Below are 52554 nucleotides of genomic sequence, written 5' to 3'. Positions count from 1 at the left end.
TCGTTAGATTTTTTGGTCTAACTTTTAGGGGTCGGTACACTGCTGCCGATATACCTTTTTTGCGAGAAATTCGCAAAGCGTATTTCTTACATTTCCCGGTATTTGGTAAGGAAACCACAGGGAAACTGTTTCGTTAATAATTCACAAAAATTTCCTCTTTGTGCACATTGATAAGAAATCACTGTGAAACATCTACAAAAAATCCAAAACAAATTAGTAAAAATCACCATAAAATAAGGGAAAACGATTACCTAAATAAGAATTGACCGACAATTTCGGGTGAAATATAATCAGCTTATCAAACAAAAAGCGCGCAGATTGTTTTGGAAGATACTGATGAAGGATGTATAGGAGGAATGTTTATGAGTAAAGTGATGAAAAAAATAATTGCATTTTGCTTTATGGCAGTATTGACGATAGCCATGATACCGCAGACAATAAAAGCAGACGAAGCAACGGATGCAAAGAAGGCAGTATATGTACAGGTGCCGCAGGACTGGGAAAATCCATGTGTCTGGGCATGGGATGATGATGGAAATAATGCATTTGAGGCGTGGCCGGGCGAAGAGATGGACGCAGACAGCGCAAATGAAGGCTGGTATTACATCTGGGTTCCAACCTGGGTAAATCATGTGATTGTAAATGCCAATGATGGAAATGTCCAGACTGCAGAGCAGGTGCTGGATGGAGAAAAGGACTGCTGGATTACCGTAACAGACGCAGATAATGCAGAAGTAACCTATGACAAGCAGACCACCGGTGAGACACCGGAATATGTGGAGAAATTTGCAATCCATGCAAAAGTAGATGCAGGCTGGGAAAATCCTTGCCTTTGGGCATGGTCAGCACCGGATGGAACTAACGCATTTGAAGCATGGCCGGGCATGGAAATGAAGCAGGATGACAACGGCTGGTATACCGCCAAAGCTCCAATCTGGGTAAATTCTATCATTGTCAATGCCAACGAAGGAAGTGTTCAGACCGATGACATTTCTATTGATGCCGCAGAAGTCTGGGTAACAGTAGATGCAGACGGAAAAGCAGATTTTAGTTATACAGACCCGGATAAAGCAGAGGTGGCAAATATAACCGTACATGTAATCACACCGTCTGACTGGGATGCACCTTGCCTTTGGGCATGGTCGGCACCGGACGGAACCAATGCATTTGCATCCTGGCCGGGCGAAGCCTTAGAAGAAGGCGAAAATGGATGGCTCATAAAAGAAGTACCGGGCTGGGTAAATTCCATTATTGTCAATGGAAATGAAGGAAGTGTTCAGACCAGTGATATTTCTGTGGATACAGGAAAGGATATCTGGCTTGTGGTAAAAGATGCCGATAACTTTGAAGTAAGCTATGAAGAGCCACAGGTAGATGAGGCAGCAGAACCGGCAACCGAAGCTCCGGCAGAAACAGCAGAGGCAGGAAACAATAATAGTGCTCCGATTGTAATCGGCATTGTGGTTATTGCGGTAGCAGTTGTAATTATAGTGGTTGTAGCAAAGAAAAATGCAAAAAATAAATAAAGATTAAACAAATAAGAACCAAGAAAAAGTCACAAGTAAAAGACAGGAGGACAGAAGTGAGAAGAAGAGTTAGAAGTAAATTGATGTCAATGGCGCTTACACTTACCATGGCAGCAGGATTGTTAAGCGGCTGTGGAGGAAACAGCGTGTCAGAGACGGATAAGACTACCATAACAATCTGGCATGATAAAGAAGATGCAGTGGCGGAAGTCCTTCAGAAGAAACTGGAGGAACTGGAACCGGATGTGCATGTTGTGCTGGAGAAGAAAAGTGATTTGACAGAAAGCCTTAAGATGGTGGGAAGTGACCCGAAAGCAGCACCGGATATGTATTTCTTTGCCCATGATAAAATTGGAGTATATGCAGAGATGGACATTCTTGCACCGATTACAGACATTATCCCGGAAGAGGAGCTGGATGTATATATGGATAATACCTTAGAGGCAGCAACCTACAAGGGAAAAATCTATCAGCTTCCTGTCTATTACGAGACTTTGTTATTCATGTATAACCGGCTTTATATGAAGGATGATGAAGTGCCGCAGACTACGGAAGAACTGTATCAATATATGCAGGATAACACTGCCGGCGGACATTATGGCTTTGTGGAACAGCACAGTACGCCATACTATGCAGCAGGCTGGATCAATGGCTTTAACGGTACGATTCTCTCAGCTGATGGCACACCGGGGCTGGATTCCAAAGAAACCATTGCAGCCCTGGAATATCACAAGAAATTTGTGGATTTGATGCCGGGCGAGACGGAGTATGCAACGGTAAATACCCTGTTTAAAGAAGGTATGGCACATTCTACCATTGCAGGGCCTTGGCTGGTGCCAACCGTAAGAGAAAGCGGAATGGACGTTGGTGTGGCAGCAATGCCGGTAATTGACGAGACCGGAAATCCGATTTCTCCATATATGGGAGTGCAGGGAATTCATGTGCTGAAAAATGCTGCAGAAAATAAGAAGGATGCGGTAGAAAAAGTACTTCGTGCCCTGATGGATCCGGAAGTAGAGGTGGATCTTGCAAAAGCAAGCGGCTGTGCACCGGCGATGGAAAGCTGCTATGAAATGGATGAAATCACATCAGATGAAGTGGTTATGGCAATGCACGATACCGCAGAACATGCAGTACCGATGCCGAATATTCCGGAAATGGATGTAATGTGGACGGTGGTTGGTAATCTTTTAACCGATGTCAACATGAGTGGAAAAGATGTGACGGAAAGTGCAGAGGCGGCGCAGCAGGAGGCGTTGCAGTTGATTGAAAGTATGAGGTAACAAATTGAAGAAAAATAAGAAAAAAGAAATCCTGTTTGCCTATTCCTGGTCGGCACCATCCCTGATACTGATTTTGCTCATCGTAATCTTTCCAATCCTGTATACCGGGTACATTTCACTGACCAATATGAATGTGTATCACTGGAATAATTATGAACTGATTGGACTGAAAAATTATAAGGATGCCCTGCTGGTGCTGGATAATGGCTTTATACAGGCATTTCTGGTAACGATTTTATGGACAATTATAAACATGGTGTTGCAGCTTATCATAGCATTCTTGCTGGCAAATCTGCTGAACCTAAAGCGGCTCCGCCTGAGAAATCTATATAAGACGCTGCTGATTTTCCCCTGGGCAATGCCGGGTTATGTATCCATTCTTCTGTGGAAAACAGGAATGTTTAACTCCCAGTTCGGTTTGCTCAATCAGTGGCTGGCAAAGTACAACATCGGGCCGGTAAAATGGCTGGGCAGCGATGGTATGGCATTTTTATGCTGTACCACCGTAAACCTCTGGCTGGCACTTCCATTTATGATAACGATTATGGACGGTGCATTGCAGAGTATTGAAAAGAGCTTTTACGAAAGTGCTGTTTTGGACGGAGCAACCTGGTTACAAAAAATGTGGTATATTACGATTCCGATGATTAAGCCAATCATTGCACCATCGGTTGTAATTACAACATTTACCACCTTTAAGCAGTTTGATATCCTGTTCCTGCTGACACAGCAGGTGGGTGCCAAGACCGGTTCGAATCTGCAGACAATCCTGACCTATGCCTATGAAAAGGCATTTATAACGAACAATTACGGCTACAGTTCTGCAATTTCCATGATAATATTTGTCATTCTGATTGTATTTTCTGTGCTGACCAATATGAAGCCAAAGGAGGAGACGGACTAACATGAAGAAACGAACCAGAGAAAATATTGGACTCGTCTTTGCAAATATCTTTCTTATCCTGCTTTGCTTTGTGGTATTGGTGCCGGTATTGTATGCATTTTCCGTGTCCCTAAATGCGGATAACAGCTTATTGAGTACAAATTTTTCTTTCCTTCCGAAACATTTCACCCTGGCAAATTATAAAGCAGTATTTACGGAAAAACCCATTATGCTGTGGCTGAAAAACAGTCTGATATTAGCAGTAGTAACCCTTGGAATTTCCCTTGGAACAGGAATTCCGGCGGCATATGTTTTCTCCAGAAAGGAATTTCCGGGCAGAAAAGCAATCCTTCGGACACTGATACTGCTCTATGCATTTCCATCCCTGCTTTCCATGACGGCGCTGTATAAGCTGCTGTCACCCATGGGACTGATTAATACCAGAACAGGTCTGATTATTGTATACACGGGAACCATGGCAGTATTTGCCCTGTGGAATATGAAAGGATATTTTGACACGATTCCGGTAGAAATTGAAGAGGCGGCAATGATTGACGGTACAACACCGGTGCAGCTTGTGACGAGAATCGTACTGCCGCTTGCAAAGCCGACCATCGCAGTAACAGCCATGATGGTGCTTATCTATGTATGGAATGAATACATTTTTGCAATTAATTTTATGACAGGTTCCGATACCTATACGTTAGCAGCAGGCTTATATTCCCTGCAGGCAACGGAAATGAGCGGAAGCTGGCCGATATTTGCGGCAGCGTCCATTGTGGTATCGATACCAATTCTGATTGTGTTCTTTGCACTTCAGAAAAATATGACAACCGGACTGACCTCCGGAGGTGTAAAAGGTTAAGAAAGGCTGGACAGAGAATGAACAAAAGTGCAATTTTACATATACCCATGTCACAGTATGCATATGGAACAGACGAAGAGCATGTGACAATCCGGCTCCGTACAGCCAAAGATGATATCAAACGCTGCAGGTTGTATTTCGGAGACCGGGCATGCCGCCTGACACCGGTAATTTTCACGGAAGCAGAAATGCATGTGGTGGCAGGCAGTGAATTATTTGACTATTATGAGGTGAAGCTGGTGCGCCCCTATAAGCGGCTGTGCTATTATTTCAGGCTGGAAAGTGGGACGGAAGAAATCTATTATTACGGAGACTGCTTCAGTGCAAAACTGGTGGATGACCGCTCCGAATATTACCAGCTTCCTTTTAATCACAGAGCAGACATTGTAAGACCGCCGGAGTGGGCGAAGGATGCCGTTATTTACAACATTTTTCCGGACAGCTTTGCTACAGGAAAAACGTATATCAGCGGCAAGCCAACAGAAGCCGCCTTTGAAGGAAATGTGGTAAGAGGAAAGCTGGGAGGCTGTCTTAAGGGCATTACCGAAAATGTGGATTACCTGAAAAACCTTGGCGTCAATGCCATCTACATTAATCCGATATTTGCAGCAGGCGAATATCATAAATATGATTTGCTGGATTATTTTCACATTGACCCATGCTTTGGAACAAATGATGATTTTAAAGAGCTGGTGGACACCTTCCATGCCAACGGAATCCGGGTGATTATTGATGGCGTATTTAACCATTGCGGCTGGCATTTCCCGGCATTTGAGGATGTGGTGCAGAAAGGCGAAGCATCCGATAAAAAGGACTGGTTCTATGGATTGCAATTCCCGGTTATCCGCCCCGAAGACCCGGAGGAGTATCCGAATTACGAGTGCTTCGGTTACGAGCGGATGATGCCAAAGCTTGATACGGCAAACCCGGAAGTAGCAGATTTTATCTGCAAAGTAGGGAGATACTGGGTGGAAGAATTTCACACAGATGGCTGGCGGTTAGATGTGGCAAGTGAGATTAATGATGCATTGTGGCGCAGATTCTACCGGGAGGTAAAAGAAGCCAATCCGGAGGCAATCTTAATTGGTGAAGTCTGGGAGACTGCCAATCACTGGCTGGATGGAACCATATTTGATTCAACGATGAATTATGATTTCCGGAAACACTGTAAACGCTTCTTTGGAGAAGAGAGTATCAGCAGTGCAGCATTTGACAGCCGGGTTACGAATATGCGGATGCGTTACCGGGAACAGACGGTATTTGCACAGTTAAACCTTTTAGACAGCCATGATGTGAGCCGGTTCTATTCCCTTTGCAATGAAAATGAATGGCAGTACCGGCTGGCACTGATTTTCCAGATGACATTTCCGGGTATGCCATCCATTTTCTATGGTGATGAGCTTGGCGTAACTGGAATTGAAGAGGCGGACTATCGGCAGGCAATGCCATGGAAAAAGGCATGCAAAGCAAAAACAATGGAAGAAAAGGGACTCCGGGAAAAATCTGGTGAACAGAATTCGGGCGATACTCTTTTTGACTTTATGCAAAGCCTGATTCGGTTGCGCCTGCATGAAGAACTGCTGCGAAGAGGTGATTTCCGCACGGTTTATACCCAGAAAAAAGGCGGGTTCTATATTTATGAAAGATATAGTGACACAGAACGGATTCGTGTTATGATAAACAGGAATGAAGAACCGATGGACGTTGCAGCATTTCTGGCAGAGTCGGGCAGTGGACAGAGTGAGATTCTGTTGGTGCATGGACTGCTGGGAAGCAAATTAGACGGCTACGGTTATGTAATAATGAAAGGCAGAGTGGAAGAGTGATAGCACGCATTGCATGGTAACAGGATATCGGGCAATAGCATGCAGATATGATGGCGGAAAATTATTTTGGCGCAGAAAGGACAGAAAATGGCGGTTACGATTAAGGATGTGGCAAAGCAGGCGGGAGTGTCTACGGCAACGGTCTCAAAGGTTATGAACGGCTCTTATTCCATTTCTCAGGAGACCATAGACCGGGTGAAAAAGGTCATGCAGGAACTGGATTACCATCCGAACCTCCGCGCGAGAAATTTTGTCACACAGTCTACAAAGACCATTGTCTTTGTGACCTCGCTGGGGAAGAATGCAGGATTTGCCAACCCGCATATGTTTGAAATGGTGTGTGGGATGGAGCATGTCTTAACGGAAAAAGGCTATAGCCTTGTAATAAAGAATATGTCATCTGTAGAAGCGAGGGATTATATCCACAAAGCAGCAGAAGAGAAGGCGGCAGACGGCTATATCATTCATGCGGCTGTTATTTCTAAAGAACTGGATGAAATGATTTTTCAGGAATCCATTCCCCATCTGGTGATTGGCAATCCTAACTTTACCAGCCATTTCTGCTGGATTGATATTGATAACCGCCTGGCGGGTGAACTGGCAGCGAAACATCTGCTGGAGCAGGGCTGCCAGTCCCTTGCATTTATTGGCGGAACGGAAGAGGATAAGATTTCCATGCACCGTCTGGACGGCGTGTTGTCGGTTCTGAATGAGCATGATGTGCTGGTGCCGAAAGATTATGTGCAGCGAGGGGAATCCCAATGTGACAGTGGATATGAGATGACCAAAGAGATTCTTTCCAATAAAGTAAGACCGGATGGCATTATCTGTGCCAACAATTACATTGCCTATGGCTGCGTCAATGCATTACATCATGCCGGAATAGAGATACCTTCGGATATCAGGGTCATTACTTTTGATGATTATCCATTTTCACAGATATTGAAGCCGCAGCTGACCGTAGTAAATATTGATATGTATGACATGGGAATACAGGCGGGAAAATACATCCTCCAGAAAATCAGAAAACCGAATCTGTATGCCCAGTCTTATATTACAATCCCGACATTGATTGTAAGGCAGTCGACCTGATATCGTAGCTGACTGATATCGCTGCAATCAGATACGGCAGTTAATCAGACCCGATGGCCGGTTGGAAATAACAGTTTGCCGGGAAGATAGAAACTACGAAAAAACGCTTAGTCCGAGTACTTTTTTAGTACAAGGTCTAAGCGTGTTTCTTTGATTAAATTCTTAAATCAGGATTTATTTACTACAGGAATTGCGGTACTGTACCGGTGTCATCTCGTATTTCTTTTTAAAGAGGCGGTTGAAATGCTCTACATTCTGATAACCCACGGAGTATGCAATGTTTTCAACAGTCATATTTCCGTTCTTTAAAAGAGTTCTTGCTTTTTTCATGCGGACACCCTGAACCAGTTCAACGAATGTTTGACCGGATTTTTCCTTAATATATTTGGAAATGTACGGCTCAGAGAGGTGGAACTGTTTTGCCATATCCTCTAAGGTGACGGTCTGGTAGTTTGTCTGAATGTAATTCTTCATTTCCATTAAGCGCTTATCCTGAATCTCAACACTGGATTTTATGGAAGGAACCTGATTTACTGCAACAACCAGTGCGCTGATAGAGGATTTGATGATATCGTCGTCGATACCAACACCCCAGTACATCTGACCATAGCAGGTGATTCCTACATAGGACATAGCCTTGGAAGAGGAACCATGGCTCAAAGCGTGTTCTTCGTATATGGACAGCTCATAGCTGATGCCGAAGTACTGTTTGATAATGTTGCTGACAGCATCCAGACGGCCATTTCCGTTGGCGCTGACCAGGCGGTTCTGCCCACCATGAACAATCGTAGCTTCTGCCATAATACCATCCACCTGTTTGAAGTGGCATTCTTCGATCTGGAAGTAAGGCTGGCGTTTTACATACTTATCTTCAAAGATTTCATATACCCACTGTGGAGACAGCTCTTTGTGCTCTTCATCGGAAACATGTTTTACCAGATAGCCGACTTCCTCACGCATTTTCTCTGGCAGAGAAATGCCAAAGTTCTGTTTCAAAATGTAGTTTACGCCACCTTTACCGGACTGGCTGTTGATACGGATAACGTCAGAATCGTAAGTTCTGCCCACATCCATTGGGTCAACCGGAAGATAAGGGACAGACCACTCGTTGAGCTTTTTCTCTTCACGCCATGCCATACCTTTGGCAATGGCATCCTGATGGGAACCGGAGAAAGCGGTAAATACCAGATCACCGGCATATGGCTGACGTTCGTAAACGTGCATTCTGGTAAAATTTTCATATTTCTCACGGATTGCAGGCAGGTTGGAGAAGTTAAGCTTCGGATCAACGCCGTGTGAGAACATATTCATGGCAAGAGTGATGATATCTACATTACCGGTACGCTCACCATTACCGAAAAGAGTTCCTTCGATACGGTCGGCTCCGGCAAGAATACCAAGCTCTGCGTCACAGACACCGCAGCCACGGTCATTGTGTGGATGCAGGGAAAGTGTTACGGCATCACGATATTTCAAATGCTTGTGAATGTATTCTACCTGAGTGGCAAATACATGCGGCATTGCATTTTCAACAGTGGTTGGAATATTAATGATTGCCTTATTAGAAGCCTTTGGCTGCCATACATCAAGTACTGCGTTGCAGACTTCCACGGCATAGTCCACTTCAGTTCCCGGGAAACTTTCCGGGCTGTATTCAAAGGAGAAGTTTCCTTCGGTCTCAGAAGCCAGTTTATTCAAAAGCTTTGCCCCGTCAATGGCAATCTGTTTTACTTCCTCTTTGCTCTTTTTAAATACCTGCTCACGCTGTGCAACAGAGGTAGAATTGTAAAGATGAATGACTGCGTGCGGAGCACCTTTTACCGCTTCAAAGGTTTTCTTGATGATATGCTCTCTTGCCTGGGTCAGAACCTGGACGGTAACATCGTCCGGAATCATATTGCGGTCGATTAAGGCGCGCATAAAGTTGTATTCTGTCTCGGAAGCAGCAGGGAAACCAACTTCAATTTCTTTGAAACCAATTTTAACCAGCATTTCAAAGAACTGCAGCTTTTCCTCTAAGCTCATCGGCTCAATCAGAGCCTGGTTGCCATCACGTAAATCAACGGAGCACCAGATAGGCGGCTTGTCGATATAATCCTTCTTTACCCAGTCATAAGTACATTCAGGCGGCATAAAATATGCACGCTGATATTTTTCGTATCCTTTCATATTGAACCTCCAAAAAAATATTCTGATTATGTTGCAGCGTAACCTGCGTAAAAAAAATCTTCCGTCTCTATCATTCGAAGATGAATCATAGAGACGAAAGAAAACTTTCGCGGTACCACTCTATTTCATGTTGTTACATGCACTCATTAGCACTATCATGCCATTCCCGGGTAACGGTGGGAGTCCGTCGCGACCTACTATAGGGTTCAGCCGGCAGCTTCAAGGCGAGTTCACTGTATTCCTTCTGCCGTCTTGCATCAACCGGCGGCTTTCTGAGAGAATTCCTGACAGTTACTATTCCTTTTCATAGCCTTTTTCAAATGTCTTTGGTAATACTAACACAAAAAAGTACATTTGTGTATGATTAAATTTAATCACTTATATTGATATATTTTAATAAGGAATCTGACCACTCTTGCTATATTTATTCCAAGCACCCTGATACTGGAAAGTTGCCACAATAGCATAAATTGCTGCCACAAGAATCAGCCATCCGCCAAACTCTCCCGACGAAAGGAATACGAAAATGGTATTAATGACGCCATAGACACAAAGTAAAATGGAGCATACACGGCTCTGCGCAAGATGAATAGCAAGTCCGAGTCCGAGCATAATTGCAGCATCAATCAGTGAGGTATAATTATGTAAAAAAGCAATAAGAAGCAGATTAATTCCTACACATATATAAATGATAACAGAAGAAGCAATAATATTTCCTCTGTATTTCTTGCAGAGTGGAGAATGATAGAAATCGTGTTTACTCATTCCCTGTGGAACCTGATTCGGTGCAGCGTATGGATTGCCATAAGGATATTGCTGAGCATTGTTAAACTGAGGCTGTCCATTATAAGGGTTCTGCTGAGCATTGTTAAACTGAGGCTGTCCATTATAAGGGTTCTGCTGAGCGTTATTAAATTGGGGCTGTCCATTATAAGGGTTCTGCTGAGCGTTATTAAATTGGGGCTGTCCATTATAAGGATTTGGCTGTCCGTTGTATGGACGCTGGTTTGGCATTGGAGCCGGTGCACCGCAGTTCGGGCAGGTTCTAAAGTTATCTGGATATTGTGTTCCGCATGATTGACATTGCATAAAATGTCTCCCCCTTTTGTATTCATTATATTATATAAGGTAATGCAGATGTATTGTATTCAGGTCGTTGACAGAATGAAATCATCTTTCTCTCAAAAACCTTAAAAATATCATCGAATCACCTATATCATATCATTCTATCTGTTTTCCTGATATCTGTAAACAATAAAATAAGAAGAAATCCCCATCTGCCTTACACGCTGGCATCAATATGAGCTGCTTTTTTGCGGAGCCCGGAAAGATGGATATTAATTTCGCGTCGTACAGACTGAGCAGTGACAGGTTCTTCACCAGACTTATCGTCATGCTCTGCTTTGACCAAATCGGCAGTGTGCTTATCTGAGCCATCATCTGCTGCACCCACAGACTCTTCGGCAGAATCCGAACCGGAAGAGATTTCTACATTATCGGCAGAATCGGATGTCGTTGCATCGGTTGAATCGGCAGAACTTTTATCCTTATCGGCTGGACTTACATCTTCATAAGGCTCTTTGTCCGGTTTTGTCTGATATTCCGGCGTCTTGGTATAATCATTGTGTTCTTTTTCAATGGCATAGGTGCGCTTTAAAATCTGCTCTAACATAGCCTTTTTCTTGGCTTTTGGAATGTGGGGGTCATTGGAAACTGTCTTAACTTCAGACATAAACTGCCCCATTTTATAGAGTTTTAGCTTTTCAACGTCCTTTTTGGTACGGCAGTTTTGAAGCTGTTTACGGTAAGCTGCCACTTCTTCCTTTAGCTTTTCATGTTCTTTTAGGGCATCCGGATTGACTTTTTCTAAATACTGTTCTTCCTCCGGAGTTAATTCCTGACCGGAGTCTAATTTTGCCTGAAGCTCCTGCTGGAAATTACTTTCATGCATCTGGGAAATCTGTTCCTGATAATGCTGTAACAGGCGTTCCTCCCGGGTCAGCTCCTGGTTCCGTTCTTTTTTTGTAGGACGCTGCGGGAGCCCCTGTTCCTTCTTGCGTTGGGAAAGAACCACAAGTGAGTTTTCGAGTTTGAGATTCATATCTTTTCCTCCTTGAAAAGTTCTGTGAAAATCCATTTTCACATATGCCGTTTATGAGAATCTACTATATAAATAATATCGGCAAAATAAAATAAGACTTTACAACAAAACAAACAATTGCTATTCTAAATATTAAGTAATTTAAGAGGAGGACATTTTATGTTTAACAGTAACGTGCTGTGGATTCTTGCGGCATTTGTGGTATATATGGGTGTGATGATTGCCATAGGTGCGAAATATATGAAAAGTACAAAGAATTCAGAAGATTATTTTCTTGGAGGAAGAGGCTTAAGCGGCTGGGTGGCAGCATTAAGCGCACAGGCATCTGATATGAGCGGATGGCTTCTGATGGGACTTCCGGGTGCGGTATATGCATTTGGAACCGGTCAGGCATGGATTGCTATTGGACTGTTTATTGGAACGGTCTGCAACTGGATATTTATTTCCGGAAGACTGCGCAGATATACCATCCGTGCCAATAACTCCCTGACTTTACCGGAGTATTTCCAGAATCGTTTCCATGATAAGAAGAATGTGTTGTTGTGTATTTCTTCTATAGTAATAGTCGTATTCTTCCTGGTATATACTGCATCTGCATTTGCAGCAGGCGGAAAATTGTTCCATGCAGTAACCGGTGTTGATTATACCGTAGCTTTAACTATCGGTGCAGTTGTTATTTTACTGTATACCTTCATGGGAGGTTTTATGGCAGTATGTGTAACAGACTTTATCCAGGGAATGCTGATGCTGGTTGCACTTCTTGCAGTGCCTCTGATGGCATATGCGGTGGTAAGTGGCAATGGCGGATTAAGAGAACTTTTAGATGCTAGCGGAGTAGCAGGAGGAAGCGATTCCTATATGAGCCTCTGGCAGAATGGTGGAGAGCCATATCGTGCCATCGATATTATTTCACAGCTCGCATGGGGATTGGGATATTGCGGAATGCCTCATATCCTGACCAGATTTATGGCGGTAAAGAGCCAGAAAGAATTAAATAAATCCAAAGGTATTGCAATTGTCTGGGTAGCATTATCCTTAACCTTTGCCTGCATCATCGGTGTGGTTGGAAGAGCGTACCTGTATCCGGAAGTGCTTGGAAGCGCCGGGGCAGATTCTGCGGAAAATGTATTCATTAATATGATTACACATTTGTTTACGAAGCAGTATGCATTGCCGTTTGTTGCAGGAATCTTCCTGTGCGGAATCCTTGCAGCAATTATGTCTACTGCAGATTCACAGCTTTTAGTAACCGCATCTTCCGTATCAGAAGATATATACAAAGGTGTAGTAAATAAAGAAGCAAGTGATAAAAAGGTTCTTATGGTCAGTCGTATTACCGTAGTGGTAGTTGCGATTATTGCTTATATCATTGCACTGAATCCGAACAACTCCATTATGGGACTGGTATCCAATGCATGGGCAGGCTTTGGCGCTGCATTTGGACCACTGGTAGTATTGTCACTATTCTGGAAGCGGACGAACAAACCGGGAGCAATTGCAGGAATTGTATCCGGTGGTGTGGCAGTTATCATCTGGGATTATATTCCTTTGATGAAAAACGCAGACGGCACCATGGTAACACTTGGAACCGGAACCGGAATCTATTCCCTTCTGGTAGGATTCTTCTTAAGTTTAATCTGTATCGTAATTGTGAGTCTTTGCACCAAAGCACCAAGCGAGGAAATGCAGAAAGAATTTGCAGATGTTGCTGACAAGAGCATAGAATTATAATAGAAAAGAAAAGCTGTTTATTTGCAATGGTAAAAGGATGCCGGCAAGTAAACAGCTTTTTATAATGAAAAAACAAGGCAGAAGTGAAAAATACCGTAAAAAAGATAGGAAATGGATTGTACACAAAAAAATACAATTTTTCTAAAAAAAGTATTGCAAAAGCGTAACCTGTCGTGTATACTAATCCTTGCTGTGACATTGATAGCGTAGAAGCGTGAGGTTGCTGCCCACTGTGGCAGGTTTTCCGTGGAGCGAATGTCAAGTTAGGAAACTGGCGACAAGTCACTGTATCACGAATATGGTCTACAGAGGTAGAAACAACGTGTGTAAAGCTTATGACACACACGGAGAAGTGTACAGTCACCGCTTGTCGTACTGAATTAAAGTGCGAAAAGGAGGCGACTTTTTTTATGGCAAGTCAAGTAATGAGAATCACATTGAAAGCTTATGATCACGAATTAGTAGATTCATCAGCAAAAAAAATCATCGAGACTGTAAAGAAAAACGGATCACAGGTGAGCGGACCGGTGCCGCTGCCAACTAAGAAAGAGGTAGTTACCATTCTTAGAGCAGTACACAAGTACAAAGATTCCAGAGAACAGTTCGAGCAGAGAACTCATAAGAGACTGATTGATATCATTGCTCCGACACAGAAAACAGTTGATGCATTATCAAGATTAGAAATGCCGGCTGGTGTCTACATCGATATCAAAATGAAATAAAGTCAAAACAAGTAGTAAATCCTGAGGGGCCGCAAGGCTTTCTAGGATGAACGGGAAACCGTTCCGCTGTAGAAAAAACAGGAGGAAAGATAATGAAGAAAGCAATTTTAGCGACAAAAGTCGGAATGACTCAAATCTTCAACGCAGACGGCGTATTAGTGCCGGTAACTGTATTACAGGCTGGTCCTTGTGTAGTAACACAGATTAAAACTGTTGAAAACGACGGATACAGTGCAGTACAGGTTGGTTTTGTTGACAAGAAAGAAAAAGTTGTAAACAAAGATGCCAACGGTAAGAAAGAAATCAGAAACAGACATGGCGTAAACAAAGCTGAAATGGGACATTTCAAAAAAGCTGGTGTGTCTGGAAAGAGATTTGTAAGAGAGTTCAAGCTTGAAAATGCAGCTGATTATAATCTTGCAGATGAAATCAAAGCAGATATCTTTGCAGAAGGCGATCATGTAGACGCAACTGCAATTTCTAAAGGTAAAGGATTCCAGGGCGCTATTAAGAGACTTGGTCAGCATAGAGGACCTATGGCTCACGGTTCTAAATTCCATCGTCATCAGGGTTCCAATGGTTCCTGTTCTACACCTAGCCGTGTATTCAAGGGCAAAGGAATGCCGGGACATATGGGAAGTGTTAAGATTACAACTCAGAACCTTGAAGTTGTAAGAGTAGACGCAGAGAACAACCTGCTTTTAATCAAAGGTGCTGTTCCAGGACCTAAGAAAGCTTTAGTAACAATCAAAGAATCAGTAAAAGCAGCAAAATAGTGCATTTAAGAAAGGAGGAACACACAGATGGCTAAAGTATCTGTTTATAATATGGAAGGCAAAGAAGTTGGCAATATGGACTTAAACGATGCTGTATTCGGTGTAGAAATTAACGAACATCTGGTACACATGGCAGTAGTTCAGCAGTTAGCTAACAATCGTCAGGGAACTCAGAAAGCTAAGACACGTTCTGAAGTATCCGGTGGCGGAAGAAAACCTTGGAGACAGAAAGGAACTGGTCATGCAAGACAGGGTTCAACAAGATCTCCGCAGTGGACTGGCGGTGGTACAGTATTCGCTCCAGTACCAAGAGACTATTCTTTCAAATTAAACAAGAAAGAAAAGAGAGCAGCTTTAAAATCTGTTTTAACATCTAAAGTTCAGGAAAATAAATTCATCGTTGTTGATGAACTGAAATTAGACGAAATCAAAACAAAGAAATTCGCAGAGGTTATGAACAATCTGAAAGCAGACAAAGCATTAGTTATTTTAGGCGATATGGATACAAACGTAATCAAATCCGCTGCAAACATTGCAACTGTTAAGACAACACAGACCAGCGAAATGAACGTATTTGATGTATTGAAATATGACACAGTAGTAGCAACAAAGGCTGCTGTTGAAAAAATCGAGGAGGTGTATGCATAATGGCAAACGTACAGTATTATGATGTAATCCTCAAACCAGTAGTAACTGAGAAGAGTATGGCAGCTATGGGAGAAAAGAAATATACTTTCTTAGTACATCCGGAAGCTAACAAAACCATGATCAAAGAAGCAGTTGAGAAAATGTTCGAAGGCGCTAAGGTTGCCAAGGTTAACACAATGAACCAGGAGGGCAAGAACAAAAGACGTGGTGCTGTAGTTGGAAAAACTGCGAAAACAAAGAAAGCTATCGTTCAGTTAACAGAAGATAGTGCAGATATCGAGATTTTCTCCGGACTGTAAAATCCGGGAAACTCAGCTAGGCACAGAAAAGTGCGATAATAAACTTATTTATTGAAAGGAGAAAAACAATGGGAATTAAGACATACAACCCATATACACCTTCCAGAAGAAATATGACTGGATCTGATTTCTCTGAAATCACAAAGAAGACTCCTGAGAAATCCCTTACAACTTCTTTAAAGAAGAACTCCGGTCGTAACAATCAGGGTAAAATCACAGTAAGACACCAGGGTGGTGGAAACAGAAGAAAATACAGAATCATCGACTTCAAGAGAAGAAAAGATGGTATCCCGGCAACTGTAATCGGAATCGAGTACGATCCAAACAGAACAGCTAACATCGCTTTAATCAGTTATGCAGATGGCGAGAAAGCATATATCCTTGCTCCAGAAGGATTAACAGACGGAATGACTGTTATGAACGGAGCAGAAGCAGAAGTAAGAGTTGGAAACTGCTTGCCACTGGAGAACATCCCAGTAGGTACTCAGGTGCACAACATCGAGTTATACGCTGGCAAGGGCGGACAGCTAGTACGTTCTGCAGGAAACAGCGCACAGTTAATGGCTAAAGAAGGAAAATACGCAACACTTCGTCTTCCTTCAGGAGAAATGAGAATGGTTCCTCTGAACTGCCGTGCATCCATTGGTGTAATCGGTAACGGTGACCACAACCTTGTAAATATCGGTAAAGCAGGACGTAAACGTCACATGGGTATCCGCCCGACAGTCCGCGGTTCTGTTATGAACCCGAATGACCATCCACACGGTGGTGGAGAAGGTAAGGCACCAGTTGGACGTCCAGGTCCATGTACACCTTGGGGCAAACCTGCTCTTGGACTTAAGACACGTAAGAAGAAAAAAGCTTCTAACAAGTTAATCGTAAGAAGAAGAGACGGCAGAGCTATTAAATAGTAGATAGGAGGAAATAAAATGGCAAGATCACTTAAAAAAGGACCATTTGCAGACGAAAGCTTACTGAAAAAAGTAGATGCTATGAACGCAGCAAATGATAAATCAGTTATCAAGACATGGTCACGTCGTTCCACAATTTTCCCATCCTTCGTTGGACATACAATTGCTGTTCATGACGGAAGAAAACATGTTCCTGTATATGTCACAGAGGATATGGTTGGACACAAACTCGGTGAGTTCGTAGCAACAAGAACTTACAGAGGCCATGGAAAAGACGAGAAGAAATCAGGCGTTAGATAAATAGAATTTTGAAAGGAGGTTTCACTCATGGCAAAAGGACATAGAAGTCAGATTAAGAGAGAAAGAAATGCAGTAAAAGATACTAGACCTTCCGCAAAGTTGTCTTATGCAAGAATGTCAGTTCAGAAAGCTTGTTTCGTATTAGATGCTATCCGCGGTAAAGACGTTGAGACAGCACTTGCGATTGTAACTTACAATCCAAGATACGCATCAAGCGTAATAGAGAAGTTATTAAAATCTGCTATTGCAAATGCAGAGAACAATAACGGAATGAGCACAGAAAACCTTTATGTTGAGGAGTGCTACGCAAACAAAGGACCAACAATGAAGAGAATCAGACCAAGAGCACAGGGTAGAGCTTACAGAATCGAGAAGAGAACAAGCCACTTAACAATTGTGCTGAATGAAAGATAGGAGGGCAAACATGGGACAGAAGGTTAATCCTCATGGCTTAAGAGTCGGCGTTATCAAAGACTGGGATTCCAAGTGGTACGCAGAATCTGATTTTGCTGATTTCTTAGTAGAAGACTATAACATCAGAACATTTCTGAAAAAGAAATTATATGCTGCAGGTGTTTCTAAGATTGAAATCGAAAGAGCATCCGACAGAGTAAAGGTTATCCTTTACACAGCTAAGCCGGGCGTTGTAATCGGTAAAGGCGGAGCTGAAATCGAGAAAGTAAAAGCTGAATTACAGAAATTTACAGACAAGAAACTTGTTGTAGATATCAAAGAAGTAAAGAGACCAGACAAAGATGCTCAGTTAGTAGCTGAGAACATTGCACTTCAGTTAGAGAACCGTGTTTCCTTCCGTAGAGCAATGAAATCCTGTATGGGAAGATGTATGAAAGCTGGAGCAAAGGGTATTAAGGCATCCGTATCCGGACGTCTTGGCGGAGCTGATATGGCTCGTACCGAGTTCTATTCAGAAGGAACTATTCCACTTCAGACATTAAGAGCAGATATCGAGTATGGATTTGCTGAAGCAGACACCACATACGGTAAAGTCGGTGTTAAAGTTTGGATTTATAAAGGAGAAGTACTTCCTACAAAAGGAAATAAGGAAGGAGGAGTTCAGTAATGTTAATGCCTAAGAGAGTAAAACATCGTAAACAGTTCCGTGGTTCTATGGCCGGAAAAGCGATGAGAGGAAATAAAATTACAAATGGTTCCTACGGTATCGTAGCACTTGAACCATGCTGGATTCGTTCCAATCAGATTGAGGCAGCCCGTATTGCTATGACAAGATATATCAAGCGTGGTGGCCGTGTCTGGATTAAAATTTTCCCAGACAAACCAGTAACTGCAAAACCAGCAGAAACCCGTATGGGTTCCGGAAAAGGAACTTTAGAGTACTGGGTAGCTGTAGTAAAACCAGGACGTGTATTATTTGAAATCTCTGATGTATCTGATGAGGTTGCAAAAGAGGCATTACGTCTTGCTACACACAAATTACCTTGTAAATGCAAAGTGGTTTCTCGTGCAGACTTAGAAGGCGGTGAATCAAATGAAAACTAGTAAATATTTAGAAGAATTAAACACACAGTCCGCTGCTGATTTAAAAATGCAGTTGGTTGAAGCTAAAAAAGAACTTTTCAATTTGAGATTCCAGAACGCAACAAATCAGCTGGATAACACGAGCAGAATCAAAGAAGTTAGAAAGAATATTGCCAGAATCCAGACCGTTATTACTCAGAAAGAAAAAGTTGCTGAATAATTTCAAAAGAATCATACCTGCTTAAGCAGGCAAACAGGCAATCATAAATGAAAGGAGATTCGTCGTGGAAGAAAGAAATCTTAGAAAAACACGTGTAGGCGTTGTTGTAAGTGATAAAATGGATAAGACCATTGTTGTTGCTGTTAAAGATAACGTAAGACATGCATTATATAACAAGATCGTAAAGAAGACATACAAATTAAAAGCTCATGATGAGAACAACGAGTGTAAAATCGGTGATACCGTCAGAGTAATGGAAACAAGACCACTCTCTAAAGATAAGAGATGGAGACTTGTAGAGATTATGGAAAGAGCAAAATAATAGAAGGAGGCTACCGGCATGGTACAACAGGAAACCAGACTTAAGGTTGCTGATAACACTGGAGCAAAAGAATTGCTGTGCATCCGTGTTATGGGCGGTTCAACCAGAAGATATGCAAATATTGGTGATGTAATTACAGCTACTGTTAAAGATGCAACACCAGGCGGCGTTGTTAAAAAAGGTGACGTTGTAAAGGCAGTCGTTGTTCGTACAGTAAAAGGTGCTCGTCGTAAAGATGGCTCTTATATCAAATTCGATGAAAACGCTGCAGTTATTATCAAAGATGATAAAACCCCAAGAGGAACTCGTATTTTTGGACCAGTAGCAAGAGAGCTTCGTGAAAAACAGTTTATGAAAATTGTTTCTCTGGCTCCGGAAGTATTGTAGGAGGTACCCGAAAATGGCAAGCTTGAAAATTAAAAAAGGTGATACTGTAAAGGTAATCGCTGGAAAAGACAAAGACAAAGAAGGCAAAGTAATTGCTGTAAATAAGAAAAACAATACTTTACTTGTTGAAGGTATCAATATGGTAACAAAACATGCAAAACCAAGCATGGCTAACCAGCAGGGTGGAATCATCCATCAGGAAGGACCTATTGATGCTTCTAACGTAATGTATCTTCACAAAGGAAAAGCTACCCGTGTAGGTTTCAAAATGGATGGAGATAAGAAAGTACGTTATGCAAAATCTACAGGTGATGTAATCGATTAATCGTAAGAGAGGAGGAGCAGCAAGTTGAGTAGACTTAAAGATCAGTACCAGAACGAGATCATTGATGCAATGACCAAAAAGTTCGGCTATAAAAACATTATGGAAGTACCAAAGCTTTCTAAGATTGTTATCAACATGGGTGTTGGTGAAGCAAAAGAAAACGCTAAAATCTTAGAGTCAGCTATGAAAGATATGGAAACAATTTCCGGTCAGAAACCAGTTACTACAAAGGCGAAGAATTCCATCGCTAACTTCAAGTTAAGAGAAGGAATGCCAATCGGATGTAAAGTTACTTTAAGAGGCGAGAAGATGTATGAGTTCGTAGACCGTCTGGTAAACTTAGCTTTACCACGAGTACGTGACTTCAGAGGAGTTAATCCGAACGCTTTCGACGGTAGAGGTAACTACGCTCTTGGTATCAAAGAGCAGATCATTTTCCCTGAAATTGAATTCGATAAGGTTGATAAAGTAAGAGGAATGGATATTATTTTCGTAACAACTGCAAAGACAGACGAAGAAGCACGCGAATTATTGACATTATTCAATATGCCATTCGCTAAATAAGACAGGAGGGAATTTAAATGGCAAAGACTTCTATGAAAGTAAAACAGCAGCGTAAACAGAAATTCTCTTCTAGAGAATACAATCGTTGCAGAATCTGTGGTCGTCCACATGCATATTTAAGAAAATATGGAATCTGTAGAGTTTGCTTCCGTGAACTGGCTTACAAAGGTCAGATTCCGGGCGTAAAGAAAGCAAGCTGGTAGGCTGTAAAGCCATTCTCTTAAATTGAGTGAGACCGAAGCCCTTGTGGCGTAGGTCGAACTTGACGGAGAACATCTACAACAAAGAAAGAGAAGAATAATAGGAGGCAGACACATCATGACAATGACAAGTGATCCAATTGCAGATATGCTTACAAGAATCCGTAATGCAAACACTGCAAAACATGATACAGTTGATATCCCGGCTTCTAAAATCAAAGTGGCAATCGCAGACATTTTAGTAAGAGAAGGATACATTGCAAAATATGACATCATTGAAGATGGAATCTTTAAGACCATTCGTGTAACCTTAAAATATGGTGCAGATAAGAATGAAAAGATTATTACCGGACTGAAGAGAATTTCTAAACCAGGACTTCGTGTATACGCTGGTAAAGATAATCTTCCTAAGGTACTTGGTGGACTTGGAATCGCAATTCTTTCCACAAACCAGGGAATCATCACTGACAAAGAGGCTAGAAAGCTTCAGGTTGGTGGCGAAGTATTAGCATTTGTTTGGTAGGCATTGAACACTTGATGAAATCGAGCCGCAGGCGAAGATTGAGGCTAGTGTGAAAGCCGTTCTGTGAGATTACTGAGCGCAAGCCCTTTGGGGTGCGGTGCGAAGTTAGCGAGCAGAACTACCTTAAGAGTATATTCTTAAGGCATAGCGCAGGTAACAATAAACCACAAATTATACAGGAGGTACGGGCATGTCACGAATTGGAAGAATGCCAATCGCAATTCCAGCAGGTGTTACTGTGGAATTAGCAGAAAATAATCAGGTGACTGTAAAGGGTCCAAAAGGAACATTAAGCAGAGTATTACCATCCGAGATGGAAATCAAAGTAGAAGGTTCTGAAGTAACCGTTACAAGACCAAATGATTTGAAGAAAATGAAATCCTTACACGGATTAACAAGAACACTGATTCACAACATGGTTGTTGGTGTAACAGATGGATTTACCAAAGAACTTGAAGTAAATGGTGTAGGTTACAGAGCATCTAAAGCAGGAAAGAAACTTACATTAAACCTTGGATATTCTCATCCGGTAGAGATGGAAGATCCAGAAGGATTAGAGTCTACAGTAGATGGTAACAAGATTATCATCAAAGGTATCGATAAAGAAAAAGTTGGCCAGTACGCAGCTGAAATCAGAGATAAGAGAAGACCTGAACCTTACAAAGGAAAAGGTATCAAATATGCTGATGAAGTTATTAGACGTAAAGTTGGTAAAACTGGTAAGAAATAATTAAAGGAGTGACGAGAGATGGTTAATAAAGAATCAAGAACAGCAGCTCGTGAAAATAAACATAGAAGACTGCGTAATCGCCTGGCTGGAACAGCAGAGAGACCACGTTTAGCTGTGTTTAGAAGTAATAATCATATGTACGCTCAGATTATTGACGATACAGTTGGCAATACCCTCGTAGCAGCATCTACAATGGATAAAGATGTAAAAGCAGCTTGCGAGAAGACTAATAACGTTGATGCAGCAGCACAGGTTGGTACTGCAATTGCAAAGAAAGCATTAGAAAAAGGTATTACAACAGTTGTCTTTGATAGAGGCGGTTTCATATATTCCGGAAAAGTAAAAGCATTAGCTGACGCAGCAAGAGAAGCTGGATTAGAATTCTAATAAGGAGGAAAACAGTACATGAAACGTACAATTATTGATGCTAGTCAATTAGAATTAACAGAAAAAGTGGTATCAATCAAGCGCGTTACGAAAGTTGTAAAAGGTGGACGTAACATGCGTTTCACAGCTCTTGTTGTTGTTGGTGACGGCAATGGTCATGTGGGCGCAGGACTTGGAAAAGCAACTGAAATTCCTGAAGCAATCCGCAAAGGAAAAGAAGATGCTATGAAAAAACTTATCACTGTAAAATTAGATGAGAACAATAGTATTACTCATGATATCAGCGGAAAACATACTGGTGCATCTGTTTTATTAAAGAGAGCTCCAGAAGGTACCGGTGTTATCGCAGGCGGTCCGGCTCGTAACGTATGTGAGCTGGCAGGAATCGAGAATATTCGTACAAAATCTCTTGGTTCCAACAATAAGCAGAACGTAGTACTTGCTACTATCGATGCTTTAAGCAAACTGAAATCCCCGGAAGAAGTTGCAAAACTTCGTGGATTATCTGTAGAAGAAGTAGTAGGTTAAGGAGGAATAAGAAATGGCAAATTTAAAAATTACACTCGTAAAATCTACTATCGGTGCAGTGCCAAAGAATAAAAAGACAGTAGAAGCATTAGGTCTTAAGAAAATTGGTGCATCAGTTGAACGTCCGGATAACAAAGCTGTTAGAGGAATGATTCAGCAGGTAAGACATTTAGTGAAAGTAGAAGAAATCTAATTATAGAGATAAGGAGGTGCCAGAAATGGATTTATCCAATTTACAGCCGGCATTAGGTTCTAAGCATAGTGATAATTTCAGAAGAGGCCGTGGTCACGGTTCAGGAAACGGTAAGACCGCTGGTAAAGGACACAAGGGACAGAAAGCTCGTTCCGGAGCTCCAAGACCAGGCTTTGAAGGTGGCCAGATGCCTTTATACAGAAGATTACCGAAGAGAGGTTTTAAATGTATTAATTCCAAGACTATCGTTGGAATCAATGTATCTGCTCTTGAAGTATTCGACAACGATGCAGTAGTATCTGTTGAAACTTTACTGGAAAAAGGTATCGTAAAGAATCCAAGAGATGGAGTTAAGATCCTTGGAAACGGCGAACTTACTAAGAAGCTCACAGTTCAGGCTAATGCATTCAGCGCAAGCGCAAAAGAAAAAATCGAGGCTCTTGGTGGAAAAGCTGAGGTGATCTAATGTTTGATACAGTTCGTAACGCATTTAAAGTAAAAGATATTAGAAATAGAATTTTATTTACCTTTTTTATGCTGATTATCATCCGAATCGGTTCACAGTTACCGATTCCGGGTGTTGACCGGAATGTGTTTGCAGACTGGTTTGCTAATCAGAGTAGTGATGCGTTTAACTTTTTCGATGCAGTAACAGGCGGTTCATTCTTACAGATGTCCGTCTTTGCATTGAATATCACACCATATATCACATCTTCCATCATCATGCAGCTGTTGACGATTGCAATTCCAAAACTGGAAGAGATGCAGCGTGACGGTGAAGAAGGAAGAAAGAAAATTGCAGAGATTACACGTTATGTGACTATTGCTCTGGCTTTAATCGAAGCAATTGCAATGGCAATCGGATTCTCCAGAAGCGGTTATCTGACCGATAAAGGATGGCTTACGATTCTTCAGGTAATTGTAACCTTGACAGCAGGTTCTGCAGTACTTATGTGGATTGGTGAGAGAATTACGGAAAAGGGTGTTGGAAACGGTATTTCTATCGTACTTGTAATCAACATTATTTCACGAATTCCTAACGATTTTGGAACACTGTATGAGCAGTTTGTAAAAGGAAAGATTCCTGCAAAAGCAGTTCTTGCAGTAGTAATTATCGCAGCAATCATTTTAGTAACCGTTGTCTTTGTCGTTGTCCTTCAGGCAGCTCAGAGAAAGATTCCGGTACAATATTCGAAGAAAATTCAGGGAAGAAAACAGGTAGGCGGTCAGTCTACGCATATTCCTCTGAAAGTAAATACCGGTGGAGTTATCCCGGTTATCTTCGCACAGTCTTTAATGCAGTTTCCGGTTGTTATTGCGTCTCTCTTAGGAAAGGGCAATGGAACAGGAATTGGCAGTAAGATTTTAAAGGGATTATCCCAGTCTAACTGGTGTAACCCACAGGAGCCAATCTACAGCATTGGTTTGGCTGTATATCTTGTATTGATTATTGCATTTGCATACTTCTATACATCCATTACATTCAATCCGCTGGAGATTGCGAACAACATGAAGAGACAGGGTGGATTTATCCCGGGTATCAGACCTGGAAAACCAACCAGCGATTATCTGAATCGGATTTTAAATTACATTGTCTTTATCGGTGCGGCAGGCTTATCCATTGTTGCAGTTATTCCAATCTTCTTCAATGGAGTATTTAAAGCAAACGTATCTTTCGGTGGAACATCTATCATCATTATCGTAGGTGTTGTTATCGAGACAATTAAACAGATCGAATCCCAGATGTTAGTTCGTTACTATAAAGGATTTTTGAATGACTAATGTGTACCAGAAGGGGGTGCTGCAAATGCAGCGTCTCCTGTGGTGCACTAAAGTTGTTTATAGAAGAAAAAGCAGATTAGCTTGCAAAGAAGAAGGTAAACAGGAGGTTTTCTTTATATGAAAATTATTATGTTAGGAGCGCCGGGTGCTGGTAAAGGTACACAGGCAAAACAGATTGCAGATAAATATTCTATTCCACACATCTCAACAGGAGATATTTTCCGTGCAAATATCAAAAACGGAACAGAATTAGGCAAGAAAGCAAAACAGTATATGGACCAGGGCGCTTTAGTTCCGGATGAATTAACCTGTGATCTGGTAATGGACAGAATACAGCAGGATGACTGCAAGAACGGCTTCGTACTGGACGGTTTTCCAAGAACCATTCCTCAGGCAGAAGCATTGGATGCAGCACTTGGTAAAATAAACGAGAAGATGGACTATGCAATTGATGTAGATGTTCCAGACGAAAATATCGTAAATCGTATGAGCGGCAGAAGAGCCTGCTTAAATTGTGGAGCAACCTATCATCTTATTTCCATTCCACCAAAGGTAGAAGGAATCTGTGACCGTTGTGGCAGCGAAATCGTATTGCGTGAAGATGATAAGCCAGAGACAGTTCAGAAGAGATTAAAAGTATATCATGAGCAGACACAGCCATTGATTGATTATTATAAGAATCAGGGCATTTTAAAATCTGTAGACGGAACACAGCCGATGGATGAAGTATTCAAAGCCATCGTTACAATCTTAGGAGTGTAAATAATGTCGGTTACGATTAAATCAGCAGAAGAAATAGAGCTGATGCGTCAGGCAGGAAAGTATCTTGCTAAAGTACATCAGGAACTGGAACGTGCAATCAAACCTGGAATCAGCACATGGGAGATTGATAAAATCGGAGAAGAGACCATCCGCAGCCTTGGCTGCGAACCGAATTTCCTGAATTATCAGGGCTATCCGGCATCCGTCTGTGTATCGGTCAACGACGAAGTTGTTCATGGAATTCCAAGAAAAGACCATATTATTAAGGAAGGCGATATCGTAAGCCTTGATACCGGTCTTATCTATAAGGGATATCATTCCGATGCGGCAAGAACCCATGGAGTTGGTGAAATCAGTAAAGAGGCTGCTCTTTTAATAGAAAGAACCCGGGAAAGCTTTTTCCAGGGAATGCAGTATGCAAGAGCCGGAAGAAGGCTTTATGAAATCTCAGGAGCAATTGGAGATTATGCAGAAAGTTACGGCTACGGAGTTGTATATGATCTGGTAGGGCATGGCATTGGAACCCATCTTCATGAGGAACCGGAGATTCCGAATTTCCGTCAGTGGAGAAGAGGACTGAAGCTGAAGGCAGGAATGACATTGGCAGTTGAGCCGATGATAAATGCCGGAAGCCCGGATGTGGAATGGATGGATGATGAATGGACAGTAGTAACCTACGATGGTTCCTTATCTGCACATTATGAAAACACCATTCTGATTACAGAAGGAAGACCGGAAATCCTTACATTGACAGAGGAGGAAAGAGAATGTATCTGGCAAGAGTAAAGGCAGGTCACGACCGGAATCAGTACTATGTAGTGCAGTCACAGGATGAAAAATTCGTCTATCTTGTAAATGGAACCACAAGAACCTGTGACCGGCCGAGAAAGAAAAGCTACAAACATGTACAGCTTGTAAAAAAGCTTCCGCAGGAAGTCTTAGAAGCAGTAAATAAACCTGGGCTTACAGAAAATGCAAAAGCAGCAAAGCTGATTAAGGCTTATGAGCAATATATATTAACCAGAAAAGATTGATTTAGCAGGAGGAAAGAAAATGTCAAAGGCAGATGTAATTGAAGTAGAAGGAACAATTTTGGAAAAGCTTCCAAACGCAATGTTTCAGGTGCAGCTTGAGAATGGCCATCAGGTACTGGCACATATCAGCGGCAAATTAAGAATGAATTTCATTCGTATCTTACCAGGTGATAAGGTTACGATTGAGATGTCTCCATATGATCTGACAAAGGGCAGAATTATCTGGAGAGATAAATAAGGAGAAAATTCGAGAAAAGTAGTTGATTTTTCGGAATCTCTATGCTAAAATGCTAAATGGACGCTTTTGTGAAAACAAGGGCATATTATGCTGTTTAGCAGAAAGAAAAGAGAAATACCCATGGAAACAGGTTTTCCGGGGCGCAGGCAAGTAGAAAGGAGGATTATGCTGTGAAGGTAAGATCATCAGTTAAACCTATTTGCGAGAAGTGCAAAGTTATCAAAAGAAAGGGAAGCATCAGAATCATCTGTGAAAACCCTAAGCACAAACAGAGACAGGGTTAATTTCCACTTTGTTTGAAAAATTATGTGCGGCTGCAGCGCATGAGAATGTGCTGTTCATAATATAACGCGAACGCGCGTGGTCTGTTGCGCAGTCCTTACATACCGAGAGGATGCAGCAGATTGTGGCTGGGATTGCTAAGCAATCATTACTATAGGAAGAAAAAGGTGTATGCACACATTTCAGGGCGGGAAACCGCAGCTGCATGGGTCTTTGGAATTCCTTACTATTAACAAAGAAATCTATATGGAGGTGTAAACACACATGGCTCGTATTGCAGGTGTAGATTTACCAAGAGAAAAACGTGTTGAGATTGGTTTGACTTATATCTATGGAATCGGCAGAGTTAGTGCTGACCGTATCCTTGCTGAGGCAAACGTTAATCCTGATACCCGTTGCAGAGACTTAACTGACGACGAGGTAAAAAGAATTAGTGCAGTAATCGATGAGACTCAGGTTGTAGAAGGTGACTTAAGACGTCAGACAGCTCTTGATATCAAGAGATTACAGGAAATCGGATGCTATCGTGGAATCCGTCATAGAAAAGGACTTCCGGTTCGTGGTCAGAAAACAAAGACCAATGCAAGAACAAGAAAAGGTCCTAAGAGAACTGTTGCAAACAAGAAGAAATAATTCTTGGCAACTTTATAATTTTAAATTTAAGAAAGTAGGTTAGTTTAGATATGGCTAAAGTTACAAAAAAAGTGACAAAAAAGCGTGTAAGAAAAAACGTTGAACATGGACAGGCACATATTCAGGCATCCTTCAATAACACCATCGTTACATTAACAGATGCTGAAGGTAATGCATTATCATGGGCAAGTGCCGGTGGTCTTGGATTTAGAGGTTCAAAGAAATCTACTCCATATGCTGCACAGATGGCAGCAGAAACTGCTACAAAAGCAGCTCTTATACATGGATTAAAAACAGTTGATGTTATGGTTAAAGGACCAGGATCAGGAAGAGAAGCAGCAATCCGTGCCCTTCAGGCAGCCGGACTTGAAGTTCTTTCTATTCGTGACGTAACTCCAGTTCCTCACAATGGATGTCGTCCACCAAAACGTCGTAGAGTATAATTAGGAGGGATATCTAAAATGGCAGTAAATAAAGTTCCTGTTCTGAAAAGATGCAGATCTCTTGGTTTAGAGCCAAGTTATTTGGGATATGATAAAAAATCTAACAGAGAATTAAAGAGAGCGAACAAGAAGGTATCTGAGTATGGCCTTCAGCTTCGCGAAAAACAGAAAGCAAAATTCATTTACGGAGTATTAGAGAAACCATTCCGTAACTATTATGATAAAGCAGACCAGATGAAAGGCATGACAGGTACAAACCTGATGACTATCTTAGAGAGCCGTCTTGATAATGTTATCTTCCGTCTTGGATTTGCAAGAACCAGAAGAGAAGCAAGACAGATTGTTGACCACAAATTCGTTACAGTTAACGGAAAGTTAGTTAACATTCCTTCTTACCTGGTAAAAGCTGGCGATGTAATCGAAATCAAAGAGAGCCGTAAAAATTCCCAGAGAATGAAAGATGTCGTAGAAGTAGCTGGCGGCAGATTAGTTCCGGAATGGCTTGATGTTGATGCAGAGAAAATGCAGGGAACCGTAAAAGAGTTACCTTCCAGAGAAATGATTGATGTACCAGTAGACGAGATGCTTATCGTCGAGTTGTATTCTAAATAATCATAAACTAGCGGGCTGAAAGAAGAAACAAATTACCCGAAAGAAGGAGGGGCTTTGTAGTGTTCGATTTTCAAAAACCAACAATTGAAATTGCTGAAATTTCTGAAGACAAAAGATATGGAAGATTCGTATGCGAACCTTTGGAAAGAGGATATGGTACAACACTTGGTAATTCTTTAAGAAGAATCATGTTGTCATCCCTGCCAGGTGCAGCAGTAAGTCAGGTTAAAATCGATGGTGTACTTCATGAGTTCAGTTCTATTCCTGGCGTAAAGGAAGATGTTACTGAAATCATTATGAACATCAAAGAGCTTGCAATCCGTAATAACAGCGCTGATGATGAGCCTAAGGTAGCTTATATTGAGTTCAGTGGTGAAGGCGTTGTTACAGCAGCAGATATTCAGGTAGATCAGGATATTCAGATCATGAATCCGGATTTAGTAATTGCACACTTAAACGGCGGTGCTGATTCCAAATTATACATGGAATTAACCATTACCAAAGGTAGAGGTTATGTCAGCGCAGATAAGAACAAAGATGCAGATTTACCAATTGGTGTAATCGCAGTAGATTCTATCTATACACCGGTAGAGCGTGTGAACTTATCCATTCAGAATACCCGTGTGGGTCAGATTACCGATTACGATAAACTGACACTTGACGTATATACCAATGGAACACTTGCTCCAGATGAAGCAGTCAGCTTAGCTGCAAAGGTATTAAGCGAGCACTTAAGTCTTTTCATTGACCTTTCCGAGAATGCTAAGACAGCAGAAGTCATGATTGAGAAAGAAGACAATGCGAAGGAAAAAGTTCTTGAGATGAACATTGACGAACTGGAGTTATCCGTACGTTCTTACAACTGCTTGAAGAGAGCAGGTATCAATACTGTTGAAGAACTTACAAACCGTACACCGGAAGATATGATGAAAGTTCGTAACCTTGGACGTAAGTCTTTGGAAGAAGTATTAGCAAAATTAAAAGAATTAGGCCTTCAGCTCAATCAGGGCGACGAGGTTTAAGATAACTCAGTGCAGCAGCACCAGTAAGCCCGACGAGCGTGGTGATGTTGGTTCATGAGTGGCACAAAACAAGCATTCGGTAAGTAAGTCCGATGAGCATGGCCGGATGTACCACAAATGGAGGAATAAAAATGGCAAAGTATAGAAAATTAGGAAGAACATCTTCCCAGAGAAAAGCATTACTGAGAAATCAGGTAACAGCATTATTAAACAATGGTAAAATTGTTACCACAGAAGCAAAAGCAAAAGAAATCCGTAAAATTGCAGAAGGCCTTATTGCAATGGCAGTTCGCGAGAAAGATAACTTCGAAGAAGTTACTGTAAAAGCTAAAGTTGCAAGAAAAGACAAAGACGGCAAGAGAGTAAAAGAAGTTGTAGATGGTAAGAAAGTTACTGTATATGACGAAGTGGAGAAAACAATCAAGAAGGATAATCCTTCCCGTCTTCATGCAAGAAGAGAGATGTTAAAAGTTCTTTATCCTGTAACTGAAGTTCCTACAGAAGCAGCAGGAAAGAAGAAAAATACAAAGAAAGTTGATTTAGTTGCAAAATTATTCGACGAAATCGCACCTAAGTATGCAGACCGTAACGGTGGTTACACAAGAATCGTAAAGATTGGTCAGCGTAAAGGTGACGGAGCTTTAGAAGTTCTTATCGAGTTAGTATAATTAACATCGTTTTATATGAATCAATTAAGAGTCAGGACATTCGTGTCCTGGCTCTTTTTTTTCTTGTTTACAGGAAATGAGACATTTGTCAACTTGATGGAAAGAGACAATTGTATATAATGAAATTAAGATAAAAGAATGGAGCAGGGAACAGATGATGAGACAATTTATGAAACCAGAAAGAATTCGAATCATAGCAGTGCTGGCTATTTTCAATTATATATTTTTAGGCTCGGAGTATCTGTTTGACAATATGATACGCTATGCAACAGATTCCGCAGGAGTAGTAAGGGCACAGAACTATGTGCTGGGAATCAGCGTAATAGGATTCCTGTTATTCCCGTGCATTAACCGTTATTTTAACCAGAAGATGCGGGAGATGGGTTTATATTTATTGCCGATAGCAGGAATCATCTGCATTTTCGTAATTCAGGAGCATTTGTCCTATCGAAGTATGCTTTTATCCGGATTCCTGCTTTATATTTTATATGGCATGATTGGAAGTGCTGTACATTATTATGCTGCGGTAAGCCTTTCGACAGAAAAAGGACTTGCACAAACCGTTGGATTTGGATATGCCTTTGGATTATTGCTTCAGTTTATCAGAAATAATCTGATACATAACAGCACTGTAGAGTCTGTTGCACTTTCCGTTTTTCTGGCAGCAATGGTATTGCTGGTTCGCAGACTGAGTCTGGAATGTAGCCGGGGGGGAGTAGGAGCAGAGGCTTCAGGGACAGATTCAGATACTGATATCCGGAAGAATAACAGGCGAAGCCTCAGACATCCGATGCTTGCGGCACTGCTTTTGATTTCAATAGTGGTTCTGATGACATGCATTTTTTCCAGTCTGGACAATGCAGTAACTTTAGTACATGCAGGTGGAAGTGTAGATATTGGTCAGTGGCCGAGATTATTGCTTGCGGTAAGCGGACTGTTGGCAGGAGTGCTTTTTGATATAAAAGAGCATAGATTTATGCAGATTATGATGTACTGTGTGACACTGCTTTCAACAATGTGTGTAGTGATAATAGTCTGGGGCGGACCATTTATGGCAGGTCTTATTGTTTTCTATTTGTCCGCAGGCTTCTTTGTGGTATATTTTACCACCAGTTTTATGGACCTTTCCTATTATATGAAAGTACCGGAGTTATGGGCTGGACTTGGAAGGGCAACAAATAATATCTGTGTCGGGATTACAGGAACTATTTCCCTGATGCTGATAGAGACCGGGGATGGAATGCGCATCAGCATCATAGCATTGATTTTATTTGCAGTTATCAGTATGCTGGTATATTTGTATATGGTACAGTTTCGTATGGATATACAGGAAGAAAATATGGCGAAAATGTTGGAAAAAGAACGTGAAAAATTTTTGGAGGATAAATTTCAGGCGTTTGTGAAGAATTATGCACTTACAAACAGGGAGCAGGATGTGTTAAGGTTATTGCTTTCTTCTGATGAAAGTGCACAGGTAATAGCAGAGCAGCTATATATTTCAAGAGCAGCATTGTACCGTTATATGGCCTCTTTAAATGAAAAGACAGAGACGAAGTCGAGAATTGGGCTTCTTCAGTTTTATTATAGCTGGAAACAGCCATAAATCGTGGAAAATCCCTAAAATGAGACAAATGTAAACTTATCAAAGCAGGTGGGAAAAGCGTATATTCATATAGTAAAAGGACAGAAAAGGAAGGAGGAAAAACGTGAGAAAAAAATCCATTAGAGGATTGCTTTGTCTGCTCATACTGGTGGTACTGGGAGGCTGCGGAGCCTGTAACGTGTGCGGTGGAAGTGGCAGTTTATAGAAGAAAGTAAAGGAGAAAAAATATGAAGATGCGAAAGAAAATTTCCTGGTTGTTAAGCTTTTTTATGGTATTTTCATTATTTATGGGAAGTGCCGGCATGATTGTAAAAGCTGATGGACAGAAAGCAGTGGTCAGAATTGCAAGACAGGACAGCACAGCGACCGGAACCGTGTATTATAAATGGGATACGGCGGCTGAATGGACGGAAGTAAACCAGACTGCATATAATGATACACCAATAGAAATAAACAGACCGGATGACAGTCTTGACCATACAGTACATTTTAAAGTAGTATGTGGAACGGATACAATAATCAATCACTGTCAGGTGAATAAAAATGGTGCACAGGATGCAAGTCTTGACAAGAATATACTTACATCAGAGGGAGGACAGGCATTTTCTGTAAGTGCCTCAGAGCAGGTGGAACTGATTCTGGAATTTCGCACTGCAGCATCCGGAGGCGGTGGTTCCACAACGGGTCCGGCATCCGGAGAAACAATTGCAGTTACAGCAACTGCAGTGGGAGGAGCAATTGGAGACTTACAGATAGATGGCATGAGGATTGGTTCCGGAATGGGAACGAATATATCGGGCAGCTTTGCTGGAGATAAGACGCAGCAGCACAGAGTGGCAATTGCAGCAGATTTTGGTTATGCATTTGCATCCATTATGGTAAATGGAACAGCAATTCCATTAGGTGGAACGACAGACAATCTGGAATTTGAAGTGGCTCCGGCAGATTCATATCAGATTGAAGTAGCACTGACTACGAACAGCAGCCGTAATTATAATATTATATGGGCACCATCCCTTACAGTAGCAGAACAGCATGGATTTGGAAATGACTGCGTTATTGAACATGGAAGCGTGGAAATAATCAGTGCACAGTTAGGGGATGGAACTGTGGTAAATGCAGCAGAACTGGCAGGTGGAAATATAGCAGATGCATCCACAAGACTGGATGGAGACTTTGGCTATGCCGAATTTAAAGCAGGCACCAAAGTAACCATTAAGTTTACACCGGATTATGGTTATCAGTTATTGAGCGCATCTTTAAATGGTGGAAAGCTGACAGCAGTAGATTCACAGGTAGGTACCTTTGTATTGGATATGCCTGCAACAGATTTACATCTGAGTGCATTATTTACAAAGTCAGAGGATAAAGTAAATACGGCAAGTACAAAAGTAGACGGTGCAACCCTTGGAAATGCAGAAAACATTATTGGTTCCGGAAATCTTCAGTTAAATATTGCAGATATCAGTGGAACAGAACTGAATCAGATACAGAGTGGCATGCAGGCACAGGCAGGAAATGGAGAGATTCAAAGCTATCTTTCCATGGATTTATTCCAGGTCGTAAACAAAGGAAATTCCAACGATGCATGGGAAACCCAGTTGACCGATTTAAATGCGAAATTAAATGTAACCCTTCAGGTAAAAGATGAGATGAAGAACCAGCAGGGAACTTATTATATGATTCGAGAGCATGATGGTGCCTATGAAAAACTTCCTGCAACGTATGATGCAGCAAGTGGAACCATAACCTTTGCAACTGATAAATTTTCGGCATATGCACTGGTATTTGAAGCCGGAACTTCATCAGGTACGACAACGCCGGGAAGCGGAACAACAGGAAATACCACAGCAGGAAACACATCACAGACCGCAACCGTGAAAACAGGAGACATGACTCCGGTTGGCATCTGGTTTTTACTGGCACTGTGCAGTGGCATAGGAGCTATTTATTTTGGATGCAGAAAACGGATAAAAGATTGAAAGAATATATTGGCAGACCACTCCTATATTGTTATAATGAAGAAGGTTCATGAAAATGTTATGCAAATCAGCAGGAGGGTTTAGAAATGAGATTTAATATTGAAGGCGAACCAATGCCGGTTGTAGTCTGTGAATTAGAGTCAGGCGAAATGATGATTACCGAAAAGGGAGCAATGTCCTGGATGTCTCCGAATATGCAGATGAATACTGTTGGCGGCGGAATTGGAAAAATATTTGGAAGAATGGTTAGTGGAGAGAGTATGTTTGTAAATACATACACTGCAATGAATGGTCAGGGAACCATTGCATTTGCATCCAGTTTTCCGGGATGTATCCGGGCATTTGAGATTCAGCCAGGTTCAGATATTGTATGTCAGAAGTCAGCATTTTTAGCATCTACTTCAGGAGTTGAATTGTCCGTATTTTTCCAGAAGAGAGTAGGAGCCGGTTTCTTTGGCGGAGAAGGATTTATTATGCAGAGACTTTCTGGACAGGGAATGGCATTTGTTGAATTTGACGGCTATATCAAAGAGTATATGCTTCAGCCTGGCCAGTCAATTATCGTAGACACAGGATATCTTGCAGCAATGGATTCTTCCTGTTCTATCGACATACAGACCGTACCTGGCCTTAAGAATATCATGTTTGGTGGAGAGGGAGTATTCAATACCGTAGTAACCGGACCGGGTCGTGTATTCTTACAGTCCATGCCAATCTCACAGATGGCAGGATGTCTGCGCCCATATCTTCCGAGCGGAAAATAAATCTCCGAGGGAAGAATGAAGCACCAACTGGAAAGTAAATCATAGAAGTATGTAGAGAAAAACAGCAGCCTATGAACAGGATAAAGTTCATGAGCTGCTGTTTTCAATTTGCATGAGTAGCGTGAAACTCACAAAGGGTGTTTTTCGTAGTTGCCAAGCGATTATTATTTGTAAGAAGCTGCCGGTGGCGGGCTCTGTAGGTTATAAACTGGCGTTATAACTCTTCCCGCTGGGCTGCCGGCAGGGTGAAGATAAATTCTGTGCCGACTCCTTCGGTGCTGATGACGTTGATATTTTCATCATGTGCCTGAATAATTTCTTTTACGATAGAGAGTCCAAGACCGGAACCCTTCTTGTCCTTTCCACGGGACAGGTCGGTTTTGTAGAAACGCTCAAAAATTTTGTTCTGGCTGTCTTTTGGAATTCCGATGCCGGTATCCTTGACAGAAACAAATACTTTTTCGCTTTTCTTGGTGGTCTCAATGGTGATTTCAGAATCATGGTGGCTGAACTTGATGGCATTGTCAATCAGATTATAAACCACCTGCTGAATCTTGCTCATATCCGCTTTTACATAAAGTGTTTTACCGGCAAGAATCAGGTGGAAGGAAATCCGTTTGGCTTTGCAGGTTCCCTCAAAGGTAAGACAGGTCATTTTAATTAACTGGTTAATGTCAAATTCGCTGACATCTAACATTGTGCCGTGGCTGCCGTATTTATTTAACTCTAAGAGGCTCTGGGTGAGCTTGGACAAACGGTCTGTCTCGAAAACAATGATATTTAAATATTTTTCCTGCATCTCCGGTGGAATCGTTCCGTCTAACATGGCTTCCACATAACCTTTGATGGAAGTAAGCGGAGAACGGAAATCATGGGAGACATTGGAAATAAATTTACGCTGGTCATCCTCCAGGGTATTCAGCTCGTTTGCCATATAATTTAGAGAAGCGGCAAGATAGCCGATTTCATCATTTTTATGTACCGGAATTTTATAACTGAAATTGCCCTCGGCAAAAGCATCAGCACCCTTAATCATTTTGCGGATTGGGATGTAGACCTCGAAGCCAATGATAATCAGTAACAGGGTTGCACAGATAAAAATCAGAAGCAGAGTCAGGTACATAATATTCAGTAAATGTGCATGATGGTGCGTGATTACGGAAAGCGGCTGGTGAATCAGCACATATCCACGCACCTTGTAATTAATCGTAATCGGCGAAAATACCGTAAGATGCGTATCGTCATAATAATTATAAAAAGAACCGGTGGTGTAATATTTGCTGCCAAAATCTGCCACATTAAATCCGTCAATGTGTGTCAGGTGGTCCATGTCCACAGATGCATTGGAGTTAATCAGAATATCACCATCTGTATTCATGACCCATATTTCTGAAGAAAGATAAGTGCTAAGGGTGGCAAGACTGTCATGCAAGTCATCTACCGTAATATCTTCATTGAAATAGTTTGAAGCATAGGTAGATGCAATCATATTGGCTTCCTTGTAAAGCCGGTCAACTTCGGTATCTTCAATATATTCATAAGTATAGTGGGAGCTGAAGGTGGATACGAGAATAAAGCCGAGAATGCCAAAAATCACATATCCAATCAGCAGCTTCAGATAAAGTCGTTTCTTCATTCTTTAACCTCGAATTTGTATCCGATGCCCCAGACCGTAGAAATGCTCCAGGCGGTATGATCGTTAATTTTCTCACGAAGTCTTTTTACATGAACGTCAACGGTTCTGGTATCGCCTACGTATTCATAGCCCCAGATATGGTCTAAAAGCTGTTCTCTGGTAAATACCTGATTCGGTGAGGATGCAAGAAAATAAAGAAGCTCTAACTCCTTTGGCGGCATATCAATTGTTTTGCCGTAATATTCTACGGAATAGTTGGAAAGATTGACCACCAGATCCGGATAAGTAACACATTTTAAATCCGGCTGTACAGGCTCCTGCTTCACCGGCTGGTAGCGGCGGAGCACCGCCTTGACTCTGGCAACCAGTTCTTTGGAATCAAAAGGCTTCATGATATAGTCATCTGCCCCCAGCTCCAGTCCGAGAACCTTGTCAAAGATTTCACCTTTGGCAGATAACATAATAATCGGAACATTTGCTTTTGCCCGGATTTCACGGCATACCTGATAACCATCAATGCCCGGAAGCATCAAATCAAGAAGAATCAGATTTGGTGCATAGGTTTCAAATTCTTTCAAAGCAGATTCCCCATCATGAACCATCTTTGTATCAAAGCATTCCTTCGTGAGATACAGGGAAATCAGTTCTGCGATATTAACATCATCATCTACAATTAAAATTTTCTGTTTTGCAGCCATAGGAAACTTCCTTTCTGTTTTACGTAGTTCATATACTTGATTTATTTAAATTCTGCAATGGTAACACCGGCATCTCCTTCGCCAAATTCTCCTAAGTGGAAGGACTTGATATAAGACTGTCGTTTCAAATGACTCTGTACGGCACTGCGCAGGGCACCGGTTCCTTTTCCGTGTACGATGCGCACGGAAGGAAGATGTGCAAGATAAGCATCATCCAAGTATTTATCCAAAAGAGCAATAGCTTCATCCACTGTTTTTCCAATCAGATTGATTTCTGTGGAAACAGAAGCGGATTTACTCATCTTAAGCTTTCCGGCACCGGTCTTGGCATATTTCTTGCTGCCCGGAGCAGCATCTTCGATTAGTACTAAATCCTTGATGTTTACCTGGGAGCGGAGAATTCCCATCTGCACAAAGAGGTCACCCTTTGCATTCGGCAGGGAGTGTACCGTTCCGGTTAAATTCATACTTAATACTTTTACGCTGTCACCGATACGAAGCTTCTTTGGAACCTTTGGATTGTAGATGGCAGTATCTTTTTCCTTTGAGCTCTTTTTCTCATTGGCAGCCATTTTCTCCCGGATATTGGTACGCTGTTTTTCCATTTCCTGAATGGAAGGTCTGGTAGTGCCATATTTATTGAAATTACGGATTGCCTCATCGGCAGTATCTTTGGCTTCCTGCAGAATCTGGTTTGCTTCTTCTTTTGCTTTACGAAGAATGGCATCCCGGCTTTCATCTAATTTTTCCTGCTTGTTCTTTAACTGCTGTTTTAATGCAGCAATTTCTGATTTGTAACGGTTGATTTCGGCCTGTTCTTTCTCTATGGTGATGCGGCTTGCTTCCAGGTCGGAAAGTAAATCTTCAAAATTCTGTTCATTACTGCTGATACGGGTTCTGGCATCCTCAATTAAAGTATCGGAAAGACCGAGTTTTTTGGAAATTGCAAAGGCATTACTTTTTCCCGGAATACCGATGAGAAGGCGGTAAGTCGGACTTAAGGTCTCTACATCAAATTCGCAGCAGGCATTTTCAATTCCACTGGTAGTTAAGGCATAAATCTTAATCTCACTGTAGTGGGTGGTCGCCATGGTACGGATGCCTCGACTGTGAAAATAAGATAAGATAGAAACCGCCAGGGCAGCGCCCTCCGTAGGGTCAGTTCCGGCACATAACTCATCAAAGAGAACCAGGGAATGTTCATTGGCTTCTTTTAAAATGTGGATAATGTTGGTCATATGGGAAGAAAATGTGCTTAAGTTCTGCTCAATGCTCTGTTCATCTCCAATATCTGCAAAAATATCGTCAAAAACAGCAAGCTCACTGCGGTCTCCGGAAGGAATCGGAAGTCCCGCCTGTCCCATCAGAGTGAGAAGTCCCACAGTTTTTAAGGAAACGGTTTTACCACCGGTATTCGGGCCGGTAATGACAAGCTGGTCAAAATCGCTGCCTAAGGAAATGTCGATAGGAACTACTTTTTTTGCGTCCAGCAGAGGGTGTCTGCCCTTTAAAATACGAATTTTCCGTTCCGTATTAAAATGCGGTGTAATTCCATTGTATTCCAAGGCATAAGCTGCTTTTGCAAATATAAAATCAAGCTCTGTTAAAAGCTGATAATCGGTTTCAATGGCAGGAATATATTCCCCTGCTTTTGCCGATAAAGTGGCAAGAATAACGGCAATTTCGTCCTGCTCTTTGATGGATAATTCTTTTAATTCGTTGTTCAGATTTACCACAGCCATTGGCTCAATGAAAAGAGTAGAACCGCTGGATGACTGGTCATGCACCATACCGGTAATCTGGGATTTGGCTTCGGCTTTTACCGGAAGGCAGTAGCGGCCGTTACGCATGGTAATGACAAAATCCTGCAGGCAGTTTCTGACATTCTGGTTATTTAACATCTGGTTTAACTGCGCATGGATGCGGTCGCCGGTTGAGCGGATAGAACGGCGGATGGATTTTAAATTACTGCTGGCATCATCACTGATTTCATCCACAGAAATGATGCAGCGGCGGATCTCATCACAAAGAGGACTAAGAGGTTCTAAACCATCAAAAAGTTCGCTCAGGGAATCAGACGGAAAATCTTCCCGTTCCTTTCTGCCATAGGCTTTGACCCGGCGGGCAGTCTCTAATAATTTACAGAGGCCGAGAAGCTCTTCGATATTCATGGTTCCGCCGATTTCCACACGTCGGATGGCGGAAGAAAGCGGTTTGATACCGGAGCAGTCAAGCCGTCCTTTTTTCAGGCTGCGGTTCATGGCATCCTTAGTCTGCTGCTGTGCATTGGTAATCTCTGAGAGGCTGGTGGAAGGAAGCAGGGAAAGACAGCGTTCCTTGGTATCCGCACCGAAAGCATACTCCGCGAGCCGCTCTACAATTTTATTATATTCTAATGTTCTTAAAACCTTTTGATTCATAAATATTCTCCATAAAATGTACTAAAAATCACTGCTTCTATTATACCCCAAACCAATTGTGGTGAAAAGGGCGGTTGAAAATAAGTTTCCTGATAAATGGCAGGATAAATATTTTGATCCCACGATTTTATAATAACTCGGACAGTGCCTTTGCCAGTGCTTCACAGGCTTCTGGAATTTCTGATTCTTCCAGTGAACTAAAGCCCAATAGAAAGATATCTTCGGAAGCCGTTCCAGTATGGAAGTACTGTTGAACACCATAAATGGAAATGGACTTTTCGCGCAGGGCGTCAATCAGCTTTTGCTGGTTGGTGCAGTTGCGGATCCGGACAATAATGTGGGAACCGGCAGGCGTATCTACTACATCCATATAGGAAGAAAGAAATGTATGGATGGATTTCAGCAGAAGATTATATTTATGTTCATTTATCTTAACCAGCTTCCGCAGGTGACGCTCAAAGTCACCAGATGCAATAAAATTGGATAAGGCAATCTGGTTAAAGGAAGGAAGTGCCGCATTAAAATAGCGGTACATTTGCTCATACTTATCCAAAAGAGAATATGGGAGAACAAAAAATGCCGTCCGCATGGATGGAGTCAGTATCTTGGCGAAAGTGTTAAAATAAATGACATGGTCATAGTGGTCAAGAGACTGCAGGGATGGAATCGGTCTGGTCTGATGCGGGAATTCACTGTCGTAGTCATTTTCTATGATGTAGGCATCGTTTCTGATTGCCCACTCCAAAAGCCGCAGCCGGTTGCTGACCGGAATGGTGCGGCCGGTAGGAAACTGATGGGATGGCATAACATAAAGAAGGTTACAGCAGGAATCAAAAAGCTTGTCAATATCAATGCCATTTTCAACAACTGGAATCGGAAAAAGTTCATATCCGTTCTGGAGAAAAATATTCCGGATACCGTTGTGAGATGGCTCTTCATAGGCAATCCGGTGCTTCTCTGCCGGGAGCAGCCGGCTGATGATTTCAATGCCGTACTGGGTGCCGGGCACAAGGATTACCTGTTCCGGGTCGCAGTGAACGCCACGGTTCCGGTTCAGATAATGACAGATATTGGAACGGAGTTCATAGTTTCCTTTATTGGATTCGTATTGGATTTTCTTCTGATTCTCTTCCTGAAGTAAAGCATTGTTTACGTGCTGCCGCCATAGCTTCCACGGAAAAAGATGGGAATATACGACATCATGTTTAAAATCATAACGGACAGGAGTTGTTTTTGGTGCAGGATTTTGTCCGGAAATAGAAGAAGTTATCTTTTTGGAAACCGGAGGAACAGAAAGGGTGTCCAAGAAAGTATTGGAGATATCCTCTACATAATAACCGGAGCCTGGAACAGAGCGGACATAACCCTCTGCCGTTAATTGCAGATAAGCTTTGGATACTGTGTTCAGGCTGATATTAAGCTTTTCAGAAAGCGTCCGGATTGGCGGAAGGGCAGAGTTCTTTGGCAGGGAGCCATTAGTGATTTCTTCAATGATGGAAGTATATAACTGCTGATAGAGCGGAGCCGAATCCGCCTTGTTAACATAAATCATAAAATCCTCTCCTTTGCATCAGGTGATACAGTTAATTTATTATATAGTCGCATAAAATCCTTTTCAATAGAAAGAACAAAATTGTAACCATGAAAAAAGTAAAAATTGTCACTTTTCGAATAACAAAATTAGTGATATGCTCAGGACAACAAAAAAATAAAGAGAACAAATCAACGACGGAGTTGACCAGGGAAACCTGTGTCAACTCTATTTTTTTTACGCGAGTAGCGAGAAAAAATCTGGGAGAAAAGAAGGAGCCAAGCTTGCTTGAGCGAACTTCTTTTCAACCCAGATTTGGACGAGCACCGCGATAACCCGAGAAATTTGCAAAGCATATTTCTCGGGTGACGCGAGTAGCTCGATGCTGCAAAGCATATTTCTCGCGTGATGCAAATAGCGAGAAAGGAGTGAATCCAATGGCTGAAAGCAGAAAACGTCAGACATCCGTATTTATATTATTAATATTAGCTGCAGGAACCGTTTATAAAGTTCCATATCTGAAGTCTGTTTTCTATGACCAGCTGGTAGCAAGCCTTGATATTACCAATACACAGCTTGGAATTCTTTCTTCCTTCTATGCAGGCGTAAAGATGTTAATTTATATTCCGTGCGGAATCATAGCAGACCGGCTGGATACCAAGAAATGCCTTGTCTTTTCCTTATTGGGAGAGGGAATTTTAACCGGTGTCTATGCACTGCTTCCTTCCTTTGGAATCCTGGAACTGATACAGGCACTGTTAGCACTGGTAAATGTATTTTTCTGGACCTCATTTATTAAGAGTATCCGAATCCTGGGTAAAAATATGGCACAGGGTAAAATCTTCGGATTAAGTGAAGGCTTTCGCGGAATTACCGGTTCCATAGCAACATTCATTGCATTAAAATGCGTGTCCATGATGGCAGAGACCGCACACTCTATCAGAGGAGCACTGCTTTTCTATGGAGCGTTGTATCTGGTGACAGGAATTCTCATTTTGTTTCTATATCCAGATGATATGGAAGAAGATGCAGACCATCATCAGACCTGGGCAGATTATGTAGCAGTCTTTAAGAAACCGGCAATCTGGATGGTATCACTTTTGATATTTACCACATACAGCATGCAGGTAGCTTTTGAATATACCACAACTTATATGACACAGGTACTGGGAATCGCCGCAGTTACCGTTGGAACCATAGCAACCATCCGGGATAATATCTGTGGAGTAATCGGAGCACCGTTAGCAGGCGCTTATGCAGACCGGGTGAAATCTTCCACAAAAGTGATTTCCTGGTTAATCGTAGTAGAAATTGTTTTATCCATTGTACTTTTCTTAAGTCCTGAGACACCAAAGATTGCATATGCTGCAATGGGATTTGTACTGGTGTTCAGCGTAGTACTCCATGGAGTCCGCGGAGTATATTATTCAACAATGTCAGAAACCGGAATACCGGTTTCCATGACAGCAACTGCAACGGCAGTGGTGGCAGTGCTTGGTTATACACCGGATATGTTTATGTCACTCTGGTGCGGACATATTTTAGATGCTTACGGCTATGAAGCAGGATTCAAAAAAATATTTGCAATTATAGTTATTTTTGGAATCATTGCATGGGGCATCAGTCTTGTGATGCGCAGTTATCAGAAACGGCTTTTAGCAAAGCAGAAATAAAATAGCTTTTACGAGATTTCCTGCTTCCCGGGATTTGCAGGAGTCTCTGTAAATAGAAATAAAAAGTAAAGGAGATTTTCTTATGAGTGATGCAAAATCAAATAAGATGACAAAGTGGATTGGTTTTATTATCCTGACACTTGCAGCAGGTTTAATTTACCGTGTCCCATATTTAAAAACAGTATTTTATGACAACATGGTATCTGACTTCGGACTTACAAATACACAGATTGGTTTATTGATGACGGTGTATTCTTTGACAAAAACAATTCTTTATATTCCGGGGGGCATTCTGGCAGATAAATTTGACAACCGGAAAATGTTACTTGGTTCCACCGGCTTGCTGGCAATTTTAACATTCTGGTATGCAACTTCACCGGGGTTTGCCGTATTGAGAGTAATTTATTTCTTCCTGGCAATTTCTAACGTATTATTCTGGGTATCCTTTGTAAAGGCGGTCCGTTTGTTTGGCTCAGAGGATGAACAGGGTTCCGTATTCGGTTACAGCGAAGGAATCCGTGCAGTAGCAGGCTTAATTATTAACTTTGCGGCACTTGGTATTTTAGGTGTATACATTTCTTCCACCTGCCCGTTACGTTATGTCTTAATTTTCTATGGCATCGTATATGTGATTATGGGAGTGTTCATGTTCTTCCTGCTTCCACATGATGATAAGAAAGAAAATGTTGCAACTTCCTTTAAGGATTACATTAACGTATTGAAAGTACCAAGCGTATGGCTGGTAGCAATCCTGGTATTATGTGCATACAGCGTACAGGTTGCAGCAGAATATACCACAACATATCTTACAACCGTATTTGGCATGGGTGCGGTAGTAGCCGGAATCGTAGCAACCATTCGTTCTTATGGAATTGGAATTTTTTCCGCACCAATTATTGGAAAGATTTCTGATAAGGTAGGTTCTTATACCAAAACATTAATTGGTTTATTTGTGATTGAAATTATCTTTGGTATTGCATTAATCGCAATTCTTGGAAAACCGAACTTCTTAATCCTTGCAATCGTTGTAGTGCTGGCTTTGGCAACTGTTTACTATGCAGTTCGTGGTGTTTATTATGCAACCATGGGTGAAGCTGGCGTTCCGGTAGCAATGACAGGAACTGCAACCGGTATTATTTCCGTTATCGGATATCTGCCGGATTCTTATGAAAATACTATTTTAGGTAACTTCTTAGACAAATATGCAGCAGGCGGTTTCAACTATGTATTCGGGACCATCGTAATATTTGCATTACTTGGAATCGGCGTATGCTTCATCATCCGCTTCGTTGGAAAAAGAAATAAAGCTCAGACTGAGAAATAGAGGAAATTGATATGAAAATAGCAATTACCTGCCACTATGCATCGCTTCCGGATGATCATCCTACCTGGAAGCGGGCAATAGAAGCAGCAGAAGTAGTATTAAGTGAAAAAGTAAATTTAAGCAAAGAAGAACTTTTAGATTTTGTTTCCGATGCAGATGCATTGATTTCAGGAACAGATTTCATCAAAGAAGATGTGATTGCAGAACTTCCGGATTGTTTAAAGGTAATATCAAGACCGGCGGTAGGCTATGACAGAGTAGATATTAAGGCTGCCAGAGCCCGTGGCATTGATGTATGCAATGCACCGGGAACTAACAGCAACGCAGTAGCAGAATTGGCAATGGGGTTAATGTTGTGCTGCGCAAGGTCACTTCTGTATCATTTTGCCAATACAAAGCAGAAATTATGGAAGAATGACAGAAATGGAATGGAGCTTACCGGAAAGACATTGGGAATCTTAGGATTAGGTGCAATCGGAAAAGAACTGGCAAAGAAAGCTGCCGCATTTGGCATGAAAGTATTAGGCTATAGCCGCCATATTGATGAAGCATTCTGCAAAGAATATGGAATCATACCTGCTGACCGGGAGACGATTTTGCAGGAAAGTGATGTTATTTCCCTGCATATGCCACAGACTCCGCTGACGAAAGAAAGTATCAATAAAGAAGCATTTGCACAGATGAAAAAAGGAGTCATTTTAATTAACACATCACGAGGTTATCTTGTAAACCGTGCAGATTTAGTGGATGCCATAAAGGCAGGAATTGTTGCATCCTATGGAACAGATGTTATGCAGGAGGAGCCGCCGGAGACAGATGACCCGCTGTTTTCACTGGATGAAGTTGTGATAACACCGCATATGGGTGCATCCACAGAGGAAGCACACATTAAAATGATGGATGTGGCAATGACGAATGCACTGGATATTCTGGAAGGAAAGGCTTGTAAGAACATTGTAAACTAAGGGAGGAAGAGAAACATGGAACAGACATTAAGAGATGGTCTGAATAACCAGATTTTATCAATAGAGGTATCACTGATTCGAAAATTTGATGAGCAGACCAGTGATGTACCGGATATTTTGAAATTAACATTAGGAGAGCCGGATTTTAATACACCGGAACATATCAAACAGGCAGCAATTAAGGGCATAGAAGAAAACTTTACCCATTATACCGCAAATGCCGGAATGCCGGATTTGCTAAAAGGCGTTGCCGCATTTATGAAGACAAAATATCATTTAAATTATGATCCTGCCGGTGAAATCTTAACAACGGTCGGAGCAGAGGAAGGTGTAGCAGCATCTATTTTAACTGCACTGAATCCGGGGGACAAAGTAATTGTGCCATCCCCGATTTATACCGCCTATGTTCCACTGATTCGTCTGGCGCGGGCAGTACCGATTACAGTAGATACCAGTGACACCGGAATGGTGCTGACACCGGAACGGTTAGAAAAAGCCATCGAAGAAAATGGTGGAGATATCAAAGCAATTGTATTAAATTATCCGAGTAATCCTACCGGAGTTACTTATTTAAAGGAAGAGCTGGCAGCATTGGCTGAAGTCATCAAAAAGCATCATATACTGGCTATCTGTGATGAGATTTATAGCGAATTAACCTATGGCGATGAACCGCACCATTCCATGGCAGAATTTGCCAAGGAGAATACCATTGTAATCAATGGATTGTCCAAGTCCCATGCCATGACCGGATGGCGTGTCGGATTTATCTTAGCAAGTGCCGATATTATCAAAGAAATCCGCAAGACGCATATGTATCTGGTATCCAGCACCAGCTCCATTTCCCAGAAAGCAGCATTAGAGGCTGTAACAGCGGGTATAGATGATGCACTGGAAATGAGAAAAGAATATCAGAAACGGAGAGATTTCCTATATGAAAAATTAAGCGCATTGGGATTTGAAATTGCAAGACCAAACGGAGCTTTTTATATCTTTGCAAAGATTCCGGCAGGACAGATTCAGGATAGTATGCAGTTCTGCGTGGACCTGGCAAAAAAAGCACATCTTTCCGTGATACCGGGCATTGCCTTTGGCAAAGAGGGCGAGGGCTATATCCGTATCAGTTATGCGGCAGCCATGGAAAAATTAGAGGAAGCCATGCGCCGGATGGAAAGCTATATTCTTGGAAAATAATCTTTTATATAGAAAACATATTTATATCATTACTCTTAAAAGAGGGCAGGTACTGATTGTATCTGCTCTCTTTTTTAAAAAATGTTGCAACATAGGCAGATAGAAAGTATAATTAAAATTGGTTGTATTTACAGTAGAAAAGAGGATTCCCTATGTCAGAAAATGAAAAAGAGGAATTTGCATTTATCAAAGAGAAAATCAAGAACAAGCCGTTAAATAAGAGACGTATTATTTTAAAAACGGCATTTACGGTTGTGCTTGCGGTTGTCTTTGGACTTGTATCCTGTTTTGTATTTACATGGATGCGCCCGGTGATGGAAGAGTGGCTGAATAAGCCGGAGGATACCAGGGTGAGCATCCCGAAAGATGAAGAGGTACAGCCGGATACGGAAGAAGAGACAAATTCCACGGAGACAGGTGTAGACGAGCCGGATGTAGAAGAAGGCTTAAAAGAGCTTACACCGGAGGAATATCAGAAATTACAGAGTAAGCTTTATGCGATTGGAAGCGAAGCAAATAAGTCCATTGTTACGGTGACAGGTGTGACCAGTGATGTGGACTGGTTTAACACGCCTTATGAGAGACAGGGACAGGCAAGTGGAGTCATTATTGCGGATACCGGTCAGGAGCTTCTGATTATGACAGAGCGCAAGGTCATAAGCGGAGCAAAATCCATTCATGTGACCTTCCTTGATAACAGCACCGTAGAAGCGGAGCTTAAAAACTATGACGGAAATACCGGAATTGCGATTTTAAATGTAAAACGTTCCGACATCGAAGAAAGCACTCTGGGCAGAATTAAAGTGGCAGTGCTTGGAAATTCACTTCAGACCACACAGGGCAGCGTTGTGCTGGCACTGGGCAGTCCGCTGGGAACGAATTTCTCCATATTGACAGGAAATATTACATCGACTTCTAACAGCATTTCCACCTTTGATGCAAACTACAATGTACTGACAACAGATATTGTGGGCAGTAGTCAGGGAAGTGGTGTACTGGTCAATCTTTCTGGTGAGGTGGTTGGAATTGTTATGCAGGATTACAGCAGCGGCGATGAGAATACGCTGACCGCAATTTCCGTTTCCCAGTTGAAAGACATTATCGAGAAGCTTTCCAATGGACAGGATATTCCGTATCTTGGACTGAAACTGACTTCTGTAACATCTGACATTGAAAAGGAATATGACATACCAAAGGGCGTATATATTAAATCAGTGGGAATTGATTCCCCGGCGATGGCGGCAGGCTTGCAAAGCGGTGATGTCATCGTAAAGATTGCCGGAGAAAATGTAGAGACAGCGCAGGCATATAAGAATGTGTTATCCGGGCAGACTCCGGGAGATGTTGTAAAGATTACCATAAAACGCCAGGGTGCAGCAGGCTATGTAGAAATCGAATGTTCTGCAACCGTTGGTGTACTAAAATAGAAAGAGGAAAATTATGCATTATATTGAAACATTACGCGAAGGCGAAAGAGTAAATGAAATCTATCTTTGTAAAAATAAGCAGTCAGCGCTGACGAAGGCAGGTAAGCCTTATGAAGCATTGATTTTACAGGATAAAACAGGCACACTGGATGCAAAAATCTGGGAGCCGGGCTCTGTGGGAATTGATGATTTTGACCGCTTTGATTATATCAATGTAGTGGGAGATATCACAAGTTTTCAGGGCGCATTACAGTTAAATGTAAAGAGGGTCCGGAAAGCAACCGAGGGAGAGTATGAACCAAAGGAATATCTTCCGGTCAGCGAATATAATGTAGATGAAATGTATGAGCAGTTACTTGGATATATTAAGCAGATGGAAAATCCATATCTTAAGAAACTGGCAGGCAGTTTCTTTATCGAGGATGCAGATTTTGCAAAACGTTTTAAATTTCATTCTGCAGCAAAAAGCGTACATCACGGTTTTGTGGGCGGACTTTTAGAGCATACTTTAAGCGTAACGAAGCTTTCTGCTTATTTTGCTGACAACTATAAGATTCTCAATAGAGATTTACTGGTTTGTGCCGCCATGTTTCACGATATCGGAAAGTTAGAAGAGCTTTCTACTTTCCCGGAAAATGATTACACCGATGAGGGACAGCTTTTAGGACATATCATGATTGGAGCCATGGAAATTGCAGAGCGCATCAAGACCATCGATGGTTTCCCAGTGAAACTGGCACATGAGATGGAACACTGTATTCTGGCACATCATGGAGAGTTAGAGTATGGTTCTCCGAAGAAGCCGGCATTACCGGAAGCTGTAGCATTAAGCTATGCAGATAATATTGATGCAAAGATGGAGACCATGCGTGAGCTTTTGGCAAACGTACCGGAAGGAGATACTCAGTGGCAGGGATTCAACCGTCTGTTTGAATCGAACATCCGCAGATCGAGTATATAAGAAATATGAAAAAAGATGACATTGTTACACTGACCATTGACGATATCGGAACCAACGGCGAAGGTATCGGAAGAACGGAAGGCATTACACTTTTTATCAAGGATGCTCTGCCGGGAGACATGGTTCGTGCCAAAATCATGAAGATGAAAAAAACTTATGGCTATGCCCGCCTGATGGAAATCCTTAAGGAGTCCACCATGCGGACAACCCCGCCATGCCCGGAGCATAAGCGGTGTGGTGGCTGTCAGATCCAGGCACTTTCTTATGGGAGCCAGCTTAAGTTTAAGGAAAATAAAGTACGCAACAACTTAAAACATATCGGCGGATTTGAAAATCCAAAGGTCTTACCAACACTTGGCATGCAGGAGCCTTACCGCTACCGGAACAAAGCACAGTTTCCGGTGGGTTATGATAAAGAAGGCAACCTGGTGGCAGGCTTTTTTGCGTCCAGAACCCACAACATTATTCCGGTGCAGGACTGCCTTTTGGGAAAGGAAGGCAACGGAAGAATCCTGTCCCTTATTTTAGACACCATGAAATCCTATGGCGTCAGTGCCTATGATGAGAAAACCGGAAAAGGCTGCGTCCGCCACATCTTAATCCGTTACGGCGAGAAAACCGGAGAGTGGATGGTCTGCTTTGTCATCAACGGAAAGAAGCTGCCGCATGCAGAAAGTTTTATTGAAGTATTAAAAGATTTACCGGGAATGACAAGTATTACTGTAAATATCAATGAATCCCGGGGCAACGTGATTTTAGGAGAAGAAACTTATACCCTATATGGAAAGGGTTACATTACAGATTATATCGGAACGATTTCTTTTCAGATTTCTCCGCAGTCTTTCTATCAGGTAAATCCGGCGCAGACAGAGGTGCTTTATAACAAAGCTTTGGAATATGCCAATCTCACCGGCGAAGAGACGGTCTGGGATTTATATTGCGGTATCGGAACCATTTCCTTATTTCTCGCACAGAAAGCGAAGAAGGTTTACGGTGTGGAAATTGTACCGCAGGCAATCGCAGATGCCAAAGAGAATGCTCTTCGAAACCACATCTCCAATGCAGAATTCTTTGTTGGGAAAGCAGAGGAAGTCTATCCGGCATACTGTGCCGCCCATGGCAAGGAAGCCCGTGCAGAAGTTATCGTAGTGGACCCGCCACGCAAAGGCTGCGAGGAATCCCTCCTTGCCATGATGTGTGAGATGGCACCACAGCGTATCGTCTATGTAAGCTGTGATTCCGCAACCCTGGCCCGGGATTTGAAATATCTTTGCAGCCATGGATATGACCTCGTGGAGGTGCAGCCGGTAGACCAGTTCGGCCATACGGTACATGTGGAGACGGTTGTTTTGCTTTCCAAGGGAGAAATCGACTCAAAGAAGGTGCGGGAGGAGTTCTCGCTGGAAGATATGGATATGTCCGGCTTCCAGAAGGGCGCGACTTATGAGCAGATCAAGGCGTATGTGTTGGAGCATACCGGTTTGAAGGTATCTTCCCTGTACATCTCACAGATAAAGCGCAAGTGCGGGCTGGATGTGGGGCAAAATTATAACCTGTCAAAGAAGGAAGATGCCAAAGTGCCAAAATGTCCGCCGGAGAAGGAAGCGGCGATCAGGGATGCGTTGAAATATTTTCAGATGATTTAAGAGTCTATTGAGCAAAAAAGCAGTAAATCAATTTCAGATTTACTGCTTTTGCTGGCCGGGCCGGTGAGCTACGAGCATTCATGACTTTTTGATAACTTGTTCCATACTGATATATTAAGCGGAAAGTTGTGGCCCTGTATTTTCAGAGGGAAACGAATGCTCCTTGAATATATCCCACAAAATATGCCATCGCTATACTCAGTGCAATGCAACATATACATAGTATTTCAGCAATTACCTTTTTTTCGATTATTTCATTTATGGACTTTCCGTAATCAATAGTAGACCATACCATTGAAAGCAAAAATAGAATTGAAATCCATTGAGTATGAAATGATAGTCCCATGCTAACAAATACATAGTTTGAGATGATGTAAAAAGCGCTTCTGACTACAACTTCTGTCACTTTTACAATCCGATTTCTCATAGAATTCTCCCTCTCTGATAATACTGTGGGCGGCAGCACTCCTTGCTGTCGCCCCTTGATTGCCTATCTGCAAAGGCGGGCGGGGCTGTCAACGGCGGCGCTTGCGCCGTTCATCTTGACCGTTGACTGGCTCGGCTGGCTTTGCTATTCCGTGATCTCTTTCAGTTATTGTCAAAGGAAATGTAGATAGTTAGACTATTGGGTATGTAGCTGATACTTAACCACTTTTCGTCGTTTGATAAAAGTGTCCCGATAGAAACATAGTTTTCTCCCTCGATTTCCTCTGACACATTTTCAATTACGGAAAAGCCTTCTTGGTTCAAAAGCTCCATATACTCGTTATAGTCGTTTTCGCTAATACCGGTAAGGTTGATATTACAATTCTCATGTTCTGTATCAAGTGTAGCCCATGCAACCGTACCAGGCGCAACAGGAAGCCCCTCTGTGTACTCATTCTCAGGCCAAACACCCTCGTCCAATTTTGTAACACTATTAGATTGCGTATTGCTCTCATTGCTTGTCGGTGTAGATGAGGTATTTTGATTAGAACACGCAGCCAAAAAAATCATAATCATGATTGTGAATACAGAAATATATTTCTTCATTGGTTACCTCCTGTTTTTGTGTATGGTTCGGATAATTAACAAAAGAGCAATAGCTGTTGCTGCAAACCCAATAGCCAAAAGGATTTGCGAAATATCAAAGGCAAACGCGCCCTCAATCTTTATATTTGTTGTCGCGTCGGCTTGTCCGATTGCTCCTTCTGGTACTTTTCCTGATTGTGTAACAGCATATACCGAAAAGGCAGCAGCCGCGATAACAAGCGCAGCAAGAGTAGAAATGATACCGTTCCTTTTTTTCGATTTGGTGTTATCAATGCCAAACTGTTCTGCGGTGCTGTCTGCAAATTCTTTTGGCGTCCCCAAACGCTGGATAATCTGCTGCTCTGCTTCTCCATGCTCCATAGCAGACGCAAAAACTTCATTCAAGTCACGTACAACCTCTTTTTTCATTTTGCGTGGTAAAGATAGTTCCTTTTCAACCTGTTTGATATATTGTTCTTTCATTTGGATACCCTCGCTTGTTGATAACTTTCTATAAAGCCGTTTACGCAGTTTTCATAGCTTGACCAAAATAAGATTAGTTCATCAAGTACATTCCTGCCTTTATCCGTTAAAGAATAATACTTTTTTGAGCCGCCATTTGCCGCAGCCGGAGCCAATCGGCATTTGATTAGTTCTGCTTCCTGCAAACGATACAAAATGGGGTAAATGGTTCCCTCTTTCGCATATCCCAAAACAGACGCACTATTGTTCAATTCAGTTATAATTTCATATCCATAAGTCTCCTTGCGTCCGATTAGGCATAAAAGTATCATTTCCAGAGAGCCTTTTTTGAATTGCTGGACATATTTGTTATTCATATCGTCGCCTCTCTTTAGCTTTGCTATTTAGGCTCGCTAAGTAGCAACTATATTATATCTCTTCCGAAGTATCAGAGTCAATAGGCTTAACGAAAAAGTTACAAGATGTCTGTGTAAGGTAATGACAGAATAGCGGTGTGCTGGCGAACTATGCTTTATTTTGTTTTTTATCTAAATCATTCAATAGGGCGGTAGCATCCCTATTGGCAAGGGGATTCCAAAAGGGAACAGCGTTCTCCTTTGTCTGGGGTGTTCAGAGGGGATAGTGTTCCCCTTTGACCGGAAGAATCCAAAGAAACCGGCGGTTTCGTGGCACACGATTTTCCGTAGGAAAGTCTAGTGTGTTATACCTTTGTGGAGCAGATGGCAGCCGGAATTGTAGCACACCCTGAAAAGTGT

59 protein-coding genes and 1 other annotated feature are annotated in these 52554 nt (G+C 42.0%); of the genes, 49 read left to right on the top strand and 10 right to left on the bottom strand.

Annotated features, from left to right (window positions below):
- Positions 1–362 precede the first annotated feature (362 nt).
- The 6 genes from DWX65_RS10780 (at position 363) to DWX65_RS10755 (ending at position 7475) form a co-directional block, all read left to right on the top strand.
- Positions 363–1526 carry a starch-binding protein gene (locus DWX65_RS10780; protein WP_158564734.1) on the top strand — a complete coding sequence of 388 codons (1164 nt, stop codon included), beginning with the start codon at positions 363–365 and terminating at the stop codon, positions 1524–1526.
- Positions 1527–1582: 56 nt separating this feature from the next.
- Positions 1583–2809 carry an extracellular solute-binding protein gene (locus DWX65_RS10775; protein ID WP_147339162.1) on the top strand — a complete coding sequence of 409 codons (1227 nt, stop codon included), beginning with the start codon at positions 1583–1585 and terminating at the stop codon, positions 2807–2809.
- Between the two features lie 4 nt (positions 2810–2813).
- Positions 2814–3713 (top strand): carbohydrate ABC transporter permease, encoded by a 900-nt coding sequence (locus DWX65_RS10770; RefSeq protein ID WP_117947383.1) that lies wholly within the window; start codon positions 2814–2816, stop codon positions 3711–3713.
- 1 nt (position 3714) lies between these two features.
- The gene (locus DWX65_RS10765) at positions 3715–4557 is read left to right on the top strand and encodes a sugar ABC transporter permease (RefSeq protein WP_117698341.1); all 843 of its coding nucleotides are present in this window, start codon (positions 3715–3717) and stop codon (positions 4555–4557) included.
- 17 nt (positions 4558–4574) lie between these two features.
- Positions 4575–6383 carry a glycoside hydrolase family 13 protein gene (locus tag DWX65_RS10760; protein WP_118056975.1) on the top strand — a complete coding sequence of 603 codons (1809 nt, stop codon included), beginning with the start codon at positions 4575–4577 and terminating at the stop codon, positions 6381–6383.
- Between the two features lie 66 nt (positions 6384–6449).
- Positions 6450–7475: a LacI family DNA-binding transcriptional regulator gene (locus tag DWX65_RS10755; protein WP_117947381.1), complete on the top strand. Its 1026-nt coding sequence runs from the start codon at positions 6450–6452 to the stop codon at positions 7473–7475.
- Between the two features lie 174 nt (positions 7476–7649).
- On the opposite strand, the gene DWX65_RS10750 is transcribed toward DWX65_RS10755, so the two are convergent.
- From DWX65_RS10750 to DWX65_RS10740, 3 genes are all read right to left on the bottom strand, one after another.
- Entirely contained in the window at positions 7650–9644 is a 1995-nt protein-coding gene (locus DWX65_RS10750; RefSeq protein WP_117698344.1) for a 2-isopropylmalate synthase, read from the bottom strand.
- 86 nt (positions 9645–9730) lie between these two features.
- Positions 9731–9961: a binding site (T-box leader), on the bottom strand.
- Between the two features lie 76 nt (positions 9962–10037).
- Positions 10038–10733, bottom strand: coding sequence for a zinc ribbon domain-containing protein (locus DWX65_RS10745; RefSeq protein ID WP_118056977.1), 696 nt, complete (start codon positions 10731–10733; stop codon positions 10038–10040).
- 193 nt (positions 10734–10926) lie between these two features.
- Positions 10927–11745 carry a hypothetical protein gene (locus DWX65_RS10740; RefSeq protein WP_118173426.1) on the bottom strand — a complete coding sequence of 273 codons (819 nt, stop codon included), beginning with the start codon at positions 11743–11745 and terminating at the stop codon, positions 10927–10929.
- A gap of 159 nt (positions 11746–11904) precedes the next feature.
- Here DWX65_RS10740 and putP point away from each other — a divergent pair, with 159 nt between their 5' ends.
- From putP to DWX65_RS10560, 36 genes are all read left to right on the top strand, one after another.
- Entirely contained in the window at positions 11905–13476 is a 1572-nt protein-coding gene (gene putP, locus DWX65_RS10735) for a sodium/proline symporter PutP (protein ID WP_117841520.1), read from the top strand.
- A 410-nt stretch (positions 13477–13886) separates the two neighbouring features.
- Complete coding sequence (gene rpsJ, locus DWX65_RS10730; protein WP_117698348.1) at positions 13887–14198, top strand: 30S ribosomal protein S10; 312 nt, start codon at positions 13887–13889, stop codon at positions 14196–14198.
- A gap of 92 nt (positions 14199–14290) precedes the next feature.
- Positions 14291–14974, top strand: coding sequence for a 50S ribosomal protein L3 (rplC, locus tag DWX65_RS10725; protein WP_022242791.1), 684 nt, complete (start codon positions 14291–14293; stop codon positions 14972–14974).
- Between the two features lie 27 nt (positions 14975–15001).
- A complete protein-coding gene (gene rplD, locus DWX65_RS10720; RefSeq protein WP_022242790.1) occupies positions 15002–15622 on the top strand; it encodes a 50S ribosomal protein L4 in 621 nt (206 codons plus the stop codon).
- On the top strand, positions 15622–15921 hold the full coding sequence (gene rplW, locus DWX65_RS10715; RefSeq protein ID WP_022242789.1) for a 50S ribosomal protein L23: 300 nt from the start codon (positions 15622–15624) through the stop codon (positions 15919–15921). Before rplD ends, rplW begins: the two co-directional genes overlap by 1 nt.
- 68 nt (positions 15922–15989) lie before the next feature.
- Positions 15990–16832 carry a 50S ribosomal protein L2 gene (gene rplB, locus DWX65_RS10710; RefSeq protein WP_022242788.1) on the top strand — a complete coding sequence of 281 codons (843 nt, stop codon included), beginning with the start codon at positions 15990–15992 and terminating at the stop codon, positions 16830–16832.
- 18 nt (positions 16833–16850) lie between these two features.
- On the top strand, positions 16851–17132 hold the full coding sequence (gene rpsS / locus DWX65_RS10705; RefSeq protein WP_022242787.1) for a 30S ribosomal protein S19: 282 nt from the start codon (positions 16851–16853) through the stop codon (positions 17130–17132).
- 27 nt (positions 17133–17159) lie between these two features.
- Positions 17160–17546: a 50S ribosomal protein L22 gene (rplV, locus tag DWX65_RS10700; RefSeq protein ID WP_022242786.1), complete on the top strand. Its 387-nt coding sequence runs from the start codon at positions 17160–17162 to the stop codon at positions 17544–17546.
- Positions 17547–17556: 10 nt separating this feature from the next.
- Entirely contained in the window at positions 17557–18213 is a 657-nt protein-coding gene (gene rpsC, locus DWX65_RS10695; RefSeq protein WP_117698349.1) for a 30S ribosomal protein S3, read from the top strand.
- Positions 18213–18650, top strand: coding sequence for a 50S ribosomal protein L16 (gene rplP, locus DWX65_RS10690; RefSeq protein ID WP_022242784.1), 438 nt, complete (start codon positions 18213–18215; stop codon positions 18648–18650). The genes rpsC and rplP overlap by 1 nt, the downstream gene beginning before the upstream one ends.
- Complete coding sequence (gene rpmC / locus DWX65_RS10685; RefSeq protein WP_022242783.1) at positions 18640–18849, top strand: 50S ribosomal protein L29; 210 nt, start codon at positions 18640–18642, stop codon at positions 18847–18849. The genes rplP and rpmC overlap by 11 nt, the downstream gene beginning before the upstream one ends.
- 64 nt (positions 18850–18913) lie before the next feature.
- The gene (rpsQ, locus tag DWX65_RS10680; RefSeq protein WP_022242782.1) at positions 18914–19171 is read left to right on the top strand and encodes a 30S ribosomal protein S17; all 258 of its coding nucleotides are present in this window, start codon (positions 18914–18916) and stop codon (positions 19169–19171) included.
- 18 nt (positions 19172–19189) lie between these two features.
- On the top strand, positions 19190–19558 hold the full coding sequence (rplN, locus tag DWX65_RS10675; RefSeq protein ID WP_022242781.1) for a 50S ribosomal protein L14: 369 nt from the start codon (positions 19190–19192) through the stop codon (positions 19556–19558).
- A 13-nt stretch (positions 19559–19571) separates the two neighbouring features.
- Positions 19572–19883, top strand: a complete 312-nt coding sequence (rplX, locus tag DWX65_RS10670; protein ID WP_022242780.1) for a 50S ribosomal protein L24 — start codon at positions 19572–19574, stop codon at positions 19881–19883.
- Positions 19884–19907: 24 nt separating this feature from the next.
- Positions 19908–20447 (top strand): 50S ribosomal protein L5, encoded by a 540-nt coding sequence (rplE, locus tag DWX65_RS10665; RefSeq protein WP_022242779.1) that lies wholly within the window; start codon positions 19908–19910, stop codon positions 20445–20447.
- Positions 20448–20464: 17 nt separating this feature from the next.
- Entirely contained in the window at positions 20465–20650 is a 186-nt protein-coding gene (locus DWX65_RS10660; protein ID WP_022242778.1) for a type Z 30S ribosomal protein S14, read from the top strand.
- Between the two features lie 115 nt (positions 20651–20765).
- The gene (rpsH, locus tag DWX65_RS10655; RefSeq protein ID WP_117698350.1) at positions 20766–21170 is read left to right on the top strand and encodes a 30S ribosomal protein S8; all 405 of its coding nucleotides are present in this window, start codon (positions 20766–20768) and stop codon (positions 21168–21170) included.
- A gap of 190 nt (positions 21171–21360) precedes the next feature.
- Entirely contained in the window at positions 21361–21900 is a 540-nt protein-coding gene (rplF, locus tag DWX65_RS10650) for a 50S ribosomal protein L6 (RefSeq protein WP_022242776.1), read from the top strand.
- 18 nt (positions 21901–21918) lie between these two features.
- Positions 21919–22287 carry a 50S ribosomal protein L18 gene (gene rplR / locus DWX65_RS10645; RefSeq protein ID WP_117698351.1) on the top strand — a complete coding sequence of 123 codons (369 nt, stop codon included), beginning with the start codon at positions 21919–21921 and terminating at the stop codon, positions 22285–22287.
- Between the two features lie 18 nt (positions 22288–22305).
- Positions 22306–22815 carry a 30S ribosomal protein S5 gene (rpsE, locus tag DWX65_RS10640; RefSeq protein WP_022242774.1) on the top strand — a complete coding sequence of 170 codons (510 nt, stop codon included), beginning with the start codon at positions 22306–22308 and terminating at the stop codon, positions 22813–22815.
- 13 nt (positions 22816–22828) lie between these two features.
- On the top strand, positions 22829–23008 hold the full coding sequence (gene rpmD, locus DWX65_RS10635) for a 50S ribosomal protein L30 (RefSeq protein ID WP_022242773.1): 180 nt from the start codon (positions 22829–22831) through the stop codon (positions 23006–23008).
- Between the two features lie 25 nt (positions 23009–23033).
- Positions 23034–23474 (top strand): 50S ribosomal protein L15, encoded by a 441-nt coding sequence (gene rplO, locus DWX65_RS10630; protein ID WP_022242772.1) that lies wholly within the window; start codon positions 23034–23036, stop codon positions 23472–23474.
- Complete coding sequence (gene secY, locus DWX65_RS10625) at positions 23474–24790, top strand: preprotein translocase subunit SecY (protein ID WP_118173425.1); 1317 nt, start codon at positions 23474–23476, stop codon at positions 24788–24790. Before rplO ends, secY begins: the two co-directional genes overlap by 1 nt.
- Positions 24791–24907: 117 nt before the next feature.
- Positions 24908–25552, top strand: coding sequence for an adenylate kinase (locus DWX65_RS10620; RefSeq protein ID WP_118173424.1), 645 nt, complete (start codon positions 24908–24910; stop codon positions 25550–25552).
- Positions 25553–25555: 3 nt separating this feature from the next.
- Positions 25556–26338: a type I methionyl aminopeptidase gene (map, locus tag DWX65_RS10615; RefSeq protein WP_022242769.1), complete on the top strand. Its 783-nt coding sequence runs from the start codon at positions 25556–25558 to the stop codon at positions 26336–26338.
- Positions 26320–26586, top strand: a complete 267-nt coding sequence (locus tag DWX65_RS10610; protein WP_022242768.1) for a KOW domain-containing RNA-binding protein — start codon at positions 26320–26322, stop codon at positions 26584–26586. The genes map and DWX65_RS10610 overlap by 19 nt, the downstream gene beginning before the upstream one ends.
- 19 nt (positions 26587–26605) lie before the next feature.
- On the top strand, positions 26606–26824 hold the full coding sequence (gene infA / locus DWX65_RS10605; RefSeq protein WP_022242767.1) for a translation initiation factor IF-1: 219 nt from the start codon (positions 26606–26608) through the stop codon (positions 26822–26824).
- A gap of 170 nt (positions 26825–26994) precedes the next feature.
- Positions 26995–27108 (top strand): 50S ribosomal protein L36, encoded by a 114-nt coding sequence (rpmJ, locus tag DWX65_RS10600; RefSeq protein WP_003022746.1) that lies wholly within the window; start codon positions 26995–26997, stop codon positions 27106–27108.
- Positions 27109–27370: 262 nt separating this feature from the next.
- On the top strand, positions 27371–27739 hold the full coding sequence (gene rpsM / locus DWX65_RS10595) for a 30S ribosomal protein S13 (RefSeq protein WP_022242766.1): 369 nt from the start codon (positions 27371–27373) through the stop codon (positions 27737–27739).
- A 50-nt stretch (positions 27740–27789) separates the two neighbouring features.
- Entirely contained in the window at positions 27790–28182 is a 393-nt protein-coding gene (gene rpsK, locus DWX65_RS10590) for a 30S ribosomal protein S11 (RefSeq protein WP_022242765.1), read from the top strand.
- Between the two features lie 18 nt (positions 28183–28200).
- Positions 28201–28794 carry a 30S ribosomal protein S4 gene (gene rpsD, locus DWX65_RS10585; RefSeq protein WP_022242764.1) on the top strand — a complete coding sequence of 198 codons (594 nt, stop codon included), beginning with the start codon at positions 28201–28203 and terminating at the stop codon, positions 28792–28794.
- Positions 28795–28853: 59 nt separating this feature from the next.
- Positions 28854–29816 (top strand): DNA-directed RNA polymerase subunit alpha, encoded by a 963-nt coding sequence (locus DWX65_RS10580; protein WP_022242763.1) that lies wholly within the window; start codon positions 28854–28856, stop codon positions 29814–29816.
- Between the two features lie 131 nt (positions 29817–29947).
- Entirely contained in the window at positions 29948–30484 is a 537-nt protein-coding gene (locus DWX65_RS10575) for a bL17 family ribosomal protein (protein WP_022242762.1), read from the top strand.
- 169 nt (positions 30485–30653) lie between these two features.
- The gene (locus tag DWX65_RS10570) at positions 30654–32087 is read left to right on the top strand and encodes a helix-turn-helix transcriptional regulator (protein ID WP_158564733.1); all 1434 of its coding nucleotides are present in this window, start codon (positions 30654–30656) and stop codon (positions 32085–32087) included.
- Positions 32088–32314: 227 nt separating this feature from the next.
- Entirely contained in the window at positions 32315–34069 is a 1755-nt protein-coding gene (locus DWX65_RS10565) for a hypothetical protein (RefSeq protein WP_118173422.1), read from the top strand.
- Positions 34070–34155: 86 nt separating this feature from the next.
- On the top strand, positions 34156–34833 hold the full coding sequence (locus tag DWX65_RS10560) for a TIGR00266 family protein (RefSeq protein WP_022242759.1): 678 nt from the start codon (positions 34156–34158) through the stop codon (positions 34831–34833).
- A 214-nt stretch (positions 34834–35047) separates the two neighbouring features.
- Here the strand turns inward: DWX65_RS10560 and DWX65_RS10555 are convergent, their stop codons facing one another.
- The 4 genes from DWX65_RS10555 to pdxR all read right to left on the bottom strand — a co-directional run bounded on the left by DWX65_RS10555 (position 35048) and on the right by pdxR (position 41139).
- Positions 35048–36469: a HAMP domain-containing sensor histidine kinase gene (locus DWX65_RS10555; protein WP_117698357.1), complete on the bottom strand. Its 1422-nt coding sequence runs from the start codon at positions 36467–36469 to the stop codon at positions 35048–35050.
- The gene (locus DWX65_RS10550; protein ID WP_117698358.1) at positions 36466–37167 is read right to left on the bottom strand and encodes a response regulator transcription factor; all 702 of its coding nucleotides are present in this window, start codon (positions 37165–37167) and stop codon (positions 36466–36468) included. Before DWX65_RS10550 ends, DWX65_RS10555 begins: the two co-directional genes overlap by 4 nt.
- Before the next feature lie 41 nt (positions 37168–37208).
- The gene (locus DWX65_RS10545; RefSeq protein WP_118173421.1) at positions 37209–39587 is read right to left on the bottom strand and encodes an endonuclease MutS2; all 2379 of its coding nucleotides are present in this window, start codon (positions 39585–39587) and stop codon (positions 37209–37211) included.
- Between the two features lie 127 nt (positions 39588–39714).
- Complete coding sequence (gene pdxR / locus DWX65_RS10540; RefSeq protein ID WP_118173420.1) at positions 39715–41139, bottom strand: MocR-like pyridoxine biosynthesis transcription factor PdxR; 1425 nt, start codon at positions 41137–41139, stop codon at positions 39715–39717.
- A gap of 416 nt (positions 41140–41555) precedes the next feature.
- Between pdxR and DWX65_RS10535 the strand changes: the two genes are divergently transcribed.
- From DWX65_RS10535 to rlmD, 7 genes are all read left to right on the top strand, one after another.
- Positions 41556–42791, top strand: coding sequence for an MFS transporter (locus DWX65_RS10535; RefSeq protein ID WP_117841527.1), 1236 nt, complete (start codon positions 41556–41558; stop codon positions 42789–42791).
- An 82-nt stretch (positions 42792–42873) separates the two neighbouring features.
- Positions 42874–44115, top strand: coding sequence for an MFS transporter (locus tag DWX65_RS10530; RefSeq protein WP_118173419.1), 1242 nt, complete (start codon positions 42874–42876; stop codon positions 44113–44115).
- Between the two features lie 11 nt (positions 44116–44126).
- Positions 44127–45080: a phosphoglycerate dehydrogenase gene (locus tag DWX65_RS10525; protein ID WP_118173418.1), complete on the top strand. Its 954-nt coding sequence runs from the start codon at positions 44127–44129 to the stop codon at positions 45078–45080.
- 15 nt (positions 45081–45095) lie between these two features.
- On the top strand, positions 45096–46271 hold the full coding sequence (locus tag DWX65_RS10520; protein WP_117841530.1) for a pyridoxal phosphate-dependent aminotransferase: 1176 nt from the start codon (positions 45096–45098) through the stop codon (positions 46269–46271).
- A gap of 152 nt (positions 46272–46423) precedes the next feature.
- Complete coding sequence (locus DWX65_RS10515; RefSeq protein WP_117841531.1) at positions 46424–47698, top strand: S1C family serine protease; 1275 nt, start codon at positions 46424–46426, stop codon at positions 47696–47698.
- Between the two features lie 13 nt (positions 47699–47711).
- A complete protein-coding gene (locus DWX65_RS10510; RefSeq protein ID WP_118173417.1) occupies positions 47712–48659 on the top strand; it encodes a 3'-5' exoribonuclease YhaM family protein in 948 nt (315 codons plus the stop codon).
- A gap of 5 nt (positions 48660–48664) precedes the next feature.
- The gene (gene rlmD, locus DWX65_RS10505) at positions 48665–50305 is read left to right on the top strand and encodes a 23S rRNA (uracil(1939)-C(5))-methyltransferase RlmD (protein ID WP_118173416.1); all 1641 of its coding nucleotides are present in this window, start codon (positions 48665–48667) and stop codon (positions 50303–50305) included.
- A 588-nt stretch (positions 50306–50893) separates the two neighbouring features.
- Here the strand turns inward: rlmD and DWX65_RS10495 are convergent.
- Genes DWX65_RS10495 through DWX65_RS10485 form a run of 3 tightly spaced genes read right to left on the bottom strand, consistent with a single transcriptional unit; the run spans position 50894 to position 52155 of the window.
- Positions 50894–51337, bottom strand: a complete 444-nt coding sequence (locus DWX65_RS10495) for a hypothetical protein (RefSeq protein ID WP_118173415.1) — start codon at positions 51335–51337, stop codon at positions 50894–50896.
- Positions 51338–51340: 3 nt separating this feature from the next.
- The gene (locus DWX65_RS10490; protein WP_118173414.1) at positions 51341–51799 is read right to left on the bottom strand and encodes a DUF1700 domain-containing protein; all 459 of its coding nucleotides are present in this window, start codon (positions 51797–51799) and stop codon (positions 51341–51343) included.
- The gene (locus DWX65_RS10485) at positions 51796–52155 is read right to left on the bottom strand and encodes a PadR family transcriptional regulator (RefSeq protein WP_015534245.1); all 360 of its coding nucleotides are present in this window, start codon (positions 52153–52155) and stop codon (positions 51796–51798) included. The genes DWX65_RS10490 and DWX65_RS10485 overlap by 4 nt, the downstream gene beginning before the upstream one ends.
- Positions 52156–52554: the final 399 nt, after the last annotated feature.

It is taken from the genome of Roseburia sp. AF20-18LB (assembly GCF_003461185.1).
Taxonomy (GTDB): domain Bacteria; phylum Bacillota; class Clostridia; order Lachnospirales; family Lachnospiraceae; genus Roseburia_C; species Roseburia_C amylophila.
This window is presented reverse-complemented; position numbering and strand designations above follow the sequence as displayed.

What these genes read in the sequence shown, in the direction of transcription:
- rpmD (WP_022242773.1), top strand. Translation starts at nt 22,829, where the DNA reads ATGGCAAATTTAAAAATTACACTCGTAAAATCTACTATCGGTGCAGTG.
- rplV (WP_022242786.1), top strand. Translation starts at nt 17,160, where the DNA reads ATGGCAAAAGGACATAGAAGTCAGATTAAGAGAGAAAGAAATGCAGTA.
- DWX65_RS10560 (WP_022242759.1), top strand. Translation starts at nt 34,156, where the DNA reads ATGAGATTTAATATTGAAGGCGAACCAATGCCGGTTGTAGTCTGTGAA.
- DWX65_RS10490 (WP_118173414.1), bottom strand. Translation starts at nt 51,799, where the DNA reads ATGAAAGAACAATATATCAAACAGGTTGAAAAGGAACTATCTTTACCA.
- rplD (WP_022242790.1), top strand. Translation starts at nt 15,002, where the DNA reads ATGGCTAAAGTATCTGTTTATAATATGGAAGGCAAAGAAGTTGGCAAT.
- DWX65_RS10535 (WP_117841527.1), top strand. Translation starts at nt 41,556, where the DNA reads ATGGCTGAAAGCAGAAAACGTCAGACATCCGTATTTATATTATTAATA.
- DWX65_RS10750 (WP_117698344.1), bottom strand. Translation starts at nt 9,644, where the DNA reads ATGAAAGGATACGAAAAATATCAGCGTGCATATTTTATGCCGCCTGAA.
- rpsC (WP_117698349.1), top strand. Translation starts at nt 17,557, where the DNA reads ATGGGACAGAAGGTTAATCCTCATGGCTTAAGAGTCGGCGTTATCAAA.
- DWX65_RS10550 (WP_117698358.1), bottom strand. Translation starts at nt 37,167, where the DNA reads ATGGCTGCAAAACAGAAAATTTTAATTGTAGATGATGATGTTAATATC.
- secY (WP_118173425.1), top strand. Translation starts at nt 23,474, where the DNA reads ATGTTTGATACAGTTCGTAACGCATTTAAAGTAAAAGATATTAGAAAT.
- rplN (WP_022242781.1), top strand. Translation starts at nt 19,190, where the DNA reads ATGGTACAACAGGAAACCAGACTTAAGGTTGCTGATAACACTGGAGCA.
- DWX65_RS10555 (WP_117698357.1), bottom strand. Translation starts at nt 36,469, where the DNA reads ATGAAGAAACGACTTTATCTGAAGCTGCTGATTGGATATGTGATTTTT.
- rlmD (WP_118173416.1), top strand. Translation starts at nt 48,665, where the DNA reads ATGAAAAAAGATGACATTGTTACACTGACCATTGACGATATCGGAACC.
- DWX65_RS10660 (WP_022242778.1), top strand. Translation starts at nt 20,465, where the DNA reads ATGGCAAAGACTTCTATGAAAGTAAAACAGCAGCGTAAACAGAAATTC.
- rpmC (WP_022242783.1), top strand. Translation starts at nt 18,640, where the DNA reads ATGAAAACTAGTAAATATTTAGAAGAATTAAACACACAGTCCGCTGCT.
- infA (WP_022242767.1), top strand. Translation starts at nt 26,606, where the DNA reads ATGTCAAAGGCAGATGTAATTGAAGTAGAAGGAACAATTTTGGAAAAG.
- rplC (WP_022242791.1), top strand. Translation starts at nt 14,291, where the DNA reads ATGAAGAAAGCAATTTTAGCGACAAAAGTCGGAATGACTCAAATCTTC.
- DWX65_RS10575 (WP_022242762.1), top strand. Translation starts at nt 29,948, where the DNA reads ATGGCAAAGTATAGAAAATTAGGAAGAACATCTTCCCAGAGAAAAGCA.
- DWX65_RS10515 (WP_117841531.1), top strand. Translation starts at nt 46,424, where the DNA reads ATGTCAGAAAATGAAAAAGAGGAATTTGCATTTATCAAAGAGAAAATC.
- rplP (WP_022242784.1), top strand. Translation starts at nt 18,213, where the DNA reads ATGTTAATGCCTAAGAGAGTAAAACATCGTAAACAGTTCCGTGGTTCT.
- DWX65_RS10520 (WP_117841530.1), top strand. Translation starts at nt 45,096, where the DNA reads ATGGAACAGACATTAAGAGATGGTCTGAATAACCAGATTTTATCAATA.
- DWX65_RS10530 (WP_118173419.1), top strand. Translation starts at nt 42,874, where the DNA reads ATGAGTGATGCAAAATCAAATAAGATGACAAAGTGGATTGGTTTTATT.
- rpsJ (WP_117698348.1), top strand. Translation starts at nt 13,887, where the DNA reads ATGGCAAGTCAAGTAATGAGAATCACATTGAAAGCTTATGATCACGAA.
- DWX65_RS10745 (WP_118056977.1), bottom strand. Translation starts at nt 10,733, where the DNA reads ATGCAATGTCAATCATGCGGAACACAATATCCAGATAACTTTAGAACC.
- DWX65_RS10765 (WP_117698341.1), top strand. Translation starts at nt 3,715, where the DNA reads ATGAAGAAACGAACCAGAGAAAATATTGGACTCGTCTTTGCAAATATC.
- putP (WP_117841520.1), top strand. Translation starts at nt 11,905, where the DNA reads ATGTTTAACAGTAACGTGCTGTGGATTCTTGCGGCATTTGTGGTATAT.
- DWX65_RS10620 (WP_118173424.1), top strand. Translation starts at nt 24,908, where the DNA reads ATGAAAATTATTATGTTAGGAGCGCCGGGTGCTGGTAAAGGTACACAG.
- rplR (WP_117698351.1), top strand. Translation starts at nt 21,919, where the DNA reads ATGGTTAATAAAGAATCAAGAACAGCAGCTCGTGAAAATAAACATAGA.
- DWX65_RS10565 (WP_118173422.1), top strand. Translation starts at nt 32,315, where the DNA reads ATGAAGATGCGAAAGAAAATTTCCTGGTTGTTAAGCTTTTTTATGGTA.
- rpsM (WP_022242766.1), top strand. Translation starts at nt 27,371, where the DNA reads ATGGCTCGTATTGCAGGTGTAGATTTACCAAGAGAAAAACGTGTTGAG.
- DWX65_RS10495 (WP_118173415.1), bottom strand. Translation starts at nt 51,337, where the DNA reads ATGAAGAAATATATTTCTGTATTCACAATCATGATTATGATTTTTTTG.
- DWX65_RS10525 (WP_118173418.1), top strand. Translation starts at nt 44,127, where the DNA reads ATGAAAATAGCAATTACCTGCCACTATGCATCGCTTCCGGATGATCAT.
- DWX65_RS10610 (WP_022242768.1), top strand. Translation starts at nt 26,320, where the DNA reads ATGTATCTGGCAAGAGTAAAGGCAGGTCACGACCGGAATCAGTACTAT.
- rplW (WP_022242789.1), top strand. Translation starts at nt 15,622, where the DNA reads ATGGCAAACGTACAGTATTATGATGTAATCCTCAAACCAGTAGTAACT.
- rpsD (WP_022242764.1), top strand. Translation starts at nt 28,201, where the DNA reads ATGGCAGTAAATAAAGTTCCTGTTCTGAAAAGATGCAGATCTCTTGGT.
- rpsK (WP_022242765.1), top strand. Translation starts at nt 27,790, where the DNA reads ATGGCTAAAGTTACAAAAAAAGTGACAAAAAAGCGTGTAAGAAAAAAC.
- DWX65_RS10780 (WP_158564734.1), top strand. Translation starts at nt 363, where the DNA reads ATGAGTAAAGTGATGAAAAAAATAATTGCATTTTGCTTTATGGCAGTA.
- rplO (WP_022242772.1), top strand. Translation starts at nt 23,034, where the DNA reads ATGGATTTATCCAATTTACAGCCGGCATTAGGTTCTAAGCATAGTGAT.
- rpsS (WP_022242787.1), top strand. Translation starts at nt 16,851, where the DNA reads ATGGCAAGATCACTTAAAAAAGGACCATTTGCAGACGAAAGCTTACTG.
- pdxR (WP_118173420.1), bottom strand. Translation starts at nt 41,139, where the DNA reads ATGATTTATGTTAACAAGGCGGATTCGGCTCCGCTCTATCAGCAGTTA.
- rpsE (WP_022242774.1), top strand. Translation starts at nt 22,306, where the DNA reads ATGAAACGTACAATTATTGATGCTAGTCAATTAGAATTAACAGAAAAA.
- rpsH (WP_117698350.1), top strand. Translation starts at nt 20,766, where the DNA reads ATGACAATGACAAGTGATCCAATTGCAGATATGCTTACAAGAATCCGT.
- DWX65_RS10485 (WP_015534245.1), bottom strand. Translation starts at nt 52,155, where the DNA reads ATGAATAACAAATATGTCCAGCAATTCAAAAAAGGCTCTCTGGAAATG.
- DWX65_RS10570 (WP_158564733.1), top strand. Translation starts at nt 30,654, where the DNA reads ATGAAACCAGAAAGAATTCGAATCATAGCAGTGCTGGCTATTTTCAAT.
- rplB (WP_022242788.1), top strand. Translation starts at nt 15,990, where the DNA reads ATGGGAATTAAGACATACAACCCATATACACCTTCCAGAAGAAATATG.
- map (WP_022242769.1), top strand. Translation starts at nt 25,556, where the DNA reads ATGTCGGTTACGATTAAATCAGCAGAAGAAATAGAGCTGATGCGTCAG.
- DWX65_RS10760 (WP_118056975.1), top strand. Translation starts at nt 4,575, where the DNA reads ATGAACAAAAGTGCAATTTTACATATACCCATGTCACAGTATGCATAT.
- DWX65_RS10740 (WP_118173426.1), bottom strand. Translation starts at nt 11,745, where the DNA reads ATGAATCTCAAACTCGAAAACTCACTTGTGGTTCTTTCCCAACGCAAG.
- rplX (WP_022242780.1), top strand. Translation starts at nt 19,572, where the DNA reads ATGGCAAGCTTGAAAATTAAAAAAGGTGATACTGTAAAGGTAATCGCT.
- rplF (WP_022242776.1), top strand. Translation starts at nt 21,361, where the DNA reads ATGTCACGAATTGGAAGAATGCCAATCGCAATTCCAGCAGGTGTTACT.
- DWX65_RS10510 (WP_118173417.1), top strand. Translation starts at nt 47,712, where the DNA reads ATGCATTATATTGAAACATTACGCGAAGGCGAAAGAGTAAATGAAATC.
- DWX65_RS10545 (WP_118173421.1), bottom strand. Translation starts at nt 39,587, where the DNA reads ATGAATCAAAAGGTTTTAAGAACATTAGAATATAATAAAATTGTAGAG.